Source organism: Cupriavidus sp. NPDC089707 (assembly GCF_044748965.1).
Taxonomy (GTDB): domain Bacteria; phylum Pseudomonadota; class Gammaproteobacteria; order Burkholderiales; family Burkholderiaceae; genus Cupriavidus.
The window spans coordinates 1-45,468 of the sequence record NZ_JBIVHB010000034.1 but is presented as its reverse complement, the minus strand read 5'-3'; the positions used below and the strand labels follow the sequence as shown (position 1 = coordinate 45,468).

At 66.3% G+C, this 45,468-nt stretch carries 43 protein-coding genes, 1 tRNA gene and 1 pseudogene; 20 read left to right on the top strand and 25 right to left on the bottom strand.

Annotated elements, in window-relative coordinates:
• Positions 1–396 (top strand): annotated as a pseudogene (locus tag ACIP1U_RS30520) (bifunctional UDP-4-keto-pentose/UDP-xylose synthase); the annotation flags it as partial.
• Between the two features lie 33 nt (positions 397–429).
• Here ACIP1U_RS30520 and ACIP1U_RS30515 read toward each other — a convergent pair.
• The 9 genes from ACIP1U_RS30515 to ACIP1U_RS30475 form a co-directional block, all read right to left on the bottom strand.
• The gene (locus tag ACIP1U_RS30515) at positions 430–633 is read right to left on the bottom strand and encodes a hypothetical protein (RefSeq protein ID WP_400323015.1); all 204 of its coding nucleotides are present in this window, start codon (positions 631–633) and stop codon (positions 430–432) included.
• An 82-nt stretch (positions 634–715) separates the two neighbouring features.
• Entirely contained in the window at positions 716–2,617 is a 1,902-nt protein-coding gene (locus ACIP1U_RS30510; RefSeq protein ID WP_400323002.1) for a potassium transporter Kup, read from the bottom strand.
• Between the two features lie 317 nt (positions 2,618–2,934).
• Positions 2,935–3,660: an ABC transporter ATP-binding protein gene (locus ACIP1U_RS30505; protein ID WP_400323000.1), complete on the bottom strand. Its 726-nt coding sequence runs from the start codon at positions 3,658–3,660 to the stop codon at positions 2,935–2,937.
• Between the two features lie 8 nt (positions 3,661–3,668).
• Positions 3,669–4,430, bottom strand: coding sequence for an ABC transporter ATP-binding protein (locus tag ACIP1U_RS30500; RefSeq protein ID WP_400322997.1), 762 nt, complete (start codon positions 4,428–4,430; stop codon positions 3,669–3,671).
• A complete protein-coding gene (locus tag ACIP1U_RS30495) occupies positions 4,427–5,539 on the bottom strand; it encodes a branched-chain amino acid ABC transporter permease (protein WP_400322995.1) in 1,113 nt (370 codons plus the stop codon). The genes ACIP1U_RS30500 and ACIP1U_RS30495 overlap by 4 nt, the downstream gene beginning before the upstream one ends.
• Before the next feature lies 1 nt (position 5,540).
• A complete protein-coding gene (locus tag ACIP1U_RS30490) occupies positions 5,541–6,407 on the bottom strand; it encodes a branched-chain amino acid ABC transporter permease (RefSeq protein WP_209757303.1) in 867 nt (288 codons plus the stop codon).
• Positions 6,408–6,606: 199 nt separating this feature from the next.
• On the bottom strand, positions 6,607–7,800 hold the full coding sequence (locus ACIP1U_RS30485; protein ID WP_400322992.1) for an ABC transporter substrate-binding protein: 1,194 nt from the start codon (positions 7,798–7,800) through the stop codon (positions 6,607–6,609).
• A 122-nt stretch (positions 7,801–7,922) separates the two neighbouring features.
• Entirely contained in the window at positions 7,923–8,738 is an 816-nt protein-coding gene (locus tag ACIP1U_RS30480; protein ID WP_400323012.1) for an alpha/beta fold hydrolase, read from the bottom strand.
• Between the two features lie 25 nt (positions 8,739–8,763).
• Entirely contained in the window at positions 8,764–10,389 is a 1,626-nt protein-coding gene (locus ACIP1U_RS30475; protein WP_400322990.1) for a benzoate-CoA ligase family protein, read from the bottom strand.
• 308 nt (positions 10,390–10,697) lie between these two features.
• Between ACIP1U_RS30475 and ACIP1U_RS30470 the strand changes: the two genes are divergently transcribed.
• The 14 genes from ACIP1U_RS30470 to ACIP1U_RS30405 all read left to right on the top strand — a co-directional run bounded on the left by ACIP1U_RS30470 (position 10,698) and on the right by ACIP1U_RS30405 (position 24,591).
• A complete protein-coding gene (locus ACIP1U_RS30470; protein ID WP_400323009.1) occupies positions 10,698–11,651 on the top strand; it encodes a helix-turn-helix transcriptional regulator in 954 nt (317 codons plus the stop codon).
• A gap of 126 nt (positions 11,652–11,777) precedes the next feature.
• A complete protein-coding gene (gene boxC / locus ACIP1U_RS30465) occupies positions 11,778–13,478 on the top strand; it encodes a 2,3-epoxybenzoyl-CoA dihydrolase (RefSeq protein ID WP_400322988.1) in 1,701 nt (566 codons plus the stop codon).
• 39 nt (positions 13,479–13,517) lie between these two features.
• Positions 13,518–14,942, top strand: a complete 1,425-nt coding sequence (gene boxB / locus ACIP1U_RS30460) for a benzoyl-CoA 2,3-epoxidase subunit BoxB (RefSeq protein ID WP_400322985.1) — start codon at positions 13,518–13,520, stop codon at positions 14,940–14,942.
• Between the two features lie 57 nt (positions 14,943–14,999).
• On the top strand, positions 15,000–16,238 hold the full coding sequence (boxA, locus tag ACIP1U_RS30455) for a benzoyl-CoA 2,3-epoxidase subunit BoxA (protein WP_400322982.1): 1,239 nt from the start codon (positions 15,000–15,002) through the stop codon (positions 16,236–16,238).
• Positions 16,239–16,376: 138 nt separating this feature from the next.
• Positions 16,377–16,766 (top strand): antitoxin Xre/MbcA/ParS toxin-binding domain-containing protein, encoded by a 390-nt coding sequence (locus ACIP1U_RS30450; protein ID WP_400322979.1) that lies wholly within the window; start codon positions 16,377–16,379, stop codon positions 16,764–16,766.
• Positions 16,726–17,478 (top strand): RES family NAD+ phosphorylase, encoded by a 753-nt coding sequence (locus ACIP1U_RS30445; protein ID WP_400322976.1) that lies wholly within the window; start codon positions 16,726–16,728, stop codon positions 17,476–17,478. The genes ACIP1U_RS30450 and ACIP1U_RS30445 overlap by 41 nt, the downstream gene beginning before the upstream one ends.
• Before the next feature lie 121 nt (positions 17,479–17,599).
• Positions 17,600–17,676, top strand: a tRNA-Met gene (locus ACIP1U_RS30440).
• A 230-nt stretch (positions 17,677–17,906) separates the two neighbouring features.
• Positions 17,907–18,491: an NUDIX hydrolase gene (locus tag ACIP1U_RS30435; RefSeq protein ID WP_400322973.1), complete on the top strand. Its 585-nt coding sequence runs from the start codon at positions 17,907–17,909 to the stop codon at positions 18,489–18,491.
• A gap of 40 nt (positions 18,492–18,531) precedes the next feature.
• A complete protein-coding gene (aat, locus tag ACIP1U_RS30430; RefSeq protein WP_400322970.1) occupies positions 18,532–19,284 on the top strand; it encodes a leucyl/phenylalanyl-tRNA--protein transferase in 753 nt (250 codons plus the stop codon).
• Positions 19,285–19,352: 68 nt separating this feature from the next.
• Positions 19,353–20,150 carry an arginyltransferase gene (locus tag ACIP1U_RS30425; RefSeq protein ID WP_400322967.1) on the top strand — a complete coding sequence of 266 codons (798 nt, stop codon included), beginning with the start codon at positions 19,353–19,355 and terminating at the stop codon, positions 20,148–20,150.
• 82 nt (positions 20,151–20,232) lie between these two features.
• On the top strand, positions 20,233–21,267 hold the full coding sequence (locus ACIP1U_RS30420; RefSeq protein WP_400323006.1) for a quinone-dependent dihydroorotate dehydrogenase: 1,035 nt from the start codon (positions 20,233–20,235) through the stop codon (positions 21,265–21,267).
• A 484-nt stretch (positions 21,268–21,751) separates the two neighbouring features.
• Complete coding sequence (locus ACIP1U_RS30415) at positions 21,752–22,729, top strand: ABC transporter substrate-binding protein (RefSeq protein ID WP_400322964.1); 978 nt, start codon at positions 21,752–21,754, stop codon at positions 22,727–22,729.
• Positions 22,730–22,898: 169 nt separating this feature from the next.
• The gene (locus ACIP1U_RS30410; protein WP_029047685.1) at positions 22,899–23,795 is read left to right on the top strand and encodes an ABC transporter permease; all 897 of its coding nucleotides are present in this window, start codon (positions 22,899–22,901) and stop codon (positions 23,793–23,795) included.
• A gap of 1 nt (position 23,796) precedes the next feature.
• On the top strand, positions 23,797–24,591 hold the full coding sequence (locus ACIP1U_RS30405) for an ABC transporter ATP-binding protein (protein ID WP_342913340.1): 795 nt from the start codon (positions 23,797–23,799) through the stop codon (positions 24,589–24,591).
• A gap of 229 nt (positions 24,592–24,820) precedes the next feature.
• Here the strand turns inward: ACIP1U_RS30405 and ACIP1U_RS30400 are convergent, their stop codons facing one another.
• The 3 genes from ACIP1U_RS30400 to ACIP1U_RS30390 all read right to left on the bottom strand — a co-directional run bounded on the left by ACIP1U_RS30400 (position 24,821) and on the right by ACIP1U_RS30390 (position 27,797).
• A complete protein-coding gene (locus tag ACIP1U_RS30400; protein ID WP_400322959.1) occupies positions 24,821–25,867 on the bottom strand; it encodes a Bug family tripartite tricarboxylate transporter substrate binding protein in 1,047 nt (348 codons plus the stop codon).
• A gap of 98 nt (positions 25,868–25,965) precedes the next feature.
• Positions 25,966–26,799 carry a phosphate/phosphite/phosphonate ABC transporter substrate-binding protein gene (locus tag ACIP1U_RS30395; protein ID WP_400322957.1) on the bottom strand — a complete coding sequence of 278 codons (834 nt, stop codon included), beginning with the start codon at positions 26,797–26,799 and terminating at the stop codon, positions 25,966–25,968.
• Positions 26,796–27,797 carry an ornithine cyclodeaminase family protein gene (locus ACIP1U_RS30390; RefSeq protein WP_400322955.1) on the bottom strand — a complete coding sequence of 334 codons (1,002 nt, stop codon included), beginning with the start codon at positions 27,795–27,797 and terminating at the stop codon, positions 26,796–26,798. The genes ACIP1U_RS30395 and ACIP1U_RS30390 overlap by 4 nt, the downstream gene beginning before the upstream one ends.
• A gap of 117 nt (positions 27,798–27,914) precedes the next feature.
• Here ACIP1U_RS30390 and ACIP1U_RS30385 point away from each other — a divergent pair, with 117 nt between their 5' ends.
• The gene (locus tag ACIP1U_RS30385) at positions 27,915–28,802 is read left to right on the top strand and encodes a LysR substrate-binding domain-containing protein (RefSeq protein ID WP_400322953.1); all 888 of its coding nucleotides are present in this window, start codon (positions 27,915–27,917) and stop codon (positions 28,800–28,802) included.
• A gap of 34 nt (positions 28,803–28,836) precedes the next feature.
• Here the strand turns inward: ACIP1U_RS30385 and ACIP1U_RS30380 are convergent, their stop codons facing one another.
• The 3 genes from ACIP1U_RS30380 to ACIP1U_RS30370 are packed head-to-tail and all read right to left on the bottom strand — an operon-like array spanning position 28,837 to position 31,258.
• Positions 28,837–29,106, bottom strand: a complete 270-nt coding sequence (locus ACIP1U_RS30380; protein WP_400322951.1) for a hypothetical protein — start codon at positions 29,104–29,106, stop codon at positions 28,837–28,839.
• Positions 29,103–30,515 (bottom strand): LutB/LldF family L-lactate oxidation iron-sulfur protein, encoded by a 1,413-nt coding sequence (locus ACIP1U_RS30375; RefSeq protein WP_400322949.1) that lies wholly within the window; start codon positions 30,513–30,515, stop codon positions 29,103–29,105. Before ACIP1U_RS30375 ends, ACIP1U_RS30380 begins: the two co-directional genes overlap by 4 nt.
• A 17-nt stretch (positions 30,516–30,532) precedes the next feature.
• Positions 30,533–31,258, bottom strand: coding sequence for a (Fe-S)-binding protein (locus ACIP1U_RS30370; protein WP_400322947.1), 726 nt, complete (start codon positions 31,256–31,258; stop codon positions 30,533–30,535).
• A gap of 235 nt (positions 31,259–31,493) precedes the next feature.
• Here ACIP1U_RS30370 and ACIP1U_RS30365 point away from each other — a divergent pair, with 235 nt between their 5' ends.
• From ACIP1U_RS30365 to ACIP1U_RS30355, 3 genes are all read left to right on the top strand, one after another.
• Positions 31,494–32,279 carry an IclR family transcriptional regulator gene (locus ACIP1U_RS30365; RefSeq protein ID WP_029047693.1) on the top strand — a complete coding sequence of 262 codons (786 nt, stop codon included), beginning with the start codon at positions 31,494–31,496 and terminating at the stop codon, positions 32,277–32,279.
• A 149-nt stretch (positions 32,280–32,428) separates the two neighbouring features.
• Positions 32,429–33,157 (top strand): FadR/GntR family transcriptional regulator, encoded by a 729-nt coding sequence (locus tag ACIP1U_RS30360; protein ID WP_400322945.1) that lies wholly within the window; start codon positions 32,429–32,431, stop codon positions 33,155–33,157.
• A gap of 14 nt (positions 33,158–33,171) precedes the next feature.
• The gene (locus tag ACIP1U_RS30355) at positions 33,172–34,584 is read left to right on the top strand and encodes an FAD-binding oxidoreductase (protein ID WP_400322943.1); all 1,413 of its coding nucleotides are present in this window, start codon (positions 33,172–33,174) and stop codon (positions 34,582–34,584) included.
• A gap of 63 nt (positions 34,585–34,647) precedes the next feature.
• Here ACIP1U_RS30355 and pbpG read toward each other — a convergent pair whose 3' ends face one another.
• The 6 genes from pbpG to ACIP1U_RS30325 all read right to left on the bottom strand — a co-directional run bounded on the left by pbpG (position 34,648) and on the right by ACIP1U_RS30325 (position 39,466).
• The gene (gene pbpG, locus ACIP1U_RS30350) at positions 34,648–35,862 is read right to left on the bottom strand and encodes a D-alanyl-D-alanine endopeptidase (protein ID WP_400322942.1); all 1,215 of its coding nucleotides are present in this window, start codon (positions 35,860–35,862) and stop codon (positions 34,648–34,650) included.
• Between the two features lie 252 nt (positions 35,863–36,114).
• On the bottom strand, positions 36,115–36,828 hold the full coding sequence (locus tag ACIP1U_RS30345) for a nitroreductase (RefSeq protein ID WP_400322940.1): 714 nt from the start codon (positions 36,826–36,828) through the stop codon (positions 36,115–36,117).
• Positions 36,829–36,854: 26 nt separating this feature from the next.
• On the bottom strand, positions 36,855–37,301 hold the full coding sequence (locus ACIP1U_RS30340; RefSeq protein WP_029047698.1) for a thioesterase family protein: 447 nt from the start codon (positions 37,299–37,301) through the stop codon (positions 36,855–36,857).
• A gap of 97 nt (positions 37,302–37,398) precedes the next feature.
• A complete protein-coding gene (locus ACIP1U_RS30335) occupies positions 37,399–38,322 on the bottom strand; it encodes a DMT family transporter (protein ID WP_400322938.1) in 924 nt (307 codons plus the stop codon).
• Positions 38,319–39,239, bottom strand: a complete 921-nt coding sequence (locus tag ACIP1U_RS30330) for a histone deacetylase (protein ID WP_400323004.1) — start codon at positions 39,237–39,239, stop codon at positions 38,319–38,321. Before ACIP1U_RS30330 ends, ACIP1U_RS30335 begins: the two co-directional genes overlap by 4 nt.
• Positions 39,240–39,262: 23 nt before the next feature.
• Positions 39,263–39,466: a hypothetical protein gene (locus ACIP1U_RS30325; protein WP_400322936.1), complete on the bottom strand. Its 204-nt coding sequence runs from the start codon at positions 39,464–39,466 to the stop codon at positions 39,263–39,265.
• A 131-nt stretch (positions 39,467–39,597) separates the two neighbouring features.
• Between ACIP1U_RS30325 and phaP1 the strand changes: the two genes are divergently transcribed.
• Positions 39,598–40,188, top strand: a complete 591-nt coding sequence (phaP1, locus tag ACIP1U_RS30320) for a TIGR01841 family phasin PhaP1 (protein ID WP_400322934.1) — start codon at positions 39,598–39,600, stop codon at positions 40,186–40,188.
• 350 nt (positions 40,189–40,538) lie between these two features.
• On the opposite strand, the gene lpdA is transcribed toward phaP1, so the two are convergent.
• From lpdA to ACIP1U_RS30300, 4 genes are all read right to left on the bottom strand, one after another.
• Positions 40,539–42,320 (bottom strand): dihydrolipoyl dehydrogenase, encoded by a 1,782-nt coding sequence (gene lpdA, locus ACIP1U_RS30315; RefSeq protein WP_400322932.1) that lies wholly within the window; start codon positions 42,318–42,320, stop codon positions 40,539–40,541.
• A gap of 33 nt (positions 42,321–42,353) precedes the next feature.
• Positions 42,354–42,983 (bottom strand): MFS transporter, encoded by a 630-nt coding sequence (locus ACIP1U_RS30310; protein ID WP_400322930.1) that lies wholly within the window; start codon positions 42,981–42,983, stop codon positions 42,354–42,356.
• Positions 42,984–43,154: 171 nt separating this feature from the next.
• Entirely contained in the window at positions 43,155–44,831 is a 1,677-nt protein-coding gene (gene aceF, locus ACIP1U_RS30305; RefSeq protein WP_400322928.1) for a dihydrolipoyllysine-residue acetyltransferase, read from the bottom strand.
• Positions 44,832–44,998: 167 nt separating this feature from the next.
• A partial coding sequence (locus ACIP1U_RS30300) for a transketolase-like TK C-terminal-containing protein (protein WP_400322926.1) occupies positions 44,999–45,468 on the bottom strand: 470 nt, incomplete at its 5' end.

Below are 45,468 nucleotides of genomic sequence, written 5' to 3'. Positions count from 1 at the left end.
CAGCAGCGTGCGTTTGCCGATATCTCCGACGGCATCAGCGCGCTGATGCGCATCATCGAGAACCCCGACGGCATCGCCAGCGGCAAGATCTTCAATATCGGCAACCCGGCCAATATCCATTCGGTGCGCGAGCTGGCCGAGATGATGCTGAAGATGGCGGGCGACTATCCCGAGTACGCCGAGGAGGCGCGCAAGACGCAGATCATCGAAACCTCGTCGGGCGACTTCTACGGCAAGGGCTACCAGGACGTGCAGCACCGCGTGCCGAAGATCGACAACACCATCGAAGAGCTTGGCTGGAAGCCCGAGCTCAGCATGGAGCAGTCGCTGCGCCGCATCTTCGAGGCGTATCGCGGGCACGTATCCGACGCGCGCACGCTGGTGAACCAGTCGTAGGCACAGGCAAGCGGCAAGGGCCCCGAGCGCGCCCTAAGCGTCCGCGCGGTCGAACCCGGCCTTGCGCGCCAGCACGATGGCCTGCGCGCGGTTCTCCACTTCCGGCTTGGTGAAGCTGCTGGTGATGTGGCTGCGCACTCGCACAGGTCCGGGCGGGCGCAGCAGCACCGCGCCGGTGGGCGCGATGCGCTGGCGCAGCTTGCGTCGCAGCCATGGCGGCAGCGCACGTCGCGGCAAGCCGCGTGAAACAAAAAGCCCCGGGACACGCCTTGCGGCGCCCTCCCGGGGCTTGCAGCGGCAGGCTCCAGGCCCGCCCGCGTCAGATCTCGACCTTCGTACCCAGCTCCACCACCCGGTTGGCCGGGATCTGGAAGAAGTCTGACGGCTTGGCGCCGTTCTGATGCATCCAGGCGAACAAGCTCTCGCGCCACATCGGCATGCCCGGCAGCTTGGACGGGATCACCGATTCGCGCGCGATGAAGAACGAGGTCTCCATCAGCTCGAAATGCATGCCGAGCTTGCGGTCGGCCAGATCCAGCACCTTCTGCACGTCCGGCGTTTCCTTGAAGCCGTATTCCGACTTCAGGATAAAGACGCCGCCGCCCAGGTCCTTGCAGCTGAGGCGGTGATCGTCGTCGACATACGGCACGTCGCGCGTGACAAAGTGCATGAACACCACGCGCTCGTGCAGCACGCGGTTGTGCTTGAGGTTGTGCAGCAGCGACACCGGCACCGACTCGGTATTACCGGTCAGGAACACCGCGGTGCCCTCGACGCGGTGCGGCGGGTGCGCCAGCAGGCCGGCGATGAACGGCTCCAGCGGGATGCCGTCTTCCAGGCTGCGCGCGCGCAGCAGCTTGCGGCCGCTGTACCACGTCATCAGCATGAAGAAGGCCATGCTGCCCAGCAGCAGCGGGAACCAGCCGCCTTCGGCAATCTTGAGCAGGTTGGCGGCAAAGAACGACAGGTCGACCAGCAGGAAGGCCGCGCCGACCAGCACTACCAGCGCCGTGTTCCACTTCCACACATTGCGCATGCACACCGCCGCAAGGATGCTGGTGATAACCATGGTCGTGGTCACGGCGATGCCGTAGGCCGCCGCCAGGTTCTCGGACTTCTTGAACGAGATCACCACGCCGATCACCAGCACCAGCAGCAGCCAGTTGACCACCGGCAGGTAGATCTGGCCGATCTCCGCGGCCGAGGTGTAGCGCACGCGCATGCGCGGCACGAAGCCCAGCTGGATCGCCTGGCTGGTCAGCGAGAAGGCGCCGGAGATAACCGCCTGCGAGGCGATCACCGTGGCGCAGGTGGCCAGCAGCACCATCGGGATCAGCAGCGGCTCCGGCACCATCAGGTAGAACGGGTTCTCGGCGCCGGCCGGGTTGTGCAGCAACATCGCGCCCTGCCCGAAGTAGTTCAGCATCAGGCACGGCATCACCAGGATGAACCAGCCCATGCGGATCGGGCGCGCGCCGAAATGGCCCATGTCGACGTACAGCGCCTCGGCCCCGGTCAGCACCAGGAACACCGAGCCCAGCACGATAAAGGCCTGCAGCGCATGCTCGACCAGGAAGGTGATGCCATACAGCGGATTGACCGCCTTCAGGATTTCCGGCGCCTGGACCAGGTTGAACACGCCCAGCGCGCCCAGCGTCAGGAACCAGGCCGTCATGATCGGCCCGAACAGCTTGCCCACCGTGTGGGTGCCATGCCTCTGGATAAGGAACAGCCCGGCCAGGATGGCCAGCGTGATCGGTATCACGAACTGCGACAACTGCGGCGCGGCGATCTCCAGTCCTTCCACGGCCGACAGCACCGAGATCGCCGGCGTGATGACCGCATCGCCATAGAACATGCAGGCGCCGAAGATGCCCAGCATCATCAGGATCTTGGCCTTGCCCGAGCGCTGCGCCACGGTGCGCAGCACCAGCGCCATCAGCGCCAGGACCCCGCCCTCGCCGTCGTTGTCGGCACGCATGATGAACACGACGTACTTGACCGAGACCACGATGATCATGGCCCAGAACAGCATCGAGATGACGCCGAGCACGGCGTCGGGGCTGAAGGCGATGCCGTGCTCCTTGCTGAAACACTCCTTGAGCGCGTACAGCGGGCTGGTGCCGATGTCGCCGAAGACGACGCCGACCGCGCCGAGCACCAGGGCGCGAGTGCTGGGACTCTCGACGAAATAATGGCTGGTTGTGGACTGGGTAGTCATGAGATTGGGTCTGCCCACCGGCTCGCCGGCGGTTTGGTTGGCTCTGGCAGTCGCCACCCGGCGCATGGGCACGGACTGCTGCGACCGTTTTACGGCGCTTTTAGCGTTCTATTGCATTGCACAAACCCGCGCAATTCTAGATGAACTGCCCGCCAACGACCACTCCGGATGATTCGGATGCCGTTTTCGTGACTCAGCAAGCATGGGAGGGAAGTGGCCTGTGGTCAAGGCCGGGTAAGCAAAACTGCATGTCCTTGCGCCTGCAAGGGTCGTTGCGGGCCGGCAACATTTATGCGCTATGCAGCACTCACGACGGCTTAAACGCCGAGGTAGCGGTCCAGCGCCTCGGGCTTGCCAGCCAGGTCGGCCGCTGGACCGGCTAGCACCACCCGGCCCTTTTCCAGCACCACGGCGCGGTCGGCGTGCGCCAGCACGAAGCGGAAGTTGCGGTCGACCACCACCGAAGCGATCCCGGTGGCGCGCACCGTGGCGATGACCTCCCAGATCTCGCGCACGATGCGCGGGGCCAGCCCTTCGGTGGCTTCATCCAGCACCAGGCAGTCGGGATTGGTCATCAGCGCGCGGCCGATCGACAGCATCTGCTGCTCGCCGCCAGACAACTGCTGGCCGCCGTGCGACAGGCGCTCCTTCAGGCGCGGGAACAGGTCGAGCACGCGCGCCTCATCCCAGTCGTTGCGGCCGTTGCAGCCCTTGCGGGCGGCCATCAGCAGGTTTTCACGCACCGACAGGCTGGGGAAGATGCCCCGCCCTTCCGGCACGTAGGCGACGCCAAGGCGCGCCACCTCGTACGGCTGCGCACGCGACATATCGCGGCCGGCCACGCGGATCTCCCCCTGGCGCTGGCGCACGTGTCCCAGCAGCGTGCGCAACAGCGTGCTCTTGCCCATGCCGTTGCGCCCCAGCAGGCCCACGGTCTCGCCCACGCCGACAGTGAAATCGATACCGCGCAGCACATGGCTGGAACCGTACCAGGCGTTGATGCCGGTAGCTTCGATCATCGGCGTGCCAATGGGCATGCTCATGGGCGTACTCATGCGGCCTCGCTTTCTTCCTCGCCCAGGTAGGCGAGCTGGACTTCGCGGTTGGCCCGGATCGCCTCGGGCGCGCCGGTGGCGATCACCGCCCCGTTGACCATCACGGTGATGCGGTCAGCGACCGAGAACACCGCGTCCATGTCATGTTCGACCAGCAGGATGGCATGGCCCTCGCGCAGGCCGCGCAGCAGCCCCAGCATGCGCGCCGATTCTTCCGCCCCCATGCCGGCGAGCGGCTCATCGAGCAGCAGCGCCACCGGTTGCGTGGCCAGGCACATCGCCACTTCGAGCTGGCGCTTCTGGCCGTGGGCCAGGTCGCTGGCGAGCCGGTCCGCCAGCGGCGCCAGGCCGGCGCGCTCCATGGCCTCGTCGGCCAGCGTGGCGCTGGTGCGGCAACCCTGCGCGCTTTCCCACAGGCGCCAGGCACGCTGCGCACGCGACTGCGCCGCCAGCCGGCAGTTCTCGCGCACGGTCAGCGGCAGGAAGATGTTGTTGCGCTGGTAGCTGCGCCCCACGCCGTGCCGCGCCAGCCGCGGCTGCGACCAGCCGGTAACCTCCTCGCCCTTCAGGAACAGGCGCCCGGACGTCGGCGGCAGCTCGCACGACAGCATGTTGATCAGCGTGGACTTGCCTGCGCCGTTGGTGCCGATCACGGCATGGATCTCGTGCAGCGCCAGCGACAGGTCCACGCCGGCCACGGCGGTGAGACCGCCAAAGCGGCGCGTGAGCTGCTGCGCCTGCAGTACCGGCGTATTCATGCGGCCTCCGTATTGCTGGTGTTGTTGCGGGCGTTGTTGCGCGCGTTGCCTTCAGCGGCCTCGCCAGCTTCGGTTCCGTGCCCTCCGTTATGGCGCCCGGTCTTGCCGCGGCGCCCGTGCCGCAGCACCGCGGGCAGGCTGACCAGCCCCCGCGGCAGCAGCGCGACGGCAACGATGATGAAGCCGCCCATCACCAGTTGCCAGTGCTTGGTCAGCGTACTGAACCATTCGGCCAGCAGCACGAACGAAAACGCCCCCAGCACCGCCCCGGCCAGGCTGCCGACACCGCCCAGGATCACCATCAGCATGGCGTTGCCCGACTGGTGCCACGACGCAATCTCCGGATTGACGAAGCCGAACTGGATGGCATAGAGGAAGCCGGCGAGCCCCGCCAGCACCCCGCCGGCGACAAATGCGCCAAGCTGGTAGCGATAGGTGCCGTAGCCGGCGGCGCGCATGCGCTGCTCGTTATGGCGGATACCCACCAGCGCATGGCCGAAGCGCGAGCGGAGCACCAGCGCCAGCAACGCGACCGTGGCCATCAGGCCCGTCCAGACCAGCCAGTAGAAGTGCGTGGGGTCGGTGACGGTCAGCAACTGCTCGCCCGGCAGCGGGAATTCCGGGCGGAAATAGATATAGGTGCCGTCGCTGCCGCCGGCGACCTTGGTGTCATGGAAGACGAAGTACACCATCTGCGCGAAGGCCAGCGTCACCATGATGAAATACACGCCGCGCGTGCGCAGCACCAGCGCGCCCACCACCAGCGCCAGCCCTGCCGAGGCGGCCAGGGCGCCGGCCAGCAGCAGCCAGCCGTTGCCCGGACCGGATTGCGGCGCGAGCATCGCGGTGGCGTAGGCCGCCATGGCGAAGTACGCGGCATGCCCCAGGCTCACCAGCCCGGTATAGCCGATCAGCAGCTGCAGCGACAGCGCGAAGATCGCCATGATCATCACCTTGCTGAGCAGCTCGATATAGAACTTGTGGCTGTCCGCGGTCAGCAACAGCGGCAGCACGGCCAGCACGGCGAAGGCCACCAGCCAGCCCAGCGCGGCAAGCAGTGCGGCATGGCCGCGGGAATGCCGGCGCGCCGGCAATGTCGTCGGATTCATGTCATCCCGCCTTGAACAACCCCTGCGGCTTCCACAGCAGGATCACCGCCATCAGCAGGTAGATCAGCACGCCGGCCGCCTCCTGCCAGAACACCTTGCCAAAGGTATCGACGAAGCCCAGCAGCAGCGACGCCACCAGCGCGCCCTTGACCGAGCCGATACCGCCGATCACCACCACCACGAAGCACACGATCAGCACCTGCCCGCCCATGCCCGGATACACCGACGACACCGGCGCCGAGATCATCCCCGCCAGGACTGCCAGCGCCACGCCCAGCGCGAACACGAAGCGGTACAGCACGGTGATGTTGATGCCGAGCGATTGCACCATCTCGCGGTTGGTCGCGCCGGCGCGGATCATCATGCCCAGCCGCGTACGCCGGATCACGTAGTACATGGCCCCGGCCACCGCGAGGCACACAGCCGAGATAAAGAGCCGGTACACCGGGTAGGTCATGTCGTTGCCGATCGGCAGCGCACCGTCGAGCAGCGCCGGCACCTGCACGCCGTGCACATCGTCGCCGACCAGGATGCTGCGCAGTTCTTCGAACACCAGGATCAACCCGTAGGTCATCAGCACCTGCTGCAGGTGGTCGCGCTCGTACAGGTAGCTGAAGAAGGCCCACTCGAGCACGTAGCCGAACACCACCGCCAGCACGATGCCGAGCGGGATGGCAATGAACAGGTTGCCGGTCAGCCCGGCGAGCGTAAAGGCAAGGTACGCGCCCAGCATGTAGAAGCTGCCGTGCGCCAGGTTGATCACGCCCATGATGCCGAAGATCAGCGTCAGGCCGCTGGCGACCAGGAACAGCAGCAGGCCGTACTGCACGCTGTTCAGGCACTGGATGAGGAAGGAGACGATGTCCATGCGGGCAATACATCAAGAAACCGGAAACGCCACGCATGCCGGTGGCAAGCTCCCCTCTCCCGCGCGCGGGAGAGGGGTTGGGGGAGAGGGCCGGCGCTGGCTGGATGCGAAGGCCTTCGCTTCGTGGAGACTCCTGCCCTCTCCCCCGGCCCCTCTCCCGCAGGCGGCAGAGGGGAGCAACACGCGGGAATGAAAAGTTCTACAGCCTGCACCCGCGCGCCGGATCAGCCAGCGCCTTCACCGCCACCGAGCTGACCTTGTTCTCGCGCCCGTCCACCTTGCGCAGGTAGAAATCCTGCACCGGGTTGTGCGCCTTCGACAGCGTAAAGGCACCGCGCGGGCTGTCGATCTTCGCAGCGCCCATGGCCTTGTACAGGTCGGCCTTGCGCGTCATGTCGCCCTTGACCGCACTGGCACCGGCCGCGAGCAGCTGTGCCGCGTCATAGCCCTGCACCGCGTAGACGTCGGGCTGCAGCTTGAAGGTCTTGGCGTAATCCAGCCGGAAGTTCTTGTCGCGCGCATTGGACAGTCCGTCGGCATAGTGCAGCGTGGTCTCCAGCCCCTGCGCGGCATTGCCCTGCGCTTCCAGCGTGCCGTCGGTCAGGAAGCCCGAGCCGTACAGCGGAATCTTGTCCTTCAGTCCTGCCCCGGCCCAGTCCTTGACGAACTTGACCGCGCCGCCGCCGGCAAAGAACACGAACACGGCATCCGGCTTGAGCGAAGCCACCTCGGTGATCAGCGCCTGGAATTCGACGTTGGGGAACGGCAGGCTCAGTTCCTTCACCACCTTGCCGCCCTTGGCCTCGAAGGCTTCCTTGAAGCCCTTGACCGACTGTTCGCCGGCCGCGTACTTCCACGTCAGCGTCACCACCTTCTTCAGCCCGCGCTCGGCCAGCACCTGGCCCATTGCATAGCCCGGCTGCCAGTTCGAGAACGACGTGCGGAAGATGTTCGGGCCGCACAGCGGACCGGTGGCTTCGTCGACGCCGGCGTTGGGGATGATCAGCAGCGTGTTGTTTTCCTTGGCGACCTTGACGATGCCCATCTGCACGCCCGAATGCACCGTGCCGACCACCACGTCGACCTGGTCGCGCTTGACCAGCTTGGTGGCGTTTTCCGGGGCCTTGGCGGGGTCGGATTCATCGTCGACCTTGAAGTACTCGATCTCGCGCCCGCCGAGCTTGCCGCCCTGCTGCTGCACATACATGCGGAAGCCGTTCTCGATGGCGGTGCCAAGCGCCGCGTAGGTGCCGGTGTACGGCAGCATGAAGCCGACCTTGATCTTGCCGCCTGGCGCGGGCTGGGCGGGCTGGGCCGAGGCGCTGGCCATGGCAAACACGGTGGCGACGGCAAGGCAGGCAGGCGCGAGCCTGCGCGGTGTGAAGCGGCGCATGAATGTCTCCTGGTGGTCAAGCCGGCGGCTCGCTGGACCGTTGCCGGTCCCCCTGCCTGCTGCCGTGGCCTGCGACGGCGCATGCTGCGCCGCGGACCCTGCGGAGCGGGCGGGAAGCCCAATTATTTTAGGTATGAAGTATGTGTGTTTATATGCCGAACCGCGGCCTGCGTCAACGCCTCGGGCTGGTCGCGGTGTGGCGAGTGCCCGCATCGCGCGAGTTTAAGCAAGGTGGTTTGTGGGGCATATCGATGGATACCCTCGATCTGCGCCATGGTGCCGTACTCGTCGTCTTCGCCCTGCACCGCCAGCACCGGGCCCTTCAGCCCGGACAGCAGCGGACGCAAGTCCCACTGGCGGAAGGCCGGGTCGAGCCAGATATCGTTCCAGCCCCAGAAAGCGGAATCGACGTCGTCGTGATGGCGCCCCAGCCGCAGGCGCAGGTCGGTGTCGAGATAGACCTGACGCGTGGCGGCAATGCTGCTGACCGACAGGTCTTCCACCAGGATATGCGGCGCCAGCACGGTGATGCCTTCCAGCGCCTGCGGGAAGCTGGCGGCATAGATCAGCGCGATGGATCCGCCATCGCTGTGGCCCAGCAGCCAGGGCACGCCATGCGTGCGGCCGGGGCCGATATCGAGCGCGTCGAACAATGCCGGCAACGCCTCGCGCGCCTGGCGGTGCATGAAGTCGGGGCGCCATTTCTCGGCATGCGGGCGCGGCGTGGAACGGCCGTACCCGTAGCGTGAGAACACCAGCCCGCGATAGTCGCCGGCCTCGCAGAAATGGCGCGGGAAATCTCGCCACATGCTGACCGAGCCCAGGCCTTCGTGCAAGAAGACCACCAGCGGACGCTGCGTGCGCTCGGGGCGCAGCCACTGGTACTCGATCTGGATAGGGCGTTCGTCGAAGTGGATTTCCACCAGGCTCGTCGTCATCGGCATCTTGTTTTCTTGCATCGCTTCAGGAAGGCGTTGTCTGGGACTGGCGCGCGGCTTCGCGCTGGCGCAGCCGGAACCGCTGGATCTTGCCGGTGGCGGTCCTGGGCAGTTCCGGCACGCATTCGATCTGGCGCGGGTACTTGTACGGTGCCAGCCGCGACTTGATGAACGCCTGCAGCTCCGTGGCCATGCCGTCATGCCAATGCTGGCCCGGCCGCATCACGACGAAGGCCTTGGGCTTGACCAGTTCGTCGGCATCGGCCACGCCGATCACCGCGGCTTCCAGCACGGCCGGGTGCAGCGCCAGCGCGGCTTCGACCTCGAACGGCGAGACGTAGATGCCGCCGACCTTGAGCATGTCGTCGCTGCGCCCGGCATAGGTGTAGTAGCCGTCGGCATCGCGCAGGTACTTGTCGCCGCTGCGCGTCCATTCGCCGACGAAGGTGTCGCGGGTCTTGTCGCGATTGCACCAGTACATCAGCGCCGCGCTCGGCCCCTTGATGTAGAGGTCGCCGATCTCGCCAGGCGCGCACGCTTCGCCGCGCTCGTCCAGCAGCTTCAGTTCGTAGCCTGGGACGGCCATGCCCGTGGTGCCGTAGCGCACCTCGCCGGGCCGGTTCGACAGGAAGATATGCAGCATCTCCGTAGAGCCGATGCCATCCAGGATGTCGCAGCCGAAATGCGCCAGGAAACGCTCGCCGATATCGCGCGGCAACGCCTCGCCGGCGGAGGTGCACACGCGCAGCGCCACTTCGTCGCGCGCGGGCAGGTCGGGCGCGGCGAGCATGCCCGCGAACAGTGTCGGCACGCCGCAGAATACCGTGGGCCGCTGCTCTCGCAAGCGGTGGAACACTGCCGTCGGCGTGGGCCGTTCGGCCATCAGCACAGTGGTCGCGCCGACCGACATCGGGAAGGTCAGCGCATTGCCCAGCCCGTAGGCAAAAAACAGCTTGGCGGCCGAGAACACGACATCGTTCTCGCGAATACCAAGCACCTGGCGGGCATAGAGGTCGGCGGTGTGGAACAGGTTGCCGTGGGTGTGCACCGTGCCCTTGGGGCGGCCGGTCGAGCCCGACGAATAGAGCCAGAACGCCATGTCATCGGGGCCGGTGCGCGCGACCGGCGCGGACGACCGGGTGCGGGCCAGCATCGCGCCCACGCTGCATGCCGGCGCCGCATCGCCGTGCGGGGCGGCCTGAATCACCATCGGTGACAGACCGCTCTTGTCGATCGCTGCCTGCATCACCGGCAACAGCGGCGTGGATACCACCACCGCGCGGGCGCCGCTGTGCGCGAGCATGTAGCCATAGTCGTCCGCGGTCAGCAGCGTATTGACCGCTACCGGCACCACCCCCGCCAGCAAGCAGCCGAGAAACACCGTGGGGAAGTCGACGGTATCGAGCGCGCATAGCAGCAGCCGCTCTTCCTGCCGGAACCCCGCATCGCGCAGCGCGCCGGCAAAGCGGCGGGCACGGGTATCGAGTCCGGCGTAGGTCAGCGAAGTGGCGTCGTCGACATAGGCGACCTTGTCGCCCCGTCCTGCATCGAGGTTGCGCGAAAGCAGGTCTTCGGCGGCGTTGTAGCGCGGCGGCAGCACCGCGACGGTGCCGGCAGTCGCGGCAGTCGCGGCAGTATTGGGGGGCGTCATGTCTCCACTCCTTGGTGTTGCATGCCGCGCGCCGCCAGGACCGGTAGCTGCGCGCCAGGCGCCAGGCCAGTCGCTGTTATCGCGCTGTCCGGATCACGTTGCGTGCCGGCATCCGCTTTGCGATGCATTTTATTTCATATCAACTATTATGCAAGCAAGGGGATGCACTATAAGACAGCAGCTTGCGGATAGTTGCTGTGCGGGGAGCCCGAAGCACCACAGGACGCGGCGACCCTGCTCGTATAATGCGCCCTTGCTTTTCTGCCAGGCGGCCCAGGCGCCGCCCGGCCAACATGACCCTCGACCCCATGCGCCGCGACCCAGCCCCGCTGCCTGCCATCGATTCCGACGCCCGCCCCGCGCGCGAAGCGTCCGCGCCGGCCGCCAACGGCGAGCGCGACCCCTACCTGACACAACTGGGCGACCGCATCCGCTCGCTGCGCGCCTCGCGCGGCATGTCGCGCAAGGACCTGGCGCGCGGTGCCGGCGTGTCCGAGCGCTACCTCGCCAACCTTGAAACCGGCACCGGCAATGCCTCGGTGCTGCTGCTGCGCCAGGTGGCCGGCGCGCTGGACGTGCCGCTGCCGGTGGTGCTGGCCGAGGTGGACGGCCTCAACGGCCAGCAGGCCACGGAGTTCGCGCAGATGGTGCAATGGCTGGCGCAATTGCCGACCTCGGACCTCGCGCGCGTGCGCGAAGCATGCCGCCATGCGCTGGCGCCTGAAGAATCCGGTGACGCGCGCCACCGCCGCATCGCGCTGATCGGCTTGCGCGGCGCCGGCAAGTCCACCCTGGGCCGCGCGCTGGCGGCCGCGCGCGACGTGCCCTTTGTCGAACTGAACACCGTGATCGAACAGGAAGCCGGCGCCAGCCTGTCCGAAATCCATTCGCTGTACGGCCAGGCCGCCTACCGCCGCTACGAGATGCGTGCGCTGGAGCGCACGCTGCGCGAGAACGAGCGCATGGTGCTCGCCACACCGGGCAGCCTGGTGTCGGAGCCGGGCACGTTCAACCTGCTGCTGGCTCAGTGCTACACCATCTGGGTGCGCACCTCGCCGGAAGAGCACATGGCGCGCGTGGTGGCCCAGGGCGACATGCGCCCGATGGAAGGCAACCGCGAGGCCATGGCCGACCTGCGCCGCATCCTGCAGGCGCGCACGCCGCTTTACGCCCGCGCCGATATCTCGATCGACACCAGCGGCCTGGATGCCGCGACCTCGCTGCAACAGCTGCGCGCGCAACTGCAAGCCGCCGGCGCCTGACCCGCTTCCGCCTCTCCGGCCCCGCCGCATTCCGCGCGCGGGGCAATCAGGCATTGCGCCGCGCCCTTCGCTGCACTATATTTCATCAAAAGCCGCAAGGCACTATAGTGCATCAAGGAGACAGCCATGTCCGCGCCGGCAACCGCCCCACTTCAGCCTGCCGCCCAGGCAGAAGCCCCCGTTCCCGTCACGTTCGAGCGCCATCCGGACCAGTACTGCCACTGGAAGCTCAGTTTCAACGGCCCCGTCGCCACGCTGGCGATGGACGTCGACGAGGAAGCCGGCCTGCGCCCCGGCTACGCGCTCAAGCTGAACTCCTACGACCTCGGCGTCGATATCGAACTGCACGACGCACTGCAGCGCATCCGCTTCGAGCATCCCGAAGTGCGCTCCGTCGTGCTGACCAGCGCGCGCGAGCGCATCTTCTGCTCCGGCGCCAATATCTTCATGCTGGGCCAGTCGTCGCACGCGTGGAAGGTCAACTTCTGCAAGTTCACCAACGAGACCCGCAACGCCATCGAGGATGCCAGCGAGCACTCCGGGCTGAAGTTCATCGCCGCCTGCAATGGCACCACCGCCGGCGGTGGCTACGAACTGGCACTGGCCTGCGACGAGATCGTGCTGGTCGACGATCGCTCTTCCGCGGTCAGCCTGCCCGAAGTGCCGCTGCTCGGCGTGCTGCCCGGCACCGGCGGGCTGACCCGGGTGACCGACAAGCGCAAGGTCCGTCGCGACCATGCGGATATCTTCTGCACCACCACCGAGGGCGTGCGCGGCCAGCGCGCCAGGGACTGGAAACTGGTCGATGAAGTGGTCAAGCCGGCGCGCTTCGCCGAATACGTCGCCGAGCGCGCCGCGGCACTGGCCGCCACCAGCGATCGCCCGCAGGGCCACCACGGCATCACCCTGACACCGCTGTCGCGCACGGTCGAGCCCGACGGCTACCGCTACGAGACCGTGCGCGTGCACATCGATCCCGCGGCACGCAAGGCCACCCTTACCGTATTCGGCCCCGACAAGCACCAGCCCGCCGACCTCGCCGGCGTGGTCGCGGCCGGCGCGCAATGGTGGCCGCTGAAGATGGCGCGCGAGCTCGACGATGCCATCCTGACGCTGCGCACCAACCACCTCGACATCGGCATCTGGGTGCTGAAGACCGATGGCGACCCGGCGCAGGTGCTGTCAGCCGATGCGCTGCTGGAAGCCAATGCCGGCCACTGGTTCGTGCGCGAGACCATCGGCATGCTGCGCCGTACGCTGGCGCGGCTGGACGTGTCGTCGCGCAGCCTGATCGCGCTGATCGAGCAGGACTCCTGTTTCGCCGGCACGCTGCTGGAACTGGCGCTGGCGGCCGACCGCAGCTACATGCTGCACCTGCCCGACGCGCCTGACGACGCGCCGCGCATCTTCGTGTCGGCGGTCAACTTCGGCCGCTACCCGATGCCGAACGGGCAAGACCGGCTGGCCGCGCGCTTCTATGGCGACGAAACCGCACTGACCGCGGTGCGTGAGCACATCGGCGCGCCGCTCGACGCGCTCAGCGCCGACTCGCTCGGCCTGATCACCGCGGCGCCCGACGATATCGACTGGGAAGACGAAATCCGCATTGCACTGGAAGAGCGCGCCAGCCTGTCGCCCGACGCACTCACCGGCATGGAAGCCAACCTGCGCTTCGGCGGCGCCGAGAACATGGCAACGCGCATTTTCGGCCGCCTGACCGCGTGGCAGAACTGGATCTTCCAGCGGCCCAACGCCGTCGGCGAGAACGGCGCGCTGAAGGTGTTCGGCACCGGCAACAAGGCGCGCTTCGACTGGGACCGCGTGTAGCGCCCTGCCCGCGCCAAGCGAGTACAACGAGGAGAGACCGTGAGCATCGACTACAGCCAGAAGATCCCCAACAACGTCAACCTGTCCGACGACCGCGCGCTGCAACGCGCGCTCGAGCACTGGCAGCCCGCCTTCCTCGACTGGTGGCGCGACATGGGGCCGGATGGCTCGCACAACTTCGACGTCTACCTGCGCACCGCGGTGTCGGTGGACCCGTCGGGCTGGGCACACTTCGAGCACGTCAAGATGCCCGACTACCGCTGGGGCATCTTCCTGCAGCCGGCCGACCCGGAGCGCAAGATCCATTTCGGCGAGCACAAGGGCGAAGCCGCGTGGCAGGACGTGCCCGGCGAACACCGCGCCAACCTGCGCCGCATCATCGTCACCCAGGGCGACACCGAGCCGGCATCGGTCGAGCAGCAGCGGCACCTGGGCCTGACCGCGCCCAGCCTGTACGACCTGCGCAACCTGTTCCAGGTCAACGTCGAAGAAGGCCGCCACCTGTGGGCCATGGTCTACCTGCTGCACCGCTACTTCGGCCGCGACGGCCGCGAAGAAGCCGAGGCGCTGTTGGATCGCCGCTCCGGCGACCAGGACAATCCGCGCATCCTCGGTGCCTTCAACGAACGCACGCCTGACTGGCTGTCGTTCTTCATGTTCACCTACTTCACCGATCGCGACGGCAAGTTCCAGCTGTGCGCGCTGGCCGAGTCGGGCTTCGATCCGCTCGCGCGCACCACGCGCTTCATGCTGACCGAGGAAGCGCACCATATGTTCGTCGGCGAGTCGGGCGTTTCACGCGTGATCCAGCGCACCTGCGAGGTCATGCGCGAACGCGGCATCGAGGATCCGGAACAGGTGCGCGCCGCCGGCGTGATCGACCTGGAGACAATCCAGCGCTACCTGAACTTCCACTACAGCGTGACCATCGACCTCTTTGGCGCGGATCAGTCGTCCAACGCGGCCACTTTCTACAGCGCCGGCCTGAAGGGCCGTTTCGAGGAAGGCAAGCGCGCCGACGACCATGTGCTCAAGGGCGACGCCTACCGTGTGCTCGAAGTGCGCGACGGCCGCCTGGGCGAGCGCGAGGTGCCGATGCTCAATGCGCTCAACGAAGTGCTGCGCGACGACTACATCAAGGACAGCATGGGCGGCGTGGCGCGCTGGAACAAGGTGATCGAGAAAGCCGGCATCCCCTTCCGCCTGACCGTGCCGCACAAGGCCTTCAACCGCAAGATCGGCACGCTCGCCAACGTGCATGTGTCGCCGCAGGGCGAGCTGATCTCGGAGGCCGAGTGGAAGGCCAACGAGCGCAAGTGGCTCGCCACGGACGAGGACCGCGCCTTTGTTGCCAGCCTGATGGGCCGCGTGGTCGAGCCCGGCAAGTACGCCAACTGGATCGCGCCGCCGGCGGTGGGCATCAACCGCCAGCCGATGGATTTCGAGTACGTGCGTTTCAACTGAGCCAGGCTAAAAGCCGGCAAGGAGATACCGGACAAGCCGGAGAATCGGAGATAAGCGATGGGCGCCCCCGACATCATCAAGCAGCACCTGATTGACCCCGAAATCTGCATCCGCTGCAATACTTGCGAAGACACCTGCCCGATCGATGCCATTACCCACGACGACCGCAACTACGTGGTCAAGGCCGATGTCTGCAACGGCTGCAATGCCTGCCTGTCGCCGTGCCCGACCGGCGCCATCGACAACTGGCGCACCATGTTGCGCGGCGACGCCTATACCATCGAGGCGCAGCTACGGTGGGACGAACTGCCGGCCGAGGTGCCGTTGCCGGACCTGGACAGCGCGATCGAAAGTACCGCGGCCGCGGCGCCGGCCACGGCCGCGCCTGACGCCAGCATCCAGGCGGTCGAAGCCAGCCGCCATACCTCGCAGCGCGCGCCATGGTCGGCGGCGCACCCGTACGTGAACCTGCACGGCGTGCGAGCGCCGGTCGCCGCGACGGTGGCCGGCAACTACCGGCTCACCGCCGACGACGCGTCCAGCGACATCCACCATATCGTGCTGGACTTCGGCACCCACTTCTTCCCGATCCTGGAAGGCCAGTCGATCGGCATCGTGCCACCGGGCACTGACGCCGCCGGCAAGCCGCACTACATCCGCATGTACTCGGTGGCCAGCCCGCGCGACGGCGAGCGCCCCGGCTACAACAACCTCGCGCTGACGGTGAAGCGGGTCGACCAGGACCACGACGGCCGGCAGGTGCGCGGCGTGGCGTCCAGCTACCTGTGCGACCTGGCCAAGGGCGATACCGTGCAGGTGGTGGGCCCGTTCGGCACCACCTTCCTGATGCCAAACCACGCCGAAGCCAGCGTGATGATGATCTGCACCGGCACCGGCTCCGCACCGATGCGCGCCATGACCGAGCGCATGCGCCGCAACCTGGCGCACTTCAGCGGGCGCCGGATGCTGTTTTTCGGCGCGCGCAATGCCAACGAGCTGCCCTACTTTGGGCCGCTGCTCAAACTGCCCAGGGATTTCCTGGACATCCATTTCGCCTTTTCGCGCGATCCCGATGCGCCGCGTCGCTATGTGCAGGACGCGATCCGCGAGGCCGCCGATGCCGCGGCCACCCTGCTCGCTGACCCGAACGGCCATGTCTACATCTGCGGACTGAAAGGGATGGAGGAAGGCGTGCTGGCCGCCTTCGACGCGGTCTGCGCCAGTGCCGGCCGCAGCTGGCCGGAACTGGCAGCCGCCATGAAAGCCGAGGGCCGGCTGCATATCGAAACGTATTAGGCCGAGACCTATTAGTCTGCACGCCTGTCTAACCGATACCGGCCGCCAAAACCCGGCGGGTCGGAGCCTTTTTGCGTCAAACACTTCCCTTCTGAAATCGTTCGCCTATAATCTTTCTCAAGAAACAGGAGCAAGGCGATGCAATCCAGGCGGATCCCGGAAACAGACCCCGCCGGCGGCCCCGACCCCGGCACCACGCTGACCAAGGCGGTAATGCGCGCCGCCGGCTTTCTCGGCATCAGCCAGGCCGTGGTAGCGAGTGTGCTCGGCATCAGCACGGCCTCGGTATCGCGCATGGCCTCCGGCGGCTATGTGCTCGATACCCACCGCAAGGAGTGGGAATTCGGCGTTCTGTTTGTACGCCTGTTCCGCTCGCTGGACGCAATCCTCGGCCATGGCGACCAGGCGCGACTGTGGCTGACGCATGAAAACCTGGCACTGGGCGGCAAGCCCATCGAAATGATCCGCACAACGGAAGGTCTGGTCCGTGTCGTTCACTACCTGGACGCCACCCGCGGTCGCATCTGAGCGCCGGCAGTTCGCGCTCACGCTGTGGCGGGCGGTGGAAGCCCAGCACGTTGTCTCCACCATGCCGCTGGTCGACAGCCTCGAAGAACAGGCTGTGCTGGAAGCCGTGCTCGATGCCGGCAAACCCGCCGTGCCGGTCGAGGCACGCCACCTGCACTACCTGCTGTTCACCCCCTTTCGCTATCCCCCGTCCCCCTGGGGTTCGCGCTTCCGCGCTGCCCAGGATCCCGGCGTGTTCTACGGCGCCGCAGAGATCCGCACCGCCTGCGCGGAGCTGGGCTACTGGCGCTGGCGCTTTCTCAACGACAGCCCGGCACTGCCACGCATCGACGCCCGCGCGCAGACGCTGTTCGAAGTGCGCATCGCCACCGACGGCGTGGCGCTCGACACTCCGCCCTTCGACCGCGACCGCGACGCCTGGACCGACCCCGACCAACACGAACCCTGCCAGGCCTTCGGCCGCGTCGCGCGCGAAGCCGGTCTCGGCATGATCCGTTACACCTCGGTACGCGACCCGCTCCACGGCCTGTGCGGCGCCGTGCTGACGCCGCGCGCGTTCGCCCACCCGCAGCCGCTGGCGACCACCACCTGGATGCTGACCGTGCGCCGCGACCGCGTGATCTGGCAGCGCGACGACCTGCAACAGCGCGACAGCTTTGAGTTCGCCGCCACGCTGTGGCAGCGCACAAACGATAGTCCGAGCGAGGGCTGAACCTGTTCGCGCTCGCGGCGATCTAATCCTTATGGCACGCGGGTTTTCGCCGCGCCTGATGATATTCCAATCAGGTGTTGCAATGCGCAACCAAGTGCCTTATAATCTTTTCTTCGACGGACGCGGGGTGGAGCAGTCTGGCAGCTCGTCGGGCTCATAACCCGAAGGTCGCAGGTTCAAATCCTGCCCCCGCAACCAACCGCTTGATGATGCGGTTGGACAGTGAAAGTCATCCGATCCGTTCGACAGACAAACCCGCCACTGGCGGGTTTTTTGTTTTGGTCGCACCGCTTCGCGCGGACTCCGCGCAAACGCCGATGGCATCATCGGTGCGGCATGCAACCGACCGCACCCCACTGCCCTGCCGACCCGCCGCGGCGCCCTGCGCGAGGGTGATACACTTTCGCCATTCCTCCCGGACGCCCCTCATGAAATTCTGCTCGAACTGTGGCCATGCGGTCGTGTTGCGTGTGCCTGACGGCGACAACCGCCCGCGCAGTGTCTGCGACAGCTGCGGCACCATCCACTACGTCAACCCGCGCAATGTCGTGGGAACGATTCCGGTCTGGGAAGACAAGATCCTGATTTGCAAGCGCGCGATCGAGCCGCGCTATGGCTTCTGGACCCTGCCCGCCGGCTTCATGGAAATCGGCGAGACCACCGCGCAGGCCGCCGCGCGCGAGACGCTGGAAGAGGCCGGCGCGCGCGTGCAGGTGGGCGAGCTGTTCTCGATCCTCAACGTGCCGCACGTGCACCAGGTCCACCTCTTCTACCTGGCCAAGCTGGACGACCTGGACATCGCGCCGGGCGAGGAAAGCCTGGAGGTCAAACTGGTGGAAGAAGCCGACGTGCCGTGGGACGAACTGGCGTTCCCGACCGTGATCCACACGCTGCGCTGCTTCTTTGCCGACCGCGCCGCCGGCCGGCTGCAGGACGGCAGCTTCCGGCTGCATAGCCTGGATATCGACAAACCCATGCGCCCGCTGACCAGCCGGGCCACGGTCACGCCCTGAGCGCCCGGCCGACGCGCGCGCAACTCCCGGCACGGCCCGCATGATCGCCTGGCTGGACCCGCACGACCCGTTTCCGCCGGTGGACGAGGCGCTCGGGCCCGACTCGGACGCGCCGGGCCTGCTCGCGGCGAGCCGCGACCTGTCGCCCCAACGCCTCCTGCTGGCGTACCGGCAAGGCATCTTTCCCTGGTATTCCAGCGGCCAGCCGGTGCTGTGGTGGAGCACCGACCCCCGCATGGTGCTGGCGCCCCACGCATTGCGCGTGTCGGCGACGCTGCGCAAAACGCTGCGCCGCGTGCTGCGCGATGCTGACTGGGAAATCCGCGTCGACGACGATTTCCTGGCGGTGATGCGCGCCTGCGCCATGACGCCGCGCGACGGACAGGACGGCACCTGGATCACCAACGACATCATCGCCGCCTACGGCTCGCTGCATCGCAACGGCCTGGCGCATTCGGTGGAGAGCTGGTATCGCGGCGAACGCGTTGGCGGTTTATACGGTGTGGCGCTGGGCCGGATGTTCTTCGGCGAGTCCATGTTCGCGCACCGCACCGACGCCTCCAAGATCGCACTGGCGGCGCTGTGCGCCTTCCTCGGCAATCACGGCGTGGCGATGATAGACTGCCAGCAAGAGACCGACCACCTTGCCTCATTGGGCGCCCGCCCGATTCCTCGCGCGCAGTTCGTGGCACATGTGCGCGCCGCGGCGGCGCAGCCCGCGATCCATCCGTGGCGGTTCGATAAATCGGTGCTGGAGTGCTGGGCCGGGACGCCAGCCGCGCCAGCCGGCTAAATTTTGGGAAGGACGCCCGCCTTCGCCCACCGTCCGCCCGCATCGTCCCGCCCGGAGCCCCCAGAGCCATGAGCAAGCTGAAGGAACTACCGCTCTCTGCGCTGCAGTTCTACGCCACGGCGCCCTACGCTTGCAGCTATCTGGAAGGCCGCATGGCGCGCTCGCAGGTCGCCACGCCCGCGCACCTGATCAACGCCGACGTCTATTCGCGGCTGGTGCGCGCCGGTTTCCGGCGCAGCGGCATCTTCACCTACCGGCCATATTGCGACGATTGCCACGCCTGCACGCCGTGCCGCGTGCTGGTCGACCAGTTCACGCCCGACCGCTCGCAGCGCCGCGCCTGGCGCCGGCATCAGCACCTGCAGGCGCTGGTGGCGCCGCTTACCTACGTCGAAGAGCATTATTCGCTGTACCTGCTGTACCAGTCGATGCGCCACGCCGGCGGCGGCATGGACCAGGACAGCCGCGACCAGTACGAGCAGTTCCTGCTGCAAAGCCGCGTCAATTCGCGCCTGGTGGAGTTCCGCGAGCCGCCGGGATCGCCAGAGGCGGGCCGGCTGCGCATGGTCAGCATGATCGACGTGCTGGACGACGGGCTGTCGTCGGTCTACACCTTCTACGACCCGCTTGAGCGCAACGCCAGCTACGGCACCTACAACATCCTGTGGCAGATCGGCCAGACCCATGCGCTGGGCCTGCCGCACCTGTACCTGGGATACTGGATCGCAGACAGCCGCAAGATGGCGTACAAGGCACGCTTCCGGCCGCTGCAGGTGCTGACCGGCAACCACTGGCACGCCTTCGAGGAAGAGGACGCCGCGCCTGCAGACCCCGACGCACCACCCGCGCCTCCCGCGCAGCAGTAGCCCCGCCTCCGGGCAAGCGGCCCAGCCGCTACAATGCCGGGCTGGAATTCACTCTGTGACGGCCCCGCCGGCCGGCTGCCCCGTGCTCAACGCGCTCTATCCCCTGTTTCGCCCTGCCCTGTTCTCGATGGATGCCGAGGACGCCCACCATTTCACGCTGAACAATCTGCTGCGCGCCCACCGCATGGGCCTGGCCGGCTGCCTCGGCAACAAGATCGCCGACGATCCGCGCACCGTGATGGGCGTGCGCTTCCCCAACCCCGTCGGGCTGGCCGCCGGGCTGGATAAGGACGGCGCGTATATCGATGGGCTGGCCGCGTTCGGTTTCGGCTTTATCGAGGTGGGCACGGTCACGCCGCGCGCGCAGCCGGGCAACCCGCGCCCGCGCATGTTCCGGCTGCCGCAGGCGGATGCGCTGATCAACCGCATGGGCTTCAATAACGGCGGCGTCGATGCCTTTGTCGCCAACGTACAGGCCTCGCGCTGGAAGGCCGAGGGCGGCGTGCTGGGGCTGAACATCGGCAAGAACGCCGACACGCCGATCGAGCGCGCCAACGACGACTACCTGTACTGCCTGGAGCGCGTCTATCCGCACGCCAGCTATGTGACGGTCAATATCTCGTCGCCCAACACCAAGAACCTGCGCCAGTTGCAAGGCGCCAGCGAACTGGACAGCCTGCTGTCGACGCTGAAGGACGCGCAGCAGCGCCTGGCCGACCAGCACAAGCGCTACGTGCCGCTGGCGCTGAAGATCGCGCCGGACCTCGACGCCGACCAGATCGGCAATATCGGCGACGCGCTGGTGCGCCACAAGATCGACGGCGTGATCGCCACCAACACCACTATCTCGCGCGACGCCGTCAAGGGCCTGCCCCATGCCGAGGAGGCCGGCGGCCTGTCGGGGCGTCCGGTGTTCGAGGCCTCCACGCGCGTGGTGCGCGCGCTGCACGCCGTGGTCGGCGATGCAGTGCCAATCATCGGCGTGGGCGGCATCTTCAGCGGCGCCGATGCGCGCGCCAAGATCGACGCCGGCGCGAAGCTGGTGCAGGTCTACAGCGGGCTGATCTACCGCGGCCCGGCACTGGTGCGCGACTGCGCCGCGGCTTTGCGTCGCTAAGCCTTCTCCATCGCCCCTACCGGAAACGCCATGGAAACCTGCCCGTGGCCTGGCGCTACAAGCGCGGGTTCGCGGCCAACGCCATCATCGGCGCCACCACCCTGGGCCCAGCTCGAGGAAAACCTCGACGCCCGGGACGCGCAATGGCATGAAGATGGGATCGCCGCAATCAGGGTAATCCACAAGGAAATCACGAATCCCGCGCAATAATATGCGCCTGAATGGCCGATAGCGGGCGTCTGACAGCATTCGATGCCCCGCTTTGGCATGATGACTACGCATTTCGTGCGCGAGAAGTGGTATCCTCGCAGGCTTATCGCTGTCGCATCCGACGCGCCCGCGCACGCTCCCTTTTTGCCGCAGGAAGCCGCCGCGCACGCCCCGGACCGGCACCGTCCGCCAGCGTGCGGACGCGCCAGGACAGCGGACCGAACCATCCGCGGCTGCATCCATCCAGAACCGAGCATTCGGGGGAGAACAGATAATGAAGTCCATCAAGGGTCTCGCAGCAACCAAGTCGATCCTGGGCGGCGCCGTGGCGCTGGCCTTGGTGTACGGCGGTGCCGTGCAAGCCCAGACCGTCAAGGTGCTGTCGATCGTCGACCATCCCGCGCTGGACGCGATCCGCGACGGCGTGCGCGCCGAACTGAAGGCCGCCGGCTATGACGCCGACAAGAGCCTGAAGTGGGAATACCAGAGCGCCCAGGGCAACACCGGCACCGCCGCGCAGATCGCGCGCAAGTTCGTCGGCGACAACCCCAACGCCATCGTCGCCATCGCCACCCCGTCGGCCCAGGCCGTGGTCGCCGCGACCAAGACGGTGCCGGTGGTGTACTCGGGCGTGACCGATCCGGTCGCCGCGCAGCTGGTCAAGAGCTGGTCGCCGTCGGGCACCAACGTGACCGGCGTGTCGGACAAGCTGCCGCTGGACAAGCAGGTCGCCCTGATCAAGCGCGTGGTGCCCAAGGCCAAGAACGTGGGCATGGTCTACAACCCGGGCGAGGCCAACTCGGTCGTGGTGGTCAAGGAACTGAAGGAACTGCTGGCCAAGGAAGGCCTGACGCTGAAGGAAGCCGCCGCGCCGCGTACCGTGGACATCGGCCCGGCCGCCAAGAGCCTGATCGGCAAGGTCGACGTGATCTACACCAACACCGACAACAACGTGGTGTCGGCGTATGAGTCGCTGGTCAAGGTCGCCAACGAATCGAAGATCCCCCTGGTTGCCGCCGATACCGACAGCGTCAAGCGTGGCGCGGTTGCCGCGCTGGGCATCAACTACGGCGACCTGGGCCACCAGACCGGCAAGGTCGTGGTGCGCATCCTCAAGGGCGAGAAGCCGGGCGCGATCGCTTCGCAGACCAGCGACAACCTGGAGCTGTTCGTGAACACGGGCGCAGCCGCCAAGCAAGGCGCCACGCTGTCGCCGGAGCTGATCAAGGAAGCCAAGACGGTCATCAAGTAATCACGGCACTGCCCGCCGCCGTCGCAATACGGCGGCGCCCTGGCGCGCCTACCCGGCGCGGCAGGCGCAGACCGGGCGAGGCGGCGGGCGGCTCCACACGGGCCGCCCTGCCGCCCCGCCCCCAAGCCGGCGCCAGGGTAGCCGCCGGCCCCCGCAACAGGATTCCCCCATGTCCCTTTTCTCCCTTCTGGGCGCCCTGGAGATCGGCCTGATCTTCAGCCTGGTGGCGCTCGGGGTGCTGATTTCCTTCCGCATCCTCAATTTCCCCGACCTGACCGTTGACGGCAGCTTCCCGCTGGGCGGCGCCGTTGCCGCGACGCTGATCGCCGCCGGCCAGGATCCGTTCCTGGCGACCGTGGTCGCGATCGCCGCCGGCGCGCTGGCCGGCTGGATCACCGGCTGGCTCAACGTGCGCCTCAAGATCATGGACCTGCTCGCCAGTATCCTGATGATGATTGCGCTGTACTCGGTCAACCTGCGCATCATGGGCCGCCCCAACGTGCCGCTGATCACCGAGCCGACCCTGTTCACCATCCTGCAGCCGGAGTGGATGCCTGACTACGTGCTGCGCCCGCTGGTGCTGTTCATCGTGGTGGTGATCGCCAAGCTCGGCCTCGACTGGTTCTTCAGCTCGCAACTGGGCCTGGCGATGCGCGCCACCGGCGCCAACCCGCGCATGGCCCGCGCGCAGGGCATTCCCACCGGCCGCGCCACGCTGGCCGGCATGGCGCTGTCCAATGCGCTGGTGGCACTGGCCGGCGCGCTGTTCGCGCAGACCCAGGGCGGCTCGGATATCTCGATGGGCATCGGCACCATCGTGATCGGCCTGGCCGCGGTGATCATCGGCGAGACCGTGCTGCCGGCACGCCGCCTGATCTGGACCACGCTGGCCGTGGTGCTGGGCGCCATCCTGTACCGCTTCTTCATTGCGCTGGCGTTGAACAGCGACTTCATTGGCCTGAAGGCGCAGGACCTGAACCTGGTCACAGCCGCGCTGGTGACGATCGCGCTGGTGCTGCCGGCCACGCGCAAGAAGCTGTTTGCCCGCAAGAACGGAGGTGCCTGAGATGCTGCGCGCACAAGACCTGAAGCTCACCTTCAACCCGGGCACCCCGATCGAGACCCGCGCACTGCGCGGCCTCACGCTGGAAATCCCGAGCGGCCAGTTCGTCGCCGTGATCGGCTCCAACGGCGCCGGCAAGTCGACCTTCCTGAATGCGATCAGCGGCGACCAGATGGTCGACTCGGGCCGCATCACCATCGATGACACCGACGTCACCCGCCAGCCGGCATGGGATCGCGCGCACCTGGTGGCGCGCGTGTTCCAGGACCCGATGGCCGGCACCTGCGAGGCGCTGACCATTGAAGAGAACATGGCGCTGGCAATGGCCCGCGGCGCCCGACGCGGCTTTCGCCCGGCGCTGAACCGCGCCTCGCGCGAACTGTTCCGCGAGAAGCTGCGGCTGCTGAACCTGGGGCTGGAAAACCGCCTGACCGACCGCATCGGCCTGCTCTCGGGCGGCCAGCGCCAGGCGGTGAGCCTGCTGATGGCCTCGTTGCAGCCGTCGCGCATCCTGCTGCTGGACGAGCACACCGCCGCGCTGGACCCGAAGACCGCCGCGTTCGTGCTGGAACTGACCGCGCGCATCGTCGAGGAAAGCAAGCTGACGACGATGATGGTGACGCACAGCATGCGCCAGGCACTCGACTATGGGCAGCGCACGGTGATGCTGCACCAGGGGCAGGTAGTGCTGGATGTGTCGGGCGACAAGCGCAAGGGACTGGATGTGCCGGACCTGCTGAAGATGTTCGAGCAGACGCGGCATGAGCAGCTGGATGACGATGCGCTGTTGCTGGGGTGATGTCCCTGGCGCAGAAAAATGGGGAGCTTCGGCTCCCCGTTTTTTTTTGCTCATTGGCGCTTAAGCGTCCCATATGTGTGCTCCCCTCTCCCGCTTGCGGGAGAGGGGTCGGGGGAGAGGGCCGGCGCATGGCAAGCATCGTGACGCCGCACTTCGTGGAGACTCTTGCCCTCTCCCCCGTCCCTCTCCCATAAATGGGAGAGGGAGCAAACCAGCAGTATGCAAACGACTAATCGATCGTGATGCGCCGCTGCCTGATCACCCCCGCCCACCGCACACTTTCCTTCTGGATCGTTGCCGCCAGCTGCTGCGGCGTGCCGCCCGCCGCCTCCATTCCCAGCGTCGCCAGCTTTTCCTTCAGCGCCGCATCGGCCAGCACCGCGTCGACATGCTGGCTGAGCTTGCGCACGATCTCTGGCGGCGTCCCCGCCGGCGCCATCAACGCATACCACGACACCGCCTCGAACTTCGGGAAGCCCTGCTCCGCGATCGTCGGCACATCGGGCAGCACCGTAGAGCGTTTGGCGCTGGCCACGCCCAAGGCACGCAGCTTGCCAGCCTTGATGTAAGGCAGTGCCGCCGAAAGCTGGGCAAACATCATCGTCACCTGCCCGCCAACCACATCGGTCATGGCCGGGCTCACGCCCTTGTATGGCACGTGGTTCAGCTTGACGTTGGCATCGAGCTGCAGCAGTTCGCCGGCCAGGTGCGCCTGGCTGCCAGCGCCTGGAGAGGCGAAGCTGAGTTCGCCCGGCTTCTGCATGGCTAGCTTGAGAAGTTCCGCCAGCGACCTGGCAGGCGTGGCCGCGTTGACCACCAGCACGTTCTCAGCGGTGGCAAGCATCGCCACCGGCGCCAGGTCGGACTGCTTGTAGGGCAGGTTCGGCATCAGCGTGGGATTTACTGCGATATTTCCGACCGGCACCAGCGCGATGGTGTAGCCGTCGGGCGCGGCCTTGGCCACCATGTCGACACCGATGGTGCCGGCGGCGCCGGCCTTGTTCTCGACCAGCACGCTTTGGCCAGTGGTCTTGGCGATGCCTTCCCCGACGGCGCGCGCCAGCACGTCGGCGGGGCCGCCGGCGGCAAACGGCACCACGATGCGCACCGGCTTGGCGGGATATGTTGGCGGCTGGGCATGTGCCGCCGCCGAGCCCAGCCATGTCGCGCAGGCTGCCGCGCAGGCGAACAGACCATGCATGGCAAGGCGCCGGATGTCAGGATTCACGAAAGACTTCACATCGGATTTCACAGCGGCATTCACAGCGGATTTCATGACGGTTTCCCCAATTTGGCAGTCATCAGGCTATGGCTCCTCTACCGCGCCGGCAGTCTTGTTATCGTCGATGGGCCAGGTGCGGTCCGACCCGTTGCCTATCCCGTGCCCCGCTCTCCAGCCGCGGGATCGGTCAGCGCAAAGCTCGCCAGGTCCGCTTCGTGCGCCATCGCAGGCAGGCAGGAATAGTCGGCGGGTTGCACCGCGGCGAAGCGCGCCAGCCCCAACATGGCCAGCAGCGCGGTGCCCGCGGCATCCTCATGCATGCCCAGCAATGCCGCACGCACGCGCACACACTGCTGCGGATCGGCGCCCGCCGATGCGACCAGCACCGGAATCGGTGCAGGCGGCGTCAGCGCCAGCGTCTTCAGTTGCGCGGCAAGCCCAGGGTCATAGCGGCGCAGCAGGTCCATCACATAGCTGTCAATCACCCCCACCTCGGCATCGCCAGCAAGCACGGCACCGATGACCTCGCGTGGCGTTGGCGTGGCCATCGCAGCGGGCCGGTACAGCGCCTGCGTACCCGCCGGCGCCAGCCGCATCAGGTAATGGCGCGGCGCGTTATAGCCCGAGTTCGACTCAGGCAACATGCATGCCAGCCGCCCGCCGAAGGTCTGCCCCAGCGACCGCACTGGCGCATCGGCGCGCACGATGAATTCCGTGAAGTAAACCGGCTGGCCATCGTAGCGCGAGTGCGACGGAACCGGCGCGGCCAGCAACTGCGGCGTTACCGGCGCGCTCGCGTACGGATAGCCGCACATGAAGACGCAGCCGCAGTCCGGCCGCGCCCACAGCGCGCTGACCAGCGCCGGCGCGGGATGCTCGATATACGGCAACTCCACACCCGCGCGCTCGGACACCCGCGCCAGCAGCGCGCGCCATGCCGCTTCGGCCTGCGGTGTTACCGCGTACATGCGGGCATTGGCGATCATGCGTACACCAGCTTCTGGCCCAGCCCGCGCTGCTCGGCCTTCTTCAGGATGGCGTGCCCCAGCGCGATATCGCTCAGCGACAGGCCGCGGTGCCAGAACAGGTTGGTTTCGTCGTCGCTCTGGCGGCCCGGCTTGCGGCCGGCGGCGATCTCGCCCAGTTCGCCGTAGAGCGTCTGTTCCGACAGCTTGCCCGCTTCGACATGCGCGCGCAGCGAGCCGAACATGCCGCCCTTGCATTGGCCCCAGTCGTCCACCACCATTCGCGTCATGATGTCGGTCAGCGACAGTTCGACCGCGCTCATGGTGCCGTAGGGCACGACAAACGCACCGGGCTTGATCCATTCGGTCTTGAGCATCGGCGTCGGGCGTTCCAGGCGCGACGCCTCGACCACGATGTCGGCGCCGCGCACGCACGATTCCCAATCTTCGGCCACCACGATCTTCTTGCCGAGATCGCGCTCCAGCCGGGCGGCAAAGGCATTGCGGCTTTCCGGCCGGCGGGAATGCACGCGGATCTCGTCGAAGTCATAGAGGCTGTCGAGCAGGCGCACGTTCCAGTACGAGGTGCCGCGCGCGCCGATATGGCCCAGCACCTTGCTGTCGCGGCGTGCCAGGTGCTTGGCGCCGAGCGCGGTCAGAGCGCCGGTGCGTGCATCGGTGATGAAGGTCGCGTCGATCACCGCCACCGGCATGCCGGTGCGTGGATCGAACAGGTTCAGCATGGCCATCTCCGAAGGCAGGCCGAGCTTGTAGTTGTCGACGAAATCGCCGACGACCTTGACGCCGGCCAGTCCCAGCGGCGCCACGTACCCGCGCAGCACGTTGAAGTGGCCGTTGAAGGCGGGATCCGGCATCAGGTGCACGCGCGGCTCGATCACGGTCTGGCCGTTGCCCTGTGCGACCAGCGCCTGCTCCACCGCATCGATGATTTCGGCATCGGTCATTTCCAGCCGCGCAATGTCCCGGCCGTTGAGGTAGGTGAGATGAATATCAGCCATACGGTCCCCGCTCTCCAGATCAGTGTGTGTTGTGCATCGATGGAGTCCAGTGTAGGTATGGCGCCATTGACTGTCATATGCTTATATGTCCGCCTGCCTTAACATCAGGTTAATGCCATGAAAATGAACCTGCGCCAGATCGAGGTCTTCCGCGCGGTGATGCTGACCGGTTCCATCAGCGGCGCATCGAAGCTGCTCTATGTGTCACAACCGGCGATCAGCCGGCTGATGTCGCACACCGAGCAGCGGCTCGGCCTCGAGCTGTTTCGCCGCACCAAGGGCCGGCTCTACCCCACGCCGGAAGCGCGGCGGTTGCTTGGCGAAGTCAATGCGGTCTATGAAGGGATCGAGCGCGTCAATGAGATCGCCGAGGATCTCGCCGCCAACCGTACCGGCAGCCTGCGCATCACATGCAGCCCCAACCTGGGACAGACCGTGCTGCCGCGCGCCATCGCCAGCTTCCGCGCCGCGCACCCGGCGGTGCGCGTGGTGGTACGCACGCAGATTCCCGGCAACATGCTGCGCGCGCTGCTATCGGGACAGGTGGATCTGGCGGTGTCGAACATGCCGCTGACGCACCCCAACCTTGAGGCACGGCTGCTGGTGAAGAACGAGATCGTGGCGCTGGTGCCGGTGGGACATCGGCTTGCCGCGCGCAAATGGGTGCGTCCCGCCGAACTGATCGGCGAAGACCTGATCGGCTATGGTCCGGATGTGCCGTTCGCGCTGCTGGTGCACGAGATGTTCGGCAACGATGGCGACCAGCCCGACATCCGGGTGCAGGTGGAGCAGGCCCATGTGGCGCGCGCGCTGGCGCAGGCCGGTGCCGGCATCGCGCTGGTCGATGCCATGACGGTGTTCGGCGCGAACTGGCCCAATATCGTTGCCGTGCCGATCCGCACCAAGGTCAATGCCTCGGTGCAGATCTTCCATGTGCAGACGGAACCGCTGTCGCGGCTGTCGCTGGAATTCGTGGAGACGCTGACGGGGATGATGAAGCGTTGAGCCGCGGAGGCGGCTGCGGCGAAGCGTTGCAGCCTCAGGCCGTCGCCGCCTTGTCCAGCCACCGCGCCAACTGGTCCGTCACCGCGCTGCTCGAGAACGAGCAGCTGTCCTGCGCAAACACCGCCGACATCTCCAGCCTGCGCAGCAGCTCTTCCATCGCTTGCCCATAGACGGGCGGCAGCGTCAGTCCGCTGCCGGCATCGCGCCATGCGCGTACGAGGTCCTGCGCCGGTATCGATCCGGCGACATGCTGGTCCAGTGCGGCGCGCATGCGCGCCAGCGTTTCTGTATTGGCCGCGCTCATGATCGCGCTCTCCTTTCCTTGTACAGTTCGCGAAACGTGCGGCCCGACGGGGCCGGCATGTCGCGGGTTTCGGTCCAGCCCTTGCCGGCCATCGGCAGGCTGGTGATCAGCCGGTTGCCGCCGCCCATTCGGCCCAGCAGCCAGGCGCCGATGCGCGTGGCAAAGGCATACAGGTCGGGCCGCTTCGCCACGTAGCCCCAGGCCTTCAGCGCAAACCGCTCCTGCCACGGCCGCAGACCGCGTTCCATCTGCTTCTCGCGCAGCTTGCGCAGCAGATCCGACAGCGGAATCGAAGCCGGGCAGACCCGATTGCACTCGCCGCACAGGGTCGCCGCCTGCGGCAGGTCCAACGCATTGGCAAGGCCAACGTAGCTGGGCGTCAGCACGCTGCCCATCGGCCCCGGATAGACCCAGCCATAGGCATGGCCGCCGATCTTCTGGTAGACCGGGCAATGGTTCATGCAGGCGCCGCAGCGGATGCAGCGCAGCATCTCCTGGAAGTCGCCGCCGATCAGTCCCGAGCGGCCGCCGTCGACGAGCACGAAGTACATATGCTCGGGGCCATCGCGCTCGCCTTCCGCGCGCGGGCCTGTCAGCAGCGAGAAATAGTTGGAGATTGCCTGGCCCGTGGCCGAGCGCGGCAGCAGGCGCATGACCGTGGCGAGGTCCTCCAGCGTCGGCAACACCTTCTCGATGCCGGTCACGGCCACGTGCACGCGCGGCATCACCGTGCACATGCCTTCATTGCCCTCATTGGTAACCACGGCGACCGAGCCGGTCTCGGCAATGATGAAGTTGCCGCCGGTCACGCCCATGTCGGCGGACAGGAATTCCGGGCGCAGCACTTCGCGTGCCTCGCGGGTCATCTCCGGGATGTCGGTCAGCCGCGGCTTGTGGTGGACTTTGGCGAACAGGTCGGCGATCTCGTCCTTATCCTTGTGCACCACCGGCGCAATGATGTGCGATGGCGGCTCCGAGTCGTTGATCTGCAGGATGTACTCGCCGAGGTCGGTCTCGATACTCTGCACGCCCATCTCGCCCAGCACCTGGTTCAGGCGCATTTCCTCGGTCACCATCGACTTGCTCTTGATGACCTTCTTCACGCCGTGCTTCTGCGCGATCTCGGCGACCAGGCGCGCGGCGTCGGCGGTGGTCTCGGCGAACAGCACCGTGGCGCCGCGTCTGGTGGCGTTCTGCTCGAACTCCGCCAGCCAGACGTCGAGGTTTTCCAGCGCGCGGTTGCGGCGTTCCTTCAGCGCCTCGCGCGTGGCGTCGAAGTCGATATCGCGGATGGCATCGGCGCGCGCCGTGACGAACTTGGTCGAGAGCTTCTTCAGGTTCTGCTGCAGGCGCTGGTCGGCCAGCTTCTGGCCGGCGCGCGCCTTGAATTCCATGCTGTGGACTTGCATCGTGGCGTCTCTCGTAGTCAGGCGTCGCCGGCCAGCACCTGGGCGATATGCAGCACGCGGGTCTGGCTGTCGCCGGTGCGGCGCAGCCGGCCTTCGATATTGAGGATGCAGCCCAGGTCGCCCAGCACCACTGCATCGGCGCCGCTGGCCTTGATGTTGGCGCACTTCTCGTCGACGATGGCCGTCGAGATATTGCCGTACTTGACCGAGAACGTGCCGCCGAAGCCGCAGCAGGCTTCGCAGTCCTTCATTTCGGTCAGTTGCACGCCGGGCAGGCGCGACAGCAGTTCGCGCGGCTGCTGCTTGACGCCCAGCTCGCGCAGGCCGGAACAGGAATCGTGATAAGTGATATGGCCGGCAAAGCTGGACGGCAGCGTCTCGACACGCGCTACGTTGACCAGGAAATCGGTCAGCTCGTACACCCGTTCCCGCAGGCGCTCGTAACGGCCGTTCAGTTCCGGATCGTCTCGCAGCAGGTCACCGTAGTGGTGGCGGATCATGCCGCCGCAGCTTCCCGACGGGACCACGATGTAGTCGAACATCTCGAACTCGCGCAGGAATTTCTCCGCGAGATCCCGCGACACAGCGCGCTCACCAGAGTTGTACGCCGGCTGGCCGCAGCAGGTCTGCGCCTCGGGCACCATGACTTCGTAGCCGGCGGCTTCCAGCAGCTTCAGCACCGAAAACCCGATCTCTGGACGCATCAGGTCCACCAGGCAGGTGGCGAACAGACCGACTCGCATTGTTGGCTTCTCCAGACCCCAAAACCTCGCAATTATGCGCGTCTTGGGCCGCGCGTGGCGCACAAACGGTTCATCGCCGGCATGAATCCAGTACGAAACACATCACTTTCCCAAGGGACATCACGACCCGATTCTTACCGTAATGTCATTTCACCTATTGAAATTTTCACGATGCGAGATAGAATCAGGCAGACACTTAAAAATGCCGCAAAGCAACATTTCCCCTATTCCCACTATGTCCGAAGCAGACAAGTCACCCGGCAAGACGTCCATCCAGGTCATCGAGCGCATGATGACCCTGCTGGACGCCCTCGCCCAGCATGCCGACCCGGTCAGCCTGAAAGAGCTGTCGCTGGCCACGGGCCTGCATCCCTCTACCGCGCACCGCATCCTTAACGACATGGTGGCCTGCCGTTTCGTCGATCGTTCCGATCCGGGCAGCTATCGTCTTGGCATGCGCCTGCTGGAACTCGGCAACCTGGTCAAGGCTCGCCTGTCGGTGCGCGACGCGGCGCTGGCGCCGATGCGCGCGCTGCACCGGGTCACCGGGCAGACGGTCAACCTGTCAGTACGCCAGGGCGACGAGATCGTGTACATCGAGCGCGCCTATAGCGAGCGCTCCGGCATGCAGGTGGTGCGCGCCATCGGCGGTCGCGCGCCGCTGCACCTGACCTCGGTCGGCAAGCTGTTCCTGGCCGCCGACGAGTCGGCGCGCGTGCGCAACTACGCTACCCGCACCGGGCTGGCCGGGCATACCCGGACCTCGATCACCGACCTGACCAAGCTGGAGCGTGAACTGAATTGGGTCCGCACCAACGGCTACGCCCGCGACAATGAGGAACTGGAACTGGGCGTGCGCTGCATTGCCGCCGGCATTTACGACGACTCGCGCCGGCTGGTGGCGGGCCTGTCGCTGTCGGCCCCGGCTGACCGGCTGCAGGACAGCTGGTTGCAGAACCTGAAGGAAACCGCGCTGCAGATCTCGCGCGGCATGGGCTACGTGTCCGAAGCCGCGGCCTGAGCGCCGGCTTTCATACGCCAGCGCCAAAACGCGCGGGCCGCCAGCGATGGCGCCCCGCGCGTTTTTGCATCATCTGGCGTCGAACATCTCAGCACATACGTATTTACCCTTAGTTTTCAGATAACCAGCAAACCTTATAATCGACGGCCATGCGAACCCGTGCCGTCACCCTCACCGAACAGGTCACCCGCCAGTTGCGCGCCGACATCGAAAGCGGCGCGTACCCGGTCGGCACCCGGCTGCCAACCGGCAAGCAGCTTTCAGAGCAATACGGCGTCAGCGCCGCGGTGATCCGCGAAGTCACGGAACATCTGCGCTCGCAGGGCTTTGTCGAGACGCGCCAGGGCGTGGGCTGCACAGTGCGCTCGCGTACCGGCGCGGCGGGGTTCCAGCTGCCGCGCGAGCCGGATATCGACGCCGCCGGCCTGGCGGACCTGTATGACCTGCGCATTGACCTGGAAGGCGCCGCGGCCGCGCTGGCGGCCGTGCGCCGCACCGATGACGACGTCGCCGGGCTGGCGGCGCTGCTGGAGCGGCTGCATGCTCACCTCCACGATGGGCAGCCGGCAGCCGATATCGACGCGGCCTTCCATATCGGCATCGCCGCGGCGACGCATAACCCCTACTACCGCCAGTTGCTGCAGTACCTGAACCTGCAGTTGCACCAGGCGGTCGCCACCGCGCGTGCCAACACGCTGCGCCAGCCAGGGCTGGCCGAAGGCGTGCAGGCCGAGCATGAAGCCATCGTCGACGCGATCCGCCGCGGCGACGCCGACGCGGCCCGGGCCGCCGCAGTCACCCACCTGCAGAACGCGGCACGGCGTCTTGGCCTGACGCTGCGCGCGCGCGCCGCCAGCCCTTCCTTTGCACAGCCCTGAGACCACGGAACATCATGCAAACCGCTCAACTCGCCCAACGCCTCACTGAAGCGCTCGGCACCGACACTGTCCTGACCAATCCTGACGACATCGCGCCGTGGCTGTCTGACTGGCGCGGCATCTATCGCGGGCAGGCGCAGGCGGTGGTGCGTCCGCGCAGCGTGGAACAGGTCGCGCGCACGCTGGCGCTGTGCCAGCAGGCGGCTGTGCCGGTGGTGCCGCGCGGCGGCAATACCGGCCTGTGCGGAGGCGCCACGCCCGACGGCCAGGTTGGCAACGTGGTACTGAGCCTGGACCGCATGAACGCGGTGCGCTCGCTCGACACCATCGCCAACACCATGGTGGCCGAAGCGGGCTGCATCCTCGGCAACCTGCGCCGCGCCGCGCAAGAGGCCAACCGGCTGCTGCCCCTTTCGCTGGCGGCCGAGGATTCGTGCCAGATCGGCGGCAACCTGGCCACCAATGCCGGCGGCGTCAACGTAGTGCGCTATGGCATGACGCGCGAGCTGGTACTGGGCGTGGAAGCCGTGCTGCCCAACGGCGAGGTGTTCAACGGCTTGCGCACGCTGCGCAAGGACAACACCGGCTACGACCTGAAGCAGCTGCTGATCGGCTCGGAAGGCACGCTGGGCGTGATCACGGCGGCGGCATTGCGGCTGTTCCCGCGCACCGATACGCGCAGCGTGGTGCTGGCTGCGGTTGCCTCGCCGGCGCAATCGCTGGCGCTGTATGAATTGCTGTTCGCACAATGCGGCGCGCGCCTGCAGGCGTTCGAGTTCTTTACCGGCGAGTGCCTGGACCTGGTGCTGACGCATGCAGAAGGTGTGCAGGAACCGTTCGCGCAGCGCTACCCCGCCTATGTGCTGGTCGAACTGGCGGACACCACGGATGAGGACGCGCTCAACGCACTGCTGGAGCGCGTGATCGGCGAAGCGCTGGAGCGGGAGCTGTGCCTCGATGCGGCGGTCTCGGCATCGCTGGCACAGCTGCAGGCGCTGTGGAAACTGCGCGAGGAAATCTCCGAGGCGCAGCGCGCCGATGGCCCGCACCTGAAGCACGACGTGTCGCTGCCGATCGAACAGATCCCGGCGTTCATGACGTCGATGGAAAACCGGCTGCGCGCGCTCGACCCGGCGATCCGGCCCTTTGTCTTTGGCCACTTCGGCGATGGCAACCTGCACTACAACCTGTCGCGCCCGGCCGGCGCCCCGAAGGACTGGGCAGCGACCCAGGGCGATGCAGTGACTGACGCAGTGCTGGATGAAGTGATGCGCTACGGCGGCAGCATCAGCGCCGAGCACGGCATCGGCCAGCTCAAGCGCCATGCCTTCCTGGCAACCAAGGCGCCGCTGGAGTTGCGGCTGATGCGAGAGATCAAGGCGGTATTCGATCCGGCCGGAATCATGAACCCCGGCAAGCTGCTCTGAGCGCTATCGCGCTGGCAAAAAAAACGCGCCGGGATTCGGCGCGTTTTCATTGCAGGCCAGCGATCAGATGCCGCGCGCCTGCTGCGAAGCCAGGATCGCGTGCGCGCCGCCCGGACGCTGCGTCAGGCTAGGGGAAGAGGGAAAGCCGTGCGGGCGCGATGGCGCATGCTCCAGCCAGTCCTTGACGCGGTTGGCGTCGGCAAAGCGCGACAGCTTGCCCGCCGAATCCAGGAACACCATCACCACATTGCGGCCCTGCACGCGCGCCTGCATCACCAGGCACTGGCCGGCTTCGGAGATAAAGCCGGTCTTCTGCAGGCCGATCTCCCAGTTGCCGCCGCGTACCAGGCGGTTGGTGCTGACATAGTGCTGCGTGCGGCCCAGCACGTTGACTTCATGCTCGGTCTGGGTCGAGAACTCGCGGATGGTCGGGTTGCGGTACGCGGCATTGACCATACGCACCAGGTCCATCGCGCTGGACACATTGCTGCTCGACAGGCCGCTCGAGTCGACGAAGTGGCTGTCGTTCATGCCCAGCTCGCGCGCCTTGCGGTTCATCGCCTGCACGAAAGCCGGCAGCCCGCCCGGATAATGGCGGCCCAGCGCCGAAGCGGCGCGGTTCTCGGACGACATCAGCGCCAGCAGCAGCAGTTCCTGGCGGGTCAGCTGCGTACCGAAGCGCAGGCGCGAACCGCTGTGCTTCTCGGTGTCGCGGTCTTCCTCGCTGATGGTCAGCACCTCGTCCATCGGCAGGCGCGCGTCCATCACCACCAGCGCGGTCATCAGCTTGGTGATCGAGGCGATCGGCAGTACCGCGGAGGCGTTCTTCTGGAACAGCACCTCGTTGGAGCCCTGGTCCATCACCAGCGCCACGCTGGAGCGCAGCGCGAGCGCGTCTTCCGTGTCGCGCAACCCCATCGCCTCGCCCAGCGACGGCTTGGCGGGCGTGAACACGGCGCGCACCGGCGCCGCGCGATGCGCGGCCACGACCTGGCGCTTGCCGTTTTTCAGCACGATCACCTTGCGGCCGGAACCGGCTTCCCTCTTGGCGACCTTGCCGCTGCGCGCCTTCGCGGTCACAGCCTTGGAAGCGGATTTTTTAGTGGCTTTAGCGGTAGTTGCCTGCTTTTTTGACGCTTTTTGCGTGCTTGCAGACTTGGTCGCAGCTTCAACGACGGGAGCTGTGACCATCGACACCGACACCAGCACCGCGGCGGCAACGGCGGACAAAGGCGTGGAGCCGAAGAATCTGGAAAAAATGGAATCAGACCGAAACATGATTCGTTCAGCGCATCAGGAATGGCGCTAGTGTAGGAAATTAAGAAATTGTTAGCAAGATTAAAGACTTACAGACGCTCCTTAAAGTTCGATTTGCAAACATTTCCACATGGTGGAAAAAGTTGACCACAGGTCACGTTCGCAAACGAACTGCATTCGCTCCGCCTTGCTTACCCCGTGTAACAATCGCGGCCAATGCGGCAATTCGCTCTCTATATCGGCAGCAATCGTTACACATTGATACAAACCTCTCTATGAGAGAAAACGCGCAAATCCGCTCACCGGCTCCCGTTCGGTGGCCAGGCGGTTTTCCGGTGCGTCCGGATCGGCAAACCCCAGCGACATGCCGCACACCACCATTTCCTCCGGCGGCAGCAGCAAGTGGCTGGCAATGATCTTGTGGAACTTCGTGAACGCCGCCTGCGGGCAGGTATCCAGCCCGCGCGCCCGCGCGGCAACCATGATGCTTTGCAGGAACATGCCGTAGTCGAGCCAGCTGCCCTGCTCCATGATGCGGTCGATGGTGAAGATAATTCCCACCGGTGCATCGAAAAAACGGAAGTTGCGCGCGTGCTGCTCATGCATGCGCGCCTTGTCCTCGCGGCTGATCTCAAGCAGGCCGTACAGGTCCCAGCCCACCTTGCGCCGCCGCGCCAGGTATGGGTTGGCCCATTCGCGGGGGTAGTATGGGTACTCCTCCAGGTACTTGCTGTCGCGCTCGGGGTCGTCGTAAGCGGCAAGGACATCCGCGCACAGCTTTGCCTTCGCTTCGCCCGACAGGACGTAGACCCGCCATGGCTGCGTATTGGTGCCGGAGGGGGCGCGGCTGGCGACGGCCAGGATGTCTTCCACGGTCTCGCGCGGCACGGGCGTATCGAGAAAGGCCCGCACCGAACGCCGTGTCAGGATCGCACGATCCACGCACGCCACGGCGTCCTCCGAACCCGGTTGCATCTCTAGGGACATCTTGTTCGTCTCCAATTGCCCCGCCCTCACCCTTGCGCGCCTGCGACCGCCAGCGGCAGCAGCGCCTCGCGCAGCGGCGCTGGCAGCGGTACCGGCCGGCGCGTGGCGCGATCGACATAGACGTGGATGAAATGCCCCTGCGCGGCGGCAACCTCGTTGTCGCCGCTGAACAGGCCCACCTCATAGCGCACGCTCGACGTGCCGAGCCTGGCGACGCGCAAGCCTGCGACCACGGTCTCCGGGAAGCTGAGCGACGAGAAGTAGTTGCACTGCGTCTCAATCACCAGCCCGATGGTCTTGCCCGACTCGAGATCGAGGGCACCCTGCCGGATCAGGTAGGTATTCACCACGGTGTCAAAATAACTGTAGTAGACAACGTTGTTAACGTGGCCATAGACATCGTTATCCATCCAACGCGTAGTGATCGGCTGGAAGTACGGATAGGCACTGCGCGGCTCGGCTTGTGGTTTCATGGGGCGAGGAAGCAACTGGGCAAGAACGGAAAGTGGAATCTGAGCGCGCCAGGGCAACCGTTGACGCGTTCGCAACTGCGATACGAACGCACCAGCACTACCGGCGAATGACCAGTGCCACGCCTAACGCCGCAAGCACCATGCCGGCGGCGGCGAGCGGCGGGAAGCGTTCGCCGAAGAGCAGCCAGGCCATCACGGCAGTGGTTGGCGGCGTCAGATACATGAGACTCGACACCTTGGTCGCGGCACCCTGACGGATCAGCAAGAACAGCAGCGAGATGGCGCCAATCGACAACGCCACCACCGACCACGCCAGCGCACCGATCATGGCGGCGGTCCACTGCACTTCGCGCGCCTCGAACAGGAACATGAACGGCAGGCAGGCCAGCGCGGCGGCGCCGAACTGGATCACGGATCCCATGCGCAGGTCGAACACCGGGCAGAAGCGCTTCTGGTAAACCGTGCCCACGGTAATGCTGAGCAGCGCCCCAACGGCCAGCGCCAGGCTTGCCGGCGTCAGCGCGGTGCCGAGCTTGTTGGCCACCACCAGCGCCACGCCGGCGATGCCCAGCAGCAGGCCCAGCCACTGGCGCCCGCTGATGCGCTCGCCCAGCCGCGCGGCGATCAGCGCGGTCAGGATCGGCTGCATGCCCGCGATCAGCGCCGACACGCCGGCCGGCATGCCGAGCTTGATCGCCGCCCACACGCCGCCGAGGTAGCCGGCCTGCAGCAGCAAGCCGGCCACGGCAAGATGGCCGACCATGCGCCAGTCGGTATGCGTCGTGCCCGCCGCGCGCGGCAACGGCACGCCAGCCAGCAGTACGAACGGCACCATCAGCACCAGCACACCGACAAAGCGCAGGAACAGGAATGTCATCGGCTCCGCATACGGCATGCCGTATTTGGCGACAATGAAGCCGGTGCTCCAGATCAGCACGAACAGCCATGGCATCGCCGCCACCCATGCCGTCTGGCGGGTGCCGGCGTGGGCCGCGCGGCCGGGTTCTGCCGCGGCGCTCATGACGCCACCGCCAGCGCGCCATGGCGGGCATGGAATTGCGCGGCCAGGCGCACGGTCTGCACATGGACAGCGACCGTGTCTTCGATCTGGTTGCCGTAGCCGCCGGCCATTGCCACCGCCACCGGCAGTCCGCGCGCCATGGCGGCATCGAACACCAGCTGGTCACGCCGCGCCAGGCCAGCGAAGGTCAGTTTGAGCCGCCCGAGCCGATCACCCTCGTGCGGATCGGCGCCGGCCAGGTAGATCAGCAAGTCGGGTGCGAAGCGGCTGAACAGCGTATCCAGCGCCGCCTGCAGCGCACCCGCATAGGCGTCGTCGTCACAGCCGTCCGGCAGCCCGACGTCGAGGTCACTGGCTTCCTTGCGGAACGGGTAATTCTTCTCGCCGTGCAGCGACAGCGTGAACACGGAGGAATCGCCTTGCAGGATCGACGCCGTGCCGTTGCCCTGGTGCACGTCGAGATCGACCACCGCCACGCGGCGCACGTCGCCGTCGCGCTGCAGCACGCGCGCCGCAATGGCAGCGTCGTTGAACACGCAGAAGCCGCCACCCTTGTCGGCATATGCGTGATGCGTGCCGCCGGCGAGGTTCACGGCAACGCCTTCGCGCAAGGCCGCCCGGCACGCCTCGATGGTGGCGCCGGCGGAGCGCCGCGAGCGCTCGACCATGGCTTCGGACCACGGGAAACCGATTTCGCGCTGGCGGGCTGCATCCAGCGTGCCAGCGGAAGCTGCCTGGACGTATTCCGGCGTATGCGCCAGCAACAGCGCATCGTCGCCGGCGCGCGGCGCCTCGGCCAGGTGCAAGCCAGGAATCTGGGCTGCGACCGTGTCACGCAGCATGCTGTACTTGCGCATCGGGAAACGGTGTCCCGGCGGCAGCGGCAACACGAAATGGTCGGCGTAGAAGGCAAGCATGGGATCGGCCTGTGCGGTTCTGTTCACGTCTTGTCGGTTTCGCAGGCGGCGGCCAGCCGTACAGCGAGACAATCCGCGATGGTAGCACCGCTCACCGCACCTCGCCCCTGCAAAAATGGCTGCTGCGGCACAAAACCAGGACACTCGCCGCAATCTTCTTGTGCAACGCACAAAATGCGCTTGACATTAAACCCGGCTCCCCTAAAATTGAAATTGTTGCGGCGCATCAAAGCATCGGGCGCGGCACACAACCACCCACACACGCCTGGGCTGGCCGAAGCGGGACACACCGTCACGGCCCTGACATCTAGGCGGCTTAATTTTGCTTGACCTTGAAGTTCACCACTGGAGACCAGCAATGATCCTGACCCCGGAACAAGTCGCAGCAGCACAAAAAGCAAACCTGGAAACGCTGTTCGGCCTGACTACCAAGGCATTTGAAGGCGTCGAAAAGCTTGTCGAACTGAACCTGCAGGTCGTGAAGACCACCTTCGCTGAAAACGTGGAAAACGCCAAGAAGGCACTGTCGGCCAAGGACGCACAGGAACTGCTGGCCCTGCAGGCCGCAGCCGTGCAGCCGGTCGCCGAGAAGACCCTGGCTTACACCCGTCACCTGTATGAAATCGCCTCGGAAACCCAGAGCGAGTTCACCAAGGTGGCCGAAGCCCAACTGGCCGAAGGCTCGAAGAACGTGCAGGCGCTGGTCGAGAACTTCGCCAAGAACGCCCCGGCCGGTTCGGAATCGACCGTGGCCATCGTGAAGTCGGCAATTTCGGCTGCCAACAACGCCTATGAGTCGGTGCAGAAGGCGACCAAGCAAGCCGTGGAAATCGCTGAAACCAACTTCCAGGCCGCTGCTTCCGCCGCCACCAAGGCTGCCCAGCAAGCCAGCGCCACGGCCCGTACGGCTACGGCTACGGCTACGGCGAAGAAGGCTACTGTTGCCTGATAGCTGTTTGCCTTGACGATGGACCGGCTCCGGCCGGTCCGTTGGCAAAGCGCATCGATGCGGAATCTTGCCGGTGCGTTTTGCCAACGATGACGGTGGTGTCCCGACCGAGGATAGCGGCACTGCCAAGTCTGCCGATGTCTCCTCGGTACCGCGGTCTCCTTGTCCAAAGGTATCGTTAAAGCCTGGCCTGCAAAGGCCGGGCTTTTTTTTGCCCGCATCCCCGCTTGTGTAGCGCCCTGCCCTGCTGGCTCCATAAGTAGTCGGGTTTGGTTTTTGGCGGTTAATTGCATTATTAAGGCAAAAAAGAACCCGCCTGCCGGCGGGTTCTGCGCTTGCGGAGGGGAAACTCAGCGCTTGCGCGGCGGCGGCACGTCGGTACACGTGCCTTCGTAGATCTCCGCCGCCATGCCGATCGATTCGCCCAGCGTCGGGTGCGGGTGGATGGTCTTGCCGATATCCACCGCATCGGCGCCCATCTCGATCGCCAGGCACACTTCGCTGATCAGGTCGCCGGCATGCGTACCAACGATACCGCCGCCGATCACGCGATGCGATTCCTCGTCGAAGATCAGCTTGGTAAAGCCCTCGTCGCGGCCGTTGGCGATGGCGCGGCCCGAAGCGGCCCATGGGAACACACCCTTGCTGTACTTGATGCCTTGCGCCTTGCACTCGTCTTCGGTCAGGCCCGCCCAGGCCACTTCCGGATCGGTAAAGGCCACCGACGGGATCTGCTTGGCATCGAAGAACGCCTTCTCGCCGTGCGCGGCTTCCGCGGCCACATGGGCTTCGTGCACCGCCTTGTGCGCCAGCATCGGCTGGCCCACGACGTCGCCGATCGCAAAGATATGCGGCACGTTGGTGCGCATCTGCTTGTCGACGTTGATAAAGCCACGGTCGGTCACGGCCACGCCGGCCTTCTCGGCGCTGATGCGCTTGCCGTTGGGCGAGCGGCCCACCGACACCAGCACCAGGTCGTAGCGTTGCGGCTCGGCCGGGGCCTGATCGCCCTCGAACCTGACATAGATGCCGTCCGGCTTGGCTTCCACCCCGACCGTCTTGGTCTTCAGCATGACCTTGCCGAAGCGGTCCTTGTTCTTCTTTTCCCAGACCTTGACCAGGTCGCGGTCCGCGCCGTTCATCAGGCCGTCGAGCATTTCGACAACATCGATGTCCGCGCCCAGCGTGCTGTACACCGTGGCCATTTCCAGCCCGATGATGCCGCCGCCGATGACCAGCATCTTGTTGGGCACTTCCGGCAGCTCGAGCGCGCCGGTCGAGTCGACGATGCGCGGGTCTTCCGGGATAAAGGGCAGCTTCACCGCCTGGCTGCCGGCGGCGATGATGGCCTTCTCGAAGCGGATCACGGTCTTCTTGCCGGTGCTCCGCTTGCCCTCGCCCTCGGTCAGCTCGACTTCCATGTGGTGCGGATCGAGGAAGTTGCCGATGCCGCGCACCACCTGCACCTTGCGCGCCTTGGCCATGCCGGCCAGGCCGCCGGTCAGCTTGCCGACCACCTGGTTCTTGTAGTGGCGCAGGCCGTCGAGGTCGATCTTGGCTTCGCCGAAGAGGATGCCGTGGGCGGCCAGCGCCTTGGCTTCGTCGATCACGGCGGCGTTGTGCAGAAGCGCCTTGGAGGGAATGCAGCCCACGTTCAGGCAGACACCGCCAAGCGTGCTGTAGCGTTCGACCAGCACGGTGTTCATGCCCAGGTCGGCGGCGCGGAAGGCGGCCGAATAGCCGCCGGGGCCGGCGCCCAGCACCAGCATTTCGCACTGGATATCGGCACCGCCGCTATGTGTTGCGGCGGCCGGCGCAGCGCCCGGTGCCGCGGCAGCCGGCGCAGGAGCCGCGGCCGGAGCCGGAGCTTGCGCGGGCGCCGGTGCAGCGGCGGCCTGGGCCTCCACGGTGCAGATCACCGCGCCCTGGCCGACCTTGTCGCCCACCTTGACCTTGACCTCCACGACCTTGCCGGCGACCGACGACGGCACATCCATGCTCGCCTTGTCGGACTCCAGCACGATCAGGGACTGTTCGGTCTCGACCGTATCGCCGGCCTTGACCAGCACCTCGATCACTTCCACCGCGTCGAAATCGCCGATATCCGGCACCTTGACTTCGATCACACTCATATTTGCTCCTCAATACGCGCCCGCCTCTCGGCTTCAGGGCGCGCCGTCGTTGTTGGTTGCCGCATCCGCCGCCGGCGCTGCGCCATTATCTGCTTCGTGCAGCCGCACCGTATGGACCTCGATCGGCCCCGATGAGCTCTTGTCGAACTCCACGCCCGCATCAACGCCGATGCGCGCGATCTCGCCCGCATCCAGGTCCGGCCGGTCATACACCGCATGCATCGCGCCCAGCGCGTAATTGCGGCCCGAGCCAATGCCCCAGAAACGGTCGAACGCAAACACCTCGCGATACGAATAGACGCCGAAGATGCCGGCCGGATTGGCGATCAGGCATACGATCTGCGACGACTCGTAGGGATCGTCCTCGTCTTCCTTGGTGTTGACGAAGTAGTCCGTCTTCAGCTTCTCGTGCACCTTCAGGAAGGTGCGGAACACATCGTCGCGCGACCCCAGGCGGCACTCCTCGCCCAGGCCCGCCAGCAGCGTGCGCATGACCGGGAAGTGCGCGGTCGTCCCGGCCAGCGCGATAAAGCCCTCGCCGACCGGGAAGACCTTCTGGTTGCGCTCATACGCGCGCGACAGCCGCGTATCGCCGAAGGTGACCAGCGCGTCCGCCGCGATCGCCACCTCGGCGCCCTTCTTGACGACAACACAGGTAGTCATGGCTCGCTCCTCAACTCAGGTGCTGGCCTTTCGCGCACCGGCAAAGCCGGTGTGCGTTGCGGCGGCTTCAAAATGAAGCGAAGCGGTTCTGGCCAGGCGCGCGGCCGCAGACAGTACACGTGGTACGGCAAGGCCGCGCAAGGACGCCAGAATCATTGTTAAGCGGCCGCCTTACAGCAGGATGCGGCGGAAGTCGGCCAGCAGTTGCGCGAAGTACGTATTGAAGCGTGCGGCCTCGGCGCCGTCGATGACACGGTGATCCCACGACAGCGACAGCGGCAGCGTCAGGCGCGGCGCAAACTGCCCACCGTTGACATTCGGGTCCCACACCGGCTTCTGGAACGACTTGCACACGCCCATGATGGCCACTTCCGGCGCGTTGATGATCGGCGTGAAGTACGTGCCGCCCAGGCCGCCCAGCGATGAAATCGAGAAGCAGCCGCCCTGCATCTGGTCCGGCTTGAGCTTGCCGTCGCGCGCCAGCTTGGCCAGCTCGCTCATTTCCTGGCTGATCTCCAGCACGCCCTTCTTGTCGGCGTCCTTGATCACCGGCACGACCAGGCCGTTCGGGGTGTCGGCGGCGAAACCGATGTTGAAGTACTTCTTCAGCACCAGATTGTCACCGTCGAGCGACGCATTGAAGTTCGGGAACTTCTTCAGCGCCGCGACCGTGGCCTTGATCATGAAGGCCAGCATGGTCACCTTGATGCCGGACTTCTCGTTTTCCTTGTTCAGCTGCACGCGGAAAGCTTCCAGCTCGGTGATGTCCGCTTCGTCATGGTTGGTAACGTGCGGGATCATGACCCAGTTGCGGTGCAGGTTGGCACCGGAAATCTTCTTGATGCGCGACAGGGCCTTGCTTTCGACCTCGCCAAAGCGGGTGAAATCGACCTTCGGCCACGGCAGCAGGCCGAGCTCGCCACCGCCGCCGCCAGCCGCGGCAGCCTGTGTCGGCGCGGCGGTCTGGCCGGTCATCACGCCCTTGACGTAGTTCTGCACGTCCTCCTGGGTGATGCGGCCCTTGGGGCCGGTGCCGGCCACGCGCGTCACATCGACGCCCAGCTCGCGCGCGAACTTGCGCACCGACGGGCTGGCGTGGGCGGCCTTGCCGCTCACGCCAGAGACGGCCGGCGCGGCGGCAGCCGCTGCTGCCGGAGCCGGGGCAACAGCGGGTGCGGGTGCCGGGGCGGGCGCGCTGGCAGCGGCCGGTGCCGGAGCCGCCGCGGCAGCAGGCGCCGGTGCAGCAGCAGCGCCGGCGCCTTCCAGGATCAGCAGCAGCGTGCCTTCGGACACGTTGTCGCCAACCTTAACCTTGACTTCCTTGACCACGCCGCCCTGCGGCGAAGGCACGTCCATGGTGGCCTTGTCCGACTCCAGCGTCACCAGCGCGTCTTCGGCGTTGATGGTGTCGCCTGGCTTGACGTGGACTTCGATGACCGGCACGGCATCGTAGTCGCCGATATCGGGCACCTTGACTTCGATGGTGCCGCCACCGCTCGCGGCAGGAGCCGCTGCGGGAGCTGCTGCCGGCGCGGGTGCGGGTGCGGGAGCTGCAGCGACCGGCGCCGGAGCTGCGGCCGCGTCGGGCGGTGCTGCGGAAGCCTCGTTGGCCGCTTCCAGCATTACCAGCACCGAGCCTTCGGACACGTTGTCGCCTACCTTGATGCGGACGTCCTTGACCACGCCGGCCTGCGGCGAGGGCACGTCCATGGTGGCCTTGTCCGATTCCAGCGTCACCAGCGCGTCTTCCGCGTTGATGCTGTCGCCGGGTTTCACATGCACTTCGATGACGGGGACGGCGTCATAGTCGCCGATATCCGGCACCTTGATTTCAATTGCTTGACTCATTCAGTGTCTCCTGGGCAGGCCGGCGCGCACGACATCCGCAAGCGGCGAGATTACCTTCGCCGCCCGCTTCTGTCACGCCGCCGTGCCGCAAGGCGCCAGCCGGCGGTTTGCCGGGGCGCCCGCGGCACGGCGTAGCCGTACTGCGGGGGTGGGTGCAGGCTGCCGGATCAGACCGACATCGGGTTGGGCTTGCTCGGGTCGAGGTTGTACTTCTTGATGGCCTCGGCCACCTTGTCGCGGCTGATGGCGCCCTCGTCGGCCAGCGCCTTGAGCGCGGCCAGCGTGACCCAGTGGCGATCCACTTCAAAGAAGTGGCGCAGCTTCTCGCGGGTATCCGAGCGGCCGAAGCCATCGGTGCCCAGCACCACGTAGCGGCGCGGCACGAACGGGCGGATCTGCTCGGCGAAGGCGCGCACGTAGTCGGTCGATGCAATCACCGGACCGCGGACCGACTTGAGCTTCTGCGTGACAAAGGCTTCGCGCTGGGTTTCCGCCGGGTGCAGCAGGTTGAAGCGCTCGGCGGCCTGGCCTTCGCGGGCCAGCTCGGTGAAGCTCGGGCAGCTCCACAGGTCGGACTCGACGCCCCAGTCCTTCTTCAGCAGTTCGGCGGCGGCGACCACCTCGCGGAAGATCGTGC

Coding starts and splice junctions, on each gene's coding strand:
- ACIP1U_RS30510 (WP_400323002.1), bottom strand. CDS start 2,617: ATGACTACCCAGTCCACAACCAGCCATTATTTCGTCGAGAGTCCCAGC.
- ACIP1U_RS30505 (WP_400323000.1), bottom strand. CDS start 3,660: ATGAGCATGCCCATTGGCACGCCGATGATCGAAGCTACCGGCATCAAC.
- ACIP1U_RS30500 (WP_400322997.1), bottom strand. CDS start 4,430: ATGAATACGCCGGTACTGCAGGCGCAGCAGCTCACGCGCCGCTTTGGC.
- ACIP1U_RS30495 (WP_400322995.1), bottom strand. CDS start 5,539: ATGAATCCGACGACATTGCCGGCGCGCCGGCATTCCCGCGGCCATGCC.
- ACIP1U_RS30490 (WP_209757303.1), bottom strand. CDS start 6,407: ATGGACATCGTCTCCTTCCTCATCCAGTGCCTGAACAGCGTGCAGTAC.
- ACIP1U_RS30485 (WP_400322992.1), bottom strand. CDS start 7,800: ATGCGCCGCTTCACACCGCGCAGGCTCGCGCCTGCCTGCCTTGCCGTC.
- ACIP1U_RS30480 (WP_400323012.1), bottom strand. CDS start 8,738: ATGACGACGAGCCTGGTGGAAATCCACTTCGACGAACGCCCTATCCAG.
- ACIP1U_RS30475 (WP_400322990.1), bottom strand. CDS start 10,389: ATGACGCCCCCCAATACTGCCGCGACTGCCGCGACTGCCGGCACCGTC.
- ACIP1U_RS30470 (WP_400323009.1), top strand. CDS start 10,698: ATGCGCCGCGACCCAGCCCCGCTGCCTGCCATCGATTCCGACGCCCGC.
- boxC (WP_400322988.1), top strand. CDS start 11,778: ATGTCCGCGCCGGCAACCGCCCCACTTCAGCCTGCCGCCCAGGCAGAA.
- boxA (WP_400322982.1), top strand. CDS start 15,000: ATGGGCGCCCCCGACATCATCAAGCAGCACCTGATTGACCCCGAAATC.
- ACIP1U_RS30450 (WP_400322979.1), top strand. CDS start 16,377: ATGCAATCCAGGCGGATCCCGGAAACAGACCCCGCCGGCGGCCCCGAC.
- ACIP1U_RS30435 (WP_400322973.1), top strand. CDS start 17,907: ATGAAATTCTGCTCGAACTGTGGCCATGCGGTCGTGTTGCGTGTGCCT.
- aat (WP_400322970.1), top strand. CDS start 18,532: ATGATCGCCTGGCTGGACCCGCACGACCCGTTTCCGCCGGTGGACGAG.
- ACIP1U_RS30425 (WP_400322967.1), top strand. CDS start 19,353: ATGAGCAAGCTGAAGGAACTACCGCTCTCTGCGCTGCAGTTCTACGCC.
- ACIP1U_RS30415 (WP_400322964.1), top strand. CDS start 21,752: ATGAAGTCCATCAAGGGTCTCGCAGCAACCAAGTCGATCCTGGGCGGC.
- ACIP1U_RS30410 (WP_029047685.1), top strand. CDS start 22,899: ATGTCCCTTTTCTCCCTTCTGGGCGCCCTGGAGATCGGCCTGATCTTC.
- ACIP1U_RS30405 (WP_342913340.1), top strand. CDS start 23,797: ATGCTGCGCGCACAAGACCTGAAGCTCACCTTCAACCCGGGCACCCCG.
- ACIP1U_RS30400 (WP_400322959.1), bottom strand. CDS start 25,867: ATGAAATCCGCTGTGAATGCCGCTGTGAAATCCGATGTGAAGTCTTTC.
- ACIP1U_RS30395 (WP_400322957.1), bottom strand. CDS start 26,799: ATGATCGCCAATGCCCGCATGTACGCGGTAACACCGCAGGCCGAAGCG.
- ACIP1U_RS30390 (WP_400322955.1), bottom strand. CDS start 27,797: ATGGCTGATATTCATCTCACCTACCTCAACGGCCGGGACATTGCGCGG.
- ACIP1U_RS30385 (WP_400322953.1), top strand. CDS start 27,915: ATGAAAATGAACCTGCGCCAGATCGAGGTCTTCCGCGCGGTGATGCTG.
- ACIP1U_RS30380 (WP_400322951.1), bottom strand. CDS start 29,106: ATGAGCGCGGCCAATACAGAAACGCTGGCGCGCATGCGCGCCGCACTG.
- ACIP1U_RS30375 (WP_400322949.1), bottom strand. CDS start 30,515: ATGCAAGTCCACAGCATGGAATTCAAGGCGCGCGCCGGCCAGAAGCTG.
- ACIP1U_RS30370 (WP_400322947.1), bottom strand. CDS start 31,258: ATGCGAGTCGGTCTGTTCGCCACCTGCCTGGTGGACCTGATGCGTCCA.
- ACIP1U_RS30365 (WP_029047693.1), top strand. CDS start 31,494: ATGTCCGAAGCAGACAAGTCACCCGGCAAGACGTCCATCCAGGTCATC.
- ACIP1U_RS30360 (WP_400322945.1), top strand. CDS start 32,429: ATGCGAACCCGTGCCGTCACCCTCACCGAACAGGTCACCCGCCAGTTG.
- ACIP1U_RS30355 (WP_400322943.1), top strand. CDS start 33,172: ATGCAAACCGCTCAACTCGCCCAACGCCTCACTGAAGCGCTCGGCACC.
- pbpG (WP_400322942.1), bottom strand. CDS start 35,862: ATGTTTCGGTCTGATTCCATTTTTTCCAGATTCTTCGGCTCCACGCCT.
- ACIP1U_RS30345 (WP_400322940.1), bottom strand. CDS start 36,828: ATGTCCCTAGAGATGCAACCGGGTTCGGAGGACGCCGTGGCGTGCGTG.
- ACIP1U_RS30340 (WP_029047698.1), bottom strand. CDS start 37,301: ATGAAACCACAAGCCGAGCCGCGCAGTGCCTATCCGTACTTCCAGCCG.
- ACIP1U_RS30335 (WP_400322938.1), bottom strand. CDS start 38,322: ATGAGCGCCGCGGCAGAACCCGGCCGCGCGGCCCACGCCGGCACCCGC.
- ACIP1U_RS30330 (WP_400323004.1), bottom strand. CDS start 39,239: ATGCTTGCCTTCTACGCCGACCATTTCGTGTTGCCGCTGCCGCCGGGA.
- ACIP1U_RS30325 (WP_400322936.1), bottom strand. CDS start 39,466: ATGCGCCGCAACAATTTCAATTTTAGGGGAGCCGGGTTTAATGTCAAG.
- phaP1 (WP_400322934.1), top strand. CDS start 39,598: ATGATCCTGACCCCGGAACAAGTCGCAGCAGCACAAAAAGCAAACCTG.
- lpdA (WP_400322932.1), bottom strand. CDS start 42,320: ATGAGTGTGATCGAAGTCAAGGTGCCGGATATCGGCGATTTCGACGCG.
- ACIP1U_RS30310 (WP_400322930.1), bottom strand. CDS start 42,983: ATGACTACCTGTGTTGTCGTCAAGAAGGGCGCCGAGGTGGCGATCGCG.
- aceF (WP_400322928.1), bottom strand. CDS start 44,831: ATGAGTCAAGCAATTGAAATCAAGGTGCCGGATATCGGCGACTATGAC.